General features: G+C 45.7%; 48 protein-coding genes, 1 rRNA gene, 1 pseudogene and 1 riboswitch. Of the genes and pseudogenes, 18 read left to right on the top strand and 32 right to left on the bottom strand.

Annotated elements, in window-relative coordinates:
• The coding region (locus tag B853_RS26270; protein WP_211285385.1) for a hypothetical protein at nt 1-215 on the bottom strand (215 nt) is incomplete at its 3' end.
• 326 nt (nt 216-541) lie between these two features.
• Between B853_RS26270 and B853_RS16945 the strand changes: the two genes are divergently transcribed.
• Both B853_RS16945 and B853_RS16940 read left to right on the top strand, forming a co-directional pair.
• On the top strand, nt 542-1,567 hold the full coding sequence (locus tag B853_RS16945; protein WP_038883545.1) for an HlyD family secretion protein: 1,026 nt from the start codon (nt 542-544) through the stop codon (nt 1,565-1,567).
• Complete coding sequence (locus B853_RS16940) at nt 1,564-3,051, top strand: MDR family MFS transporter (protein WP_038883547.1); 1,488 nt, start codon at nt 1,564-1,566, stop codon at nt 3,049-3,051. Before B853_RS16945 ends, B853_RS16940 begins: the two co-directional genes overlap by 4 nt.
• A gap of 90 nt (nt 3,052-3,141) precedes the next feature.
• Here B853_RS16940 and B853_RS16935 read toward each other — a convergent pair whose 3' ends face one another.
• The gene (locus tag B853_RS16935; protein WP_010453422.1) at nt 3,142-3,387 is read right to left on the bottom strand and encodes a Rho-binding antiterminator; all 246 of its coding nucleotides are present in this window, start codon (nt 3,385-3,387) and stop codon (nt 3,142-3,144) included.
• 704 nt (nt 3,388-4,091) lie between these two features.
• Here B853_RS16935 and B853_RS16930 point away from each other — a divergent pair.
• From B853_RS16930 to B853_RS16920, 3 genes are all read left to right on the top strand, one after another.
• Nucleotides 4,092-4,859 (top strand): helix-turn-helix domain-containing protein, encoded by a 768-nt coding sequence (locus B853_RS16930; protein WP_038883549.1) that lies wholly within the window; start codon nt 4,092-4,094, stop codon nt 4,857-4,859.
• 260 nt (nt 4,860-5,119) lie between these two features.
• A complete protein-coding gene (gene ygjK, locus B853_RS16925; protein ID WP_038883551.1) occupies nt 5,120-7,810 on the top strand; it encodes an alpha-glucosidase in 2,691 nt (896 codons plus the stop codon).
• A 521-nt stretch (nt 7,811-8,331) separates the two neighbouring features.
• On the top strand, nt 8,332-9,051 hold the full coding sequence (locus B853_RS16920; RefSeq protein ID WP_038883555.1) for a hypothetical protein: 720 nt from the start codon (nt 8,332-8,334) through the stop codon (nt 9,049-9,051).
• A 29-nt stretch (nt 9,052-9,080) separates the two neighbouring features.
• On the opposite strand, the gene B853_RS16915 is transcribed toward B853_RS16920, so the two are convergent.
• From B853_RS16915 to B853_RS16905, 3 genes are all read right to left on the bottom strand, one after another.
• Nucleotides 9,081-9,332 carry a TIGR03643 family protein gene (locus B853_RS16915; protein ID WP_010453415.1) on the bottom strand — a complete coding sequence of 84 codons (252 nt, stop codon included), beginning with the start codon at nt 9,330-9,332 and terminating at the stop codon, nt 9,081-9,083.
• 103 nt (nt 9,333-9,435) lie between these two features.
• Complete coding sequence (locus tag B853_RS16910; RefSeq protein WP_038883558.1) at nt 9,436-9,855, bottom strand: VOC family protein; 420 nt, start codon at nt 9,853-9,855, stop codon at nt 9,436-9,438.
• Between the two features lie 39 nt (nt 9,856-9,894).
• On the bottom strand, nt 9,895-10,491 hold the full coding sequence (locus B853_RS16905; protein WP_038883561.1) for a LysE/ArgO family amino acid transporter: 597 nt from the start codon (nt 10,489-10,491) through the stop codon (nt 9,895-9,897).
• 211 nt (nt 10,492-10,702) lie between these two features.
• Here B853_RS16905 and B853_RS16900 point away from each other — a divergent pair, with 211 nt between their 5' ends.
• Both B853_RS16900 and B853_RS16895 read left to right on the top strand, forming a co-directional pair.
• Nucleotides 10,703-11,164, top strand: coding sequence for an ecotin family protein (locus tag B853_RS16900; RefSeq protein WP_038883563.1), 462 nt, complete (start codon nt 10,703-10,705; stop codon nt 11,162-11,164).
• A complete protein-coding gene (locus B853_RS16895) occupies nt 11,161-11,469 on the top strand; it encodes an MliC family protein (RefSeq protein ID WP_227741888.1) in 309 nt (102 codons plus the stop codon). The genes B853_RS16900 and B853_RS16895 overlap by 4 nt, the downstream gene beginning before the upstream one ends.
• Nucleotides 11,470-12,069: 600 nt before the next feature.
• On the opposite strand, the gene B853_RS16890 is transcribed toward B853_RS16895, so the two are convergent.
• The 8 genes from B853_RS16890 to B853_RS16855 form a co-directional block, all read right to left on the bottom strand.
• Entirely contained in the window at nt 12,070-13,263 is a 1,194-nt protein-coding gene (locus tag B853_RS16890) for a hypothetical protein (RefSeq protein WP_038883568.1), read from the bottom strand.
• A gap of 207 nt (nt 13,264-13,470) precedes the next feature.
• Nucleotides 13,471-13,962, bottom strand: coding sequence for a VOC family protein (locus B853_RS16885; protein ID WP_005428296.1), 492 nt, complete (start codon nt 13,960-13,962; stop codon nt 13,471-13,473).
• Between the two features lie 153 nt (nt 13,963-14,115).
• On the bottom strand, nt 14,116-15,054 hold the full coding sequence (locus B853_RS16880; RefSeq protein ID WP_038883570.1) for a LysR family transcriptional regulator: 939 nt from the start codon (nt 15,052-15,054) through the stop codon (nt 14,116-14,118).
• Nucleotides 15,055-15,275: 221 nt separating this feature from the next.
• A complete protein-coding gene (locus tag B853_RS16875; protein ID WP_038883573.1) occupies nt 15,276-15,593 on the bottom strand; it encodes a DUF4144 family protein in 318 nt (105 codons plus the stop codon).
• Nucleotides 15,594-15,748: 155 nt separating this feature from the next.
• Nucleotides 15,749-16,459: an HAD family hydrolase gene (locus B853_RS16870; RefSeq protein WP_038883575.1), complete on the bottom strand. Its 711-nt coding sequence runs from the start codon at nt 16,457-16,459 to the stop codon at nt 15,749-15,751.
• A 191-nt stretch (nt 16,460-16,650) separates the two neighbouring features.
• On the bottom strand, nt 16,651-16,941 hold the full coding sequence (locus tag B853_RS16865) for a putative quinol monooxygenase (RefSeq protein WP_005435368.1): 291 nt from the start codon (nt 16,939-16,941) through the stop codon (nt 16,651-16,653).
• Between the two features lie 143 nt (nt 16,942-17,084).
• The gene (locus B853_RS16860; protein ID WP_038883578.1) at nt 17,085-17,621 is read right to left on the bottom strand and encodes a DUF924 family protein; all 537 of its coding nucleotides are present in this window, start codon (nt 17,619-17,621) and stop codon (nt 17,085-17,087) included.
• Nucleotides 17,622-17,682: 61 nt separating this feature from the next.
• Entirely contained in the window at nt 17,683-19,530 is a 1,848-nt protein-coding gene (locus B853_RS16855; protein ID WP_038883581.1) for a M3 family metallopeptidase, read from the bottom strand.
• Between the two features lie 242 nt (nt 19,531-19,772).
• On the opposite strand from B853_RS16855, the gene B853_RS16850 reads away from it, so the two are divergent.
• A complete protein-coding gene (locus tag B853_RS16850) occupies nt 19,773-20,141 on the top strand; it encodes a hypothetical protein (RefSeq protein ID WP_038883583.1) in 369 nt (122 codons plus the stop codon).
• A gap of 60 nt (nt 20,142-20,201) precedes the next feature.
• Here the strand turns inward: B853_RS16850 and B853_RS16845 are convergent, their stop codons facing one another.
• Entirely contained in the window at nt 20,202-20,375 is a 174-nt protein-coding gene (locus B853_RS16845; RefSeq protein ID WP_010453386.1) for a hypothetical protein, read from the bottom strand.
• Nucleotides 20,376-20,597: 222 nt separating this feature from the next.
• Here B853_RS16845 and B853_RS16840 point away from each other — a divergent pair, with 222 nt between their 5' ends.
• Nucleotides 20,598-21,731 (top strand): glycerate kinase, encoded by a 1,134-nt coding sequence (locus B853_RS16840; protein ID WP_038883585.1) that lies wholly within the window; start codon nt 20,598-20,600, stop codon nt 21,729-21,731.
• 111 nt (nt 21,732-21,842) lie between these two features.
• On the opposite strand, the gene B853_RS16835 is transcribed toward B853_RS16840, so the two are convergent.
• Nucleotides 21,843-23,279, bottom strand: coding sequence for an aminotransferase-like domain-containing protein (locus B853_RS16835; RefSeq protein ID WP_038883586.1), 1,437 nt, complete (start codon nt 23,277-23,279; stop codon nt 21,843-21,845).
• Between the two features lie 109 nt (nt 23,280-23,388).
• Between B853_RS16835 and B853_RS16830 the strand changes: the two genes are divergently transcribed.
• The 3 genes from B853_RS16830 (at nt 23,389) to B853_RS16820 (ending at nt 25,105) form a co-directional block, all read left to right on the top strand.
• Nucleotides 23,389-24,306, top strand: a complete 918-nt coding sequence (locus B853_RS16830; RefSeq protein ID WP_038883587.1) for a DMT family transporter — start codon at nt 23,389-23,391, stop codon at nt 24,304-24,306.
• Between the two features lie 62 nt (nt 24,307-24,368).
• The gene (locus tag B853_RS16825) at nt 24,369-24,656 is read left to right on the top strand and encodes a hypothetical protein (protein WP_010453379.1); all 288 of its coding nucleotides are present in this window, start codon (nt 24,369-24,371) and stop codon (nt 24,654-24,656) included.
• A 74-nt stretch (nt 24,657-24,730) separates the two neighbouring features.
• Complete coding sequence (locus B853_RS16820; protein ID WP_038883589.1) at nt 24,731-25,105, top strand: c-type cytochrome; 375 nt, start codon at nt 24,731-24,733, stop codon at nt 25,103-25,105.
• Nucleotides 25,106-25,149: 44 nt separating this feature from the next.
• On the opposite strand, the gene B853_RS16815 is transcribed toward B853_RS16820, so the two are convergent.
• The gene (locus B853_RS16815; protein ID WP_038883592.1) at nt 25,150-25,578 is read right to left on the bottom strand and encodes a MarR family winged helix-turn-helix transcriptional regulator; all 429 of its coding nucleotides are present in this window, start codon (nt 25,576-25,578) and stop codon (nt 25,150-25,152) included.
• Nucleotides 25,579-25,588: 10 nt separating this feature from the next.
• Entirely contained in the window at nt 25,589-26,230 is a 642-nt protein-coding gene (locus tag B853_RS16810; protein ID WP_038883593.1) for a cytochrome b/b6 domain-containing protein, read from the bottom strand.
• Nucleotides 26,231-26,362: 132 nt separating this feature from the next.
• Here B853_RS16810 and B853_RS16805 point away from each other — a divergent pair, with 132 nt between their 5' ends.
• The gene (locus B853_RS16805; protein WP_038883595.1) at nt 26,363-26,806 is read left to right on the top strand and encodes a c-type cytochrome; all 444 of its coding nucleotides are present in this window, start codon (nt 26,363-26,365) and stop codon (nt 26,804-26,806) included.
• Between the two features lie 69 nt (nt 26,807-26,875).
• Entirely contained in the window at nt 26,876-27,535 is a 660-nt protein-coding gene (locus B853_RS16800; protein WP_038883597.1) for a hypothetical protein, read from the top strand.
• 14 nt (nt 27,536-27,549) lie between these two features.
• On the opposite strand, the gene B853_RS16795 is transcribed toward B853_RS16800, so the two are convergent.
• The 14 genes and pseudogenes from B853_RS16795 to thiD all read right to left on the bottom strand — a co-directional run bounded on the left by B853_RS16795 (nt 27,550) and on the right by thiD (nt 37,641).
• Complete coding sequence (locus B853_RS16795) at nt 27,550-27,999, bottom strand: GNAT family N-acetyltransferase (protein ID WP_038883599.1); 450 nt, start codon at nt 27,997-27,999, stop codon at nt 27,550-27,552.
• A 74-nt stretch (nt 28,000-28,073) separates the two neighbouring features.
• Nucleotides 28,074-28,574: a GNAT family N-acetyltransferase gene (locus B853_RS16790; RefSeq protein ID WP_038883601.1), complete on the bottom strand. Its 501-nt coding sequence runs from the start codon at nt 28,572-28,574 to the stop codon at nt 28,074-28,076.
• Nucleotides 28,575-28,634: 60 nt separating this feature from the next.
• Nucleotides 28,635-29,105 carry an HAD family hydrolase gene (locus B853_RS16785; protein WP_038883602.1) on the bottom strand — a complete coding sequence of 157 codons (471 nt, stop codon included), beginning with the start codon at nt 29,103-29,105 and terminating at the stop codon, nt 28,635-28,637.
• A 118-nt stretch (nt 29,106-29,223) separates the two neighbouring features.
• Nucleotides 29,224-29,688 (bottom strand): GNAT family N-acetyltransferase, encoded by a 465-nt coding sequence (locus B853_RS16780; protein WP_038883605.1) that lies wholly within the window; start codon nt 29,686-29,688, stop codon nt 29,224-29,226.
• 9 nt (nt 29,689-29,697) lie between these two features.
• Nucleotides 29,698-30,429, bottom strand: a complete 732-nt coding sequence (locus B853_RS16775; protein WP_038883607.1) for an SDR family oxidoreductase — start codon at nt 30,427-30,429, stop codon at nt 29,698-29,700.
• Nucleotides 30,430-30,438: 9 nt separating this feature from the next.
• Nucleotides 30,439-30,957 (bottom strand): GNAT family N-acetyltransferase, encoded by a 519-nt coding sequence (locus tag B853_RS16770; RefSeq protein ID WP_038883627.1) that lies wholly within the window; start codon nt 30,955-30,957, stop codon nt 30,439-30,441.
• A gap of 156 nt (nt 30,958-31,113) precedes the next feature.
• Nucleotides 31,114-31,839, bottom strand: a complete 726-nt coding sequence (locus tag B853_RS16765; RefSeq protein ID WP_038883608.1) for a phosphatase PAP2 family protein — start codon at nt 31,837-31,839, stop codon at nt 31,114-31,116.
• Nucleotides 31,840-32,027: 188 nt separating this feature from the next.
• Nucleotides 32,028-32,642, bottom strand: coding sequence for a thiamine phosphate synthase (thiE, locus tag B853_RS16760; protein ID WP_038883610.1), 615 nt, complete (start codon nt 32,640-32,642; stop codon nt 32,028-32,030).
• Between the two features lie 64 nt (nt 32,643-32,706).
• Nucleotides 32,707-33,497: pseudogene (thiM, locus tag B853_RS16755) on the bottom strand (hydroxyethylthiazole kinase).
• Nucleotides 33,498-33,509: 12 nt separating this feature from the next.
• A complete protein-coding gene (gene tenA / locus B853_RS16750) occupies nt 33,510-34,178 on the bottom strand; it encodes a thiaminase II (RefSeq protein WP_038883614.1) in 669 nt (222 codons plus the stop codon).
• A 54-nt stretch (nt 34,179-34,232) separates the two neighbouring features.
• Complete coding sequence (locus B853_RS16745; protein ID WP_020195161.1) at nt 34,233-35,183, bottom strand: ABC transporter substrate-binding protein; 951 nt, start codon at nt 35,181-35,183, stop codon at nt 34,233-34,235.
• Nucleotides 35,184-35,230: 47 nt separating this feature from the next.
• On the bottom strand, nt 35,231-36,031 hold the full coding sequence (locus B853_RS16740; RefSeq protein ID WP_009706843.1) for an ABC transporter permease: 801 nt from the start codon (nt 36,029-36,031) through the stop codon (nt 35,231-35,233).
• The gene (locus B853_RS16735) at nt 36,024-36,779 is read right to left on the bottom strand and encodes an ABC transporter ATP-binding protein (protein ID WP_038883617.1); all 756 of its coding nucleotides are present in this window, start codon (nt 36,777-36,779) and stop codon (nt 36,024-36,026) included. Before B853_RS16735 ends, B853_RS16740 begins: the two co-directional genes overlap by 8 nt.
• Entirely contained in the window at nt 36,769-37,641 is an 873-nt protein-coding gene (gene thiD, locus B853_RS16730) for a bifunctional hydroxymethylpyrimidine kinase/phosphomethylpyrimidine kinase (RefSeq protein WP_038883619.1), read from the bottom strand. Before thiD ends, B853_RS16735 begins: the two co-directional genes overlap by 11 nt.
• Nucleotides 37,642-37,749: 108 nt before the next feature.
• A riboswitch (TPP riboswitch) is annotated at nt 37,750-37,862 on the bottom strand.
• 481 nt (nt 37,863-38,343) lie between these two features.
• Here thiD and B853_RS16725 point away from each other — a divergent pair.
• Both B853_RS16725 and B853_RS16720 read left to right on the top strand, forming a co-directional pair.
• Entirely contained in the window at nt 38,344-39,729 is a 1,386-nt protein-coding gene (locus B853_RS16725; protein WP_038883622.1) for a TldD/PmbA family protein, read from the top strand.
• A complete protein-coding gene (locus tag B853_RS16720; protein WP_038883624.1) occupies nt 39,729-41,072 on the top strand; it encodes a TldD/PmbA family protein in 1,344 nt (447 codons plus the stop codon). Before B853_RS16725 ends, B853_RS16720 begins: the two co-directional genes overlap by 1 nt.
• A gap of 63 nt (nt 41,073-41,135) precedes the next feature.
• On the opposite strand, the gene trmY is transcribed toward B853_RS16720, so the two are convergent.
• Entirely contained in the window at nt 41,136-41,735 is a 600-nt protein-coding gene (gene trmY, locus B853_RS16715; protein WP_010453333.1) for a tRNA (pseudouridine(54)-N(1))-methyltransferase TrmY, read from the bottom strand.
• Between the two features lie 158 nt (nt 41,736-41,893).
• On the opposite strand from trmY, the gene B853_RS16710 reads away from it, so the two are divergent.
• Together B853_RS16710 and B853_RS16700 are read left to right on the top strand one after the other, a co-directional pair.
• Nucleotides 41,894-42,418 (top strand): DUF3087 domain-containing protein, encoded by a 525-nt coding sequence (locus tag B853_RS16710; protein WP_038883626.1) that lies wholly within the window; start codon nt 41,894-41,896, stop codon nt 42,416-42,418.
• Between the two features lie 468 nt (nt 42,419-42,886).
• Nucleotides 42,887-42,985: ribosomal RNA gene (locus tag B853_RS16700) — 16S ribosomal RNA — on the top strand; the annotation flags it as partial.

Here is a 42,985-nt window from a genome sequence, read left to right as displayed (position 1 = left end):
CTAGCAAGAATAGCTTGGGCGGTGTTGTTCCACCGCCAAGCTTTTAAGGCTGTATAGCCATAACCAAGTTTGCAACGCCAATGAACGTGATGACAAAAACGGTCGATCGGCCAGATTAGTAACCTGATACAAAAAATAGCACCTAGTTGCTTTGGGGCTTTTAAGGATAATCTGGCGCGGATATCATCGTGGAGCGGGGAAGTTAATGTTCCCAACGTGGACTCCGAATACATTAGCGCAAACCAACTCCGTTATTACTAAATTGTAGTTGCAATAACGGGGCGGACCATACATTTTTGTCTGGAATATTCGTCGTTTTTATTGCCATGTCATGGAATGATTAGCGTTCCCTATACTTTATGTACGTTGATAGCCAAGCATTTCGAGGTTGCTTGGCTATTAAAGAGTGTGAATATCTTTGCGCACCTTCTGAACAATTTATCAACGCTCAAAATCGGATCTTAACCTTGCAGATCATCTTATTGTCCGAAGATAGAAAAATCCTACACTGATCACAAAATTGAACACTTGGACAATATAAATGAGCGACGATATCGCGAAGAAATCCTCTTCGAAATCCAAACTGACCAAAATCCTTTTCCTTCTCGTTTGTGCTATCGCTTTTGGTGCGATGTACTGGTCTTGGCAATATTCCGACGGTCACCCGAGTACGGAAGATGCGTATGTAAGAGCAAAAATCCTATCGGTCGCTCCACAGGTTCAAGGCCAAGTTATCTCAGTAGAAGCCAAAGACTTCCAAGTGGTGAACAAAGGCGACCTGCTATTAAAGATTGATTCTCGCCCTTATCTGCTCGCGGTCAAACAAGCGAAAGCGGCTTATCAATTGGCGGTTCAACAGCACGATGTGGCCGACAAACAAGTGACTGAAGCGGTGGCTGGTTTGGATGCGGCGCGTTCTAATTTGACCGAAGCACAAGTGGAATACAAACGTACCGATTCTCTCGTGAAACGTAAGTTGGCGTCTGACCAAGACCTTGATACTGCGAAGAACAAACTCGCTAATGCACAAGCTGGTCTAGAGCAAGCACGAGCAACAGTTGAAAAAGCAATCGCAAATCGTGGTGAAGAAGGCGCAGAGGCGGCGGTTGTTCAACAAGCAGCAGCGCAACTCGCGCAAGCGGAATTGAACTTGAGCTACACCGACATTACTTCTCCAGTCGACGGCATTGCCGGTGAAATTAACACTCACACGGGTTCGGTAGTAAGTATCGGCCAAACACTGTTCCCTGTGATCATCAAAGACAGCTACTGGGTGCGCGCGAATTTCAAAGAGACTGACTTAACTCACATCAAAGCAGGTATGCACGCTGAAGTCGTGATCGACATGTATCCAGACGTAGTGTGGGATGCAAAAGTGGAAGAACTGTCTCCAGCAAGTGGTACCTCTTTCTCTTTGATGCCACCAGAAAACGCAACCGGTAACTGGGTGAAAATCAAACAACGCTTCCCTGTGCGTTTGACGCTTGAAGTGCCTGAAGGTGCGCCACAATTACGTGTGGGTGCAAGTTCTGAAGTGACTGTTGATCTGAAAAGTAACGCACAATGAGTAACGAGATTACGGCCGACAAACGGGGAATAGCCACCGTCGCCGTGATGCTTTCGGCCATCATGGTGCTGATAGACATGACCGTTGCTAACGTGTCGCTTTCACACATGATGGGCGCATTGGGCGCAACGGCAGACCAAATCACTTGGGTGCTAACTGGCTACAGCATGGCTGAGGCGATCTTCATTCCGATGACCAGTTTCTGGGTATCGCGATTTGGTGAGCGTAAAGTCATGCTGGTGGCGGTAATCGGTTTTGTGATTGCCAGTGCTTTCTGTGGTCAAGCGGGTTCACTCGAAGAGATGGTGGTGTTCCGTATTATCCAAGGTGCGTTTGGTGCTTCAGTCATCCCATTGGCGCAATCAACACTGGTTCAAATTTACCCTTCTGAGCAAAAAGGCAAGGCGATGGCGATCTTCTCCATCGGTATCTTGCTTGGTCCTATCTTAGGCCCAGTAGTGGGCGGTGTGATTACTGACAACATCAACTGGCGTTGGATCTTCTACGTCAACTTGCCATTTGGCTTGGTGTGTACTGCGCTGATTTATCGTTACATCCACATCAGCAACAAATCCAAACCGAACTTCGACTGGTGGATCATTGGTTATATGGCCCTCGGCGTCGGTGCGTTGCAGTTTGTGCTTGATAAAGGGAACGATGAAGATTGGTTTAACTCGCGCATTATTCAAACCGCAGCACTGCTAGCGATAATGGGTTTGATCATGTGGGTATACCGCAGTTGGAAGACAAAGAGCCCCATTGCACCGCTGTGGTTACTTAAAGACAGAAACCTCATGGTGTCATCTTTGATGATTGCTGTTGTCTCGATGGCGATGTTCGGTTTGACCACCCAGCAGCCGATGTTGCTCGAAAGCTTGTTGAACTATCCAGTGTCGACCACGGGTATGTTGATGGCTCCAAGGGGGTTAGCGTCCGCTTGTATGTTGATATTGGTGATTGTGATTAACCCACAATTTGACCCAAGGTTGAAGATTGTATTTGGCTTAACTTGTATCGGTATTGGCAGCTACTTGATGACCTTGTACTCGACAGAAATAGACACTTTCTGGATCGTGATGCCAAGTATGATTCAAGGTATGGGCTTAGGTTTAACCTTCTCGACTTTGTCGACGCTGGCTTACATGACGTTGCCAAAAGAGCAGTCGGTGGCTGGGGCGAGTATCTTTAACTTGTTCCGAACTATTGGTAGCTCATTTGGTATTTCCATCGCTACCACATACCAGTATCGTGATGGTCAGCAGCAATGGCACGCTTTGGGAGAAGGCTTTAATCCTTACAACTCAGTGTTGCATGACTGGGCTGCGAAACAAGGATTATCGATCACCGATCCTGCCGCCTTGGAGCAGTACCAAAGTATGCTCCATCAGCAATCGCAAATGGTCGCGTTTGTGCATACTTTCCAGTTGGTGGGGGTGATGTTCGTAATCATGATGCCGATGCTGGTGTTTATCCGCTCAAGGTAGCGTTGAAACTGAAGCTAAACAAAAGCGCCTTTAACGCTTCTGGTTGAAGGCGCTTTTTTCTATTTGACGTCTGCGTATGAGAATAGGCAATTAACTGAAAGTTACTTCGCTGAAATGTGGGTTGTCGGTGAGTGCTCTCATTGCGATCAACTGCTCGGTTGGGAACGAAGTCCGCTCACCTGCAACATCCAAAAATAAGCATTCTTGTCGCTCCATATCGTAACCGGTATCAAATGCGCTACCTTGGTGTGTCTCACCATTCTTCAAGGTAATCTCAACTGGCAACTTAAACATACAGGCGATTTCAATAAAATCATATTGACTACATGTCACCATAACTTTCTCCTTTCGTTCTCTTTTATCAGACCGATAAAGGGTAAGAACTCATCTATGAAACCTACTCTCTATTTTACGCCTAATTGGAGGACTTCCCAAGTAAACCAAAACATACCAGCCTATCTTTAAGATCACCGTTTCCCCTTTACAAGTAGGAGTCGATGCGTTGAAAGAGAACTTAATGTTGCATATGAAGTGAAAAATTAGCCGTAGAAAAATATGTGAGCAAGATAGAAAAATAAAGGTATAATATGATGACGCTTCAATAATATTCCCCTCTCTTTAACCAACTCTCTTGCTCCTTATAACAAGAATTTTACTGGTCATTTATTTATTATAATTCCAGTAAGTCGTTATTTTTCTGTGATCTCTCGCGTGACTAAATTTCTAAGTACAATTTTTTGATACTTGCCACCTAATAAAGTAGCCTTTCAATAGAAAACTTTTACTAAAAAACCTAGCGAACTTAATTTTACGCATCAAAACAATTATACTCATCGCATACTGATAAGGCTTGCAATAACTGGTTGAAGCTTAATCTATATGGGTAAAAATCCATCGGTTAATGCTTGGTAAAAAGTCTCATCATTGAAACACATTTAATAGATAGAAATTGCTGGAATTATTTGGAACCGGCATCACAAGAGTAGGACTCTCTTGAATATATCATCAGGGATGCTGAAAAATTAAACAGGCATTGTTAGATGAATAATTCTGCAACGTATTTACTTGCTGCTTTACGAGAAAAAATAAAAGAGAAAGGGATTTGCTATTCCGATCTCTCTGCTGGAATGGGGATTCCGCTATCAACTATCAAAAGACAACTTCATAACACGTCTCTTGGATTGGATAAAATACTCTCGTTTGCTACTCATTTAGATACGGATTTGGTTGAATTATCTATGCGAGCGAAACAGCTTCAACAAGAGAATGAACAATTCATTACTGAAATTAATAGCGAGATATTTAATCAGTATCCATATTTGTTTGATTTCTTATATTTGTTGCGTCGTAAAGAGTGGTCACTACAAGATATTTTGAGTAAATACCAACTTACTCATACATCTCTTACCTTGTATTTAAGAGCCTTGGAAATGATGGGTTACATTGAGTTAAAAGGTGATGATCAATACCGTTTTAAAGACCAAGGTCGTTTTATTTTTGAAGAGGGTTCCAAGCTCGATACTTTGTTTGCTAAGCGTTTTCGAGACGAAGTGTTTAGCCATGACGTACGACCACCAATCTGCATGGGACGCATAGCCATTACTGAGGAACAAGAAGAGAAACTGGCTAACGAGGTATACAACAAGCTGATTGAGTTTGATGTACAGAACAAGAGTGGGGAAGGCAGCAAGCGACTCCGAAACGTGTTGATGACCTATACGCCAGGTAAGCAAATTTTTCTCTCAGATACCATTCCAAACATTGACGGTGAGTTATTAAAAGCCATATCGATGGCGAATGAAAAATAGTGAATATTTAATCACAAAATAAAGAATTTATATGAAGTGGGTGTGTTTGATAATGAATGCATCAAAGACCCACTATTACCCAAAATTAATGACCTGTTATTTAAATAGGCCAAACGAAGAAGAGACAAATTAACCGATCTCTTCTCAAATCCAAAAGTGAAATAAATAAGGCTGAATCTTCATCATCGAAACTCGGCAGGGCACGTCTCGACCTTTTTTCGCCTGATCAGGACCAAAAGCCAATAAATGAGGGATATAACATGCACTTTAAGACTTCTTTGTGTGCGATTGCTGTCGGGGTTGCTCTAACACTTAGTGGATGCAACAGTAGTGATAATGATTCTAACGTGGATGCACCATTGAAAGCGGCTGAATTCCATAACACCATTGATCGTGCTGGTGTGCCAGTGGCACTGCGTGATTTGCATGGTGGTCACCTTCGCTACATTCCAATGTTCGATAACGGTTCTTGGCATGGACACACGCTAGACACCAAGGGTGGTGAAATTACTCTAGGTGGTACGGCGTTGTTAACTGAAGAGTACGTGTCATTCATGGCTGCACGTTTCGACCGTTTGGCGCTTACGGTGGATGGCGAAGCTATGCCGCTTAAGCTGACAGAAGCGTATTCACAACCTGGCGCGCTGATTCAAAAGTATACGGGTGATGATGGCATCGAAGCAGAACTGGAAATGCGCTTTGTGACAGACCGTACATCTCTTGTGAAAACGACGATCAAGAACCCGAACAAGCTGGCTATTCAAGGTGAGTGGGACGGTGAGTTGATGGCGGATTACCGCGCTGACGATGGTGAACTATACAAAAACAGCGACAGCACAGTACGAAGTGTTGAAGATGCATACCCTACTTACTCACGTGAAATTGCCGCGACAGAAAATGGCGTAGAAGTGTCTTTTGGCGCGGTTCGTGACTCTTGGTCTCTACTGACTTCGGGCGACTCTAAGTTTGAAGTGACACGCTCTATTAAGCCAGAAACATCTACCATTGATGATGATAAGAAAGGCTTCGTCCAAACGGCTGAGCTAGGTAATGGCGAAGAAATCACGCTATATACGGCTTACACGCACGTTCAAAACACCCAAGAGCAAGCGTCTGAGTTTGCGAAATTAGACGACGTGATGGCCGATCCAAAAGGCTACATGCATGATTCGGCAATGCGTTGGGAAGAGTACTTAGAAAATGGTTTGACCAACGATGCTGCTTCTAAAGAGCATGAGTTCGTTGCAGTAAAAGCAATGGAAACACTTAATGCAAACTGGCGTAGCGCAGCGGGTGCAATTGACCATGACACGGTGACACCATCGGTAACCGCCCCTTACTTCTCAGGTAACATGACTTGGCCGTGGGATACGTGGAAGCAAGCTTATGCAATGTCACATTTCAACCCTGATGTGGCGATGGAAAACATCCGTACTGTGTTCCAATATCAAGTACAGTCTGATGATCCTGTTCGTCCTTGGGATGAAGGTTACCTACTTGACGTAGTGACATACAATTTACCAGCAGAGCGCTGGGAGGGTATGTCGGCGGAATACAAAAAAGTATTCCCTCAAGCTACCGATGGCCTGAACTGGAATGAGCGTAATACTAAACCATCACTTGCTGCATGGGCTGTTTGGGAAGTGTATACCGCGCTAAAAGATGAGCATAACCGTCCCGAAGAAGCTAAAAAATGGCTAGAAGAGATGTATCCGAAGTTGGTGGCATTCCACGATTGGTGGCTACGCGCTCGTGATACAAACAAAAACGGCATCCCTGAATACGGTGCAGCGAAAGACCCAATTCATACTGTATTTGAAGAGGATCTGAACGACGGCTCTTGGGGACCAGATGCTTCGATCGATGATATGAAGTTCTATTACAAAGATGAAGCGAGTGGTTCTGACTGGATTAGCGAAACAGGTATCGAGAAGTACAACGAGCTACTAACATCCGGCGATTACACCGCAATGAGCATCCCTGCAAAAGTAGCGGCAGGTTGGGAATCGGGTCGTGACAATGCAGGCGTATTCGGTTTTATCGATACCATCGATGACCTACAAGGTAAATCTGCGTTGCCAACGCAAGAAGAAGCTGAAGTGATCGACCAAATGGGTCGCTACGCACACAATACCAACGGTTTCGACAACACCTACGATATGGTAATGGGTACAGATGGTTCTGTTGTGACTTACCGTGATGATTCGGCTGTGAACATGGATAAACTGGCTCAGGCGAAGAAAGACTGGGAAGTGAAATTCAATGAGAACACGGATGAGTCAAACAATCTATCTGGTTACTCGCTGATGCAAGAATCAGTTGACCAAGCGTCTTACTGGTACTCTGATAACCTGTACCTATCGCAAATTGCAGAGGTTCTGGGTAAAGCAGACAAAGCTACTGAGTTTAAAGCGAAAGCGGATGACACTAAAGAGTACATCAATCGCTGTATGTTCGATGACGCGACAGGGTTCTACTACGACATTGAAGTGGTACCGGGTGGTCTAAGCAACCAGTGTGCTGGTCCAATGCTAGTGAAGCGTGGTATGGGCCCTGAAGGTTGGTCGCCATTATTCAACAATGCAGCGACGCAAGAGCACGCAGACAAGGTTGTGAAGAACATGCTCGATACCAGCAAGTTTAACTCACCTAAGATCCCGCTAGGCACTGCATCAATGGATAACCCAGCATATGGTCCGGATATTTACTGGCGTGGTCGTGTGTGGCTGGATCAGTTCTACTTTGGCGTACGTGGTATGGACAACTACGGTTACGGTGTAGAAGCGCGTCAAATGGTTGATAAGCTGTTCCAAAACGCACAAGGTCTAACGGAAACAACGCCGATTCAGGAAAACTACAACCCTGAAACGGGTGCTGTACAGGGTGCAAACAACTTCTCTTGGAGTGCGGCGCACTTATACATGTTGTACAACGGCTTTGTTGGCAAGTAAGACTCGCTTGTTACTCACAGCGTGAAGATTTGAGCGTTGCAGATGACCCCCCCCTAGCATCTGCAACTGCTTAATTCTCTTCAATTAGGCTCAATAAGATCAAACCGGACAGTGAAAACTGCCCGGTTTTTATAGAGTTAAAGCACTATTTTTATCTGTTTTTCTAAAAGTTGTATGCGATAAAAACTGCGCTACAACACCACTTCTCTTTAAAACCTAATGGCTTATCTCCCCGCATTTCATTCTGTCTATTTTCAATAAATAACATTTATAAAATGATCATTTAACCATCTTGCAACAATGCATATGCTGCAAGTATTAGTGAGGTCGTTTACATTCATGCAAAAGTATTAGAGTTACTTCCAATCTCGCCGTTATTCAATGGTACTGATCCAACGTCTTTCCAACGCTCTATTCTGTCCCTTGAATCTTCCTCACCCTTAAGAGCGTATTGATAAATACCTCACTTTCTACGTTGTCAGCATGACGTGTTGCGATGCAACACCATCCAGGAAGGTGACATGAACTGTTTACAGACCAGCCTTTATAACTTGCTAGAAGATAATAACTTTGTGCCATCTAATGAGTACAAAGCCTCTATTGCAAGCTATCTTTATTCGGATACTTCCCTTACGCCAAAAGCGATGAATGAGCTCACGCAAGAGATTTTTCAGAGCAAGCAAACCATGGCGTATTATCTGTTGCACAACGCGATCAACGAGGAAGAAGGGGCTGAACGCCTCAAGATGATTGCCAATCGTTATGCGCAAGGAGAAATGAAGCAACAGATCATGCTCCACTACCAAAACGACAGAAATCACTCCGCGATGTATGCCAGCTTAATTCCGTTGACGGGCTATCAAACCGAAGTCTATCAGGAAGCCAAATCGAGTGATTTTAGTAATGTGAGCCACTTTCATGATGATATTAAAATCCACCTTTTCCGAGCTCACTCTGTCGAACTTCGTTCTTGGTGTTTATTGGTTTCTCAACTGAGTTTTATCGATCAATCCGATGTGCCTTACCTGAAAGAGATGCGCCCAACGATCCAGAAGATACTGGATGATGAGATGAAGCAGGTCTCCTACACGGCTCAACATGTTAGTCAGTGGCTGGAAGAAGATCCTTCACTGTGCCAAGCCTTCACTCAATGCATGAACCACACTTATCGAGAAACTTGGGACTATCTAGCTTCGATGGCTGAGTTTATGCGTGATAGTGCGCCGTATTTTATGGTTTAAGCACATCGCATTTGAAATTTAAGAGAGACTCAACGTTGTTTGTACTGCGTTGGGCAATAGCCTCTGTTTACACCTGGTGAGCGCAGTTTTAAGTGCTTGGTCTTCCTGCCGGTGACTCTATGTCGCCAAAGCTTAAAACTGTTCGGTTGTAAGTGGCGGCGCATTAAGTTGATTACCCCTTTCTCGTCCAAACCAAATTGATGCTCGATGGCTTCAAACGGGGTTCTATCTTCCCATGCCATCTCAATAATTCTTGATAGCATGTCATCGCTAAAGGTCATTCGCTAATCCTGTTTTGCTGTTGGACATACACATACGTAACGCGCAGCGATTAGGATTCATCGAGGGATGTTTCTAGTAAAAAATTGATGGCTTTTTGGAGCATTATTTCTGTGGTTTTAGCTCGACCACATTGCCTTCTGGATCTTCCAAATAGACAGATCGCCCAAAGCCTTGAGCACCATATCTTTCAGTAAACTCTGCAACATGCACATTGTTTTGGTGTAAGTAAGACAGTAGCTCTTTTTCTTCGGAAGGTGCAATCTGAAGGCAAAAGTGGTCAAGGTTACGACCATTTTGGCTGGGAGACTTTCCGCCTAGTTTCCCAAGTTCACTATCGACCGTTACCAAATCAATGATCGCCATCCCTGCACGAAGCTGAGTTAACCCCAAGTCTGGTAACTCACGCTCTATTGGGCATCCTAATATATCTCGATAAAAGTGCAGCATCGCGTCGAGATTGTCTGTTCTAAGTACCACGTGGTCGAGCGCTTTTACTTCAATTGGATTTCTCGGATTTGCCATGACGTTGTCCTTTTGTCCTTGATGACAAAAGTATACGCACTAAATCAATAAGCTGATCGCCAGAGCAAGCATGACAAAGCCAATGATGAATTCCAAAATCTGCCAAGAGCGCGCATGTTTGAAGATGGGGATAAGCAGTTTGGCACCATAGCCTAGGCTGAAAAAGAACACGAAAGAGGCACAAACAGCACCTATCGCAAACTGCCATTTATGCGGTTCGTATTGAGTGGAAATAGAGCCCAGCAATACCACTGTATCAAGGTAAACATGCGGGTTTAACCATGTGAATGCCAAGCAAATCAGTGCTGTCTGCCATGCACTTTTTGAGGCATCACCTTCAGGGTTCATTACATGTCTTTGTGTGAATGCAGAGCGTAAGCTACTGATGCCGTACCAGGTTAAGAACGCTGCGCCAGCGTAACGCGCAATTGTCTCGATCAAAGGAAACTGAATTACCAAGTAACCGAAACCCGCGACACCAAGAGAAATTAAAATGGCGTCAGACAAGGCGCATAAGAAGCACACTAAGAATACATGATGCTGTTTGATGCCTTGCTTTAAAACAAAGGCATTTTGCGCTCCAATAGCCAGAATTAAGGAAATGCCCAGCGTAAAGCCCGCAAGATAGGTGGTCATTTTCTCTTCCTTGAATTGTGACCAAATCAGGTTTCAAACCATAACCTTGTCGGCAAATGGCTGCAAGGCACAGAACAGAGACTTACTAAAATTGTTTGATGGCGTTGAGGCGTCGTAATTGTGAGAGTTGCGATCAATTTGCATCGTGTATTTACCCTAATCTGGCGTTACCAGTTACAATATGCACGTCCATATGAATAAGGGAAAAACGATGAAAGCAGTTTGGTTAGCTGCCGGTGCAATGGCACTGAGCGGATGTTCTGCAATGAATTCAGCAAATGATGTATCTCGCCCATCAGCAGAGATGTTTCCAGAAATGGAGAACATGACAAAGCATGTTTTCTATGTAGACCCAGCAATCAACGAAGCAGATAAGCGCGTAGAGCTGGTGGTTGGTAAAATGATGGAAACAGACTGTAACCGTGTATCTTTAGGCGGCTCTGTAACTGAACATACATTGGAAGGTTGGGGCTACACCTATTACCAAGTAGATTCTTCATCGGGTGGTGCTATTTCAACGCTAATGGCTTGTCCTGAAGATATGGAGAAGGTAGAAACGTTCGTGCAAATGCCGACTCGTGATTTGTACCGTTACAACAGCAAGCTACCAGTCGTGGTTTACGCTCCAGCTGATTTGGATGTCGATATTCGCGTATGGGCTCCCGAAGAGTGATCTTGAAGCCTAGCAAAGCGGCTCTGATTTTAAGTGGCTTGTTAGTGTTAGCGGGTTGTTCATCGTCTGCGCCTGAATTCCAATATCAATGCGATGATGGTCAACAGTTCGCTGCTAGCTTTACTCAAGATGCAGCGCTGATCAAAACCAACAATAGAAGCGTTATAGAGCTAAAACAGGTTCGCTCTGCTTCTGGCGCGAGGTACCTATCCGATGATCATATGTTGGTTCTTCACGCCAAAGGTGACGAAGCCATTTTGATCGTCAACGAGATATCTCAAAGTACTTGCCGCATTAAAAAGTAATCGCGTAAGTGAAAGGCTTGGTTCAGGACCAAGCCTTTTTTGCATGTGCCGTTTGAAGATGGGTTTAGCCTTAGAGAGCGAGTTTGTTGTTTCGTGTTCACAACCCCCTCCAGCTCCCCCTTGTATTGACATGGTTTGCTTGGCATTGAAGTTTCGCTTTTAAGGGGGAGGGCTTGTTTATGGAGTGGTTGGGTCAATCACTCCCCATTTTTCTCGTCATTCCGAGGAGCCTAAGCGACATCAGGAATCTCGCTTTAACATGCTCGGAAAATCTCTCCCCTTTACCTGAGTGAGTTTTGTAGTCTCTGAAGTTAATTAGGAGGGGGTGCCACTTTTGGACTAAGAATACTCGCGATTGACAAGACTGCAGTTGAGTACCTTAAAATCGTCATTCCGAGGAGCCTAGGCGACATCAGGAATCTCTTTTTAACGCGCTCAAATAGTTCTTATGTGTTTTGATCCTCGAAGCTGGAACCCATGGACGCTAGGAAGGGGGCTCATAAAATTAACAAAAAAAGGTTGGTACTAGGCCAACCCTTTCTGATGCTTAAGCATTCAATTGTTCCAACTGGATGCGTAAGTTTTTGAGCGAGAACAGAGTTAAAGAGTAATTGTCTGATCAGTAAACTGAATTTTCTCTATATTTGATAGGATATTAGAGCCATCGCGGTTATCGATGCGATCGACAAGTTGAGTTCTGTTATGTCCTAATTTTTCTATTGTGTACTCAGTTTTTGGGCCATGTACTATGACGGTGTTTGACCCAGAGTTGCCAGTAATGGTGTTATCGTGATGGTTGATTTCAATATTGCTGCTTTTCGAACCTGACAGCGTCAATTTCGTCAGATATTGTGAATGATAGGTATAGGGTGTTGTAGCATCGAGGATCATCTTAAACGTCCCTTCAAACGAATCTGAGATATAAGCATCGTAAGTTAACACTGGCGAGAAGATTTGCTCCGTGATGTATTGAGCGTTCGGATCATCAGTCACAAAGTCTTGACGGTGTTTAACGTTGTACATCCCCCACATACCAGCGCCATCGTATGCTCCCCAAAGTCCGTAATAGCTATCAATCACCGCTGCGAAATATTCTTGATCCACACTGACTTCTTGTTGCCATTCTTCTAATGTCTCAGCGGATGGATTATAGGCGTTGTGCAACGACTGCTTTTGAATTGCGTTTAACTCTCTCTGGAACTCGGGTAAAGCAGTAACACCACCCTCGGGAGCATTGAGTACTCCGATGCCGTAATCGTGTACCAAGTGAAGAATCTCTTCATAAGAAGCATCGCGGTGGTTCGCATAATCTTGGTTCACGTACCAAGCTCCTCCCTCGACCTGGATTTCCTCTTCAAACAATGGTTGTCCATCTAAGTCATCGTTGTATTTTGGTTCGTCGTGATAGTTCATCAGTTTAAGAATGGCACCATTGTTTGCCATCGCGTTTGCGATCTTGTGTTTTTGTTCGACTGTTCCGTATTTGCTGCCTTCGACGGGTGTTAGGTAGTGATTCAAGACATTGACGGCTTTGACTATCTGATAATTTGATAATCGATTCATGATCAATATATGGGTTGATTTTCCGTTCGGCGCCTTGACCGAAACATATCGGTTGTAACCCGCTTTTGAGTAAGCAGAAAATTGACTTGGAACAGGCTCAACCTTGATGCCATGAACAACAGAAGAGGATGGTCCAGTAATAGGGGGAGTTGTTGGCTTCGTATTGTCTGAGCTGTTACAGCCGGAAAGTAATATGGTTGAAGCTAAAATGGTGAGAGGTATTGTTTTCATCATTAGTCTCGTTTTTTTACATTGAACCACTAATGTAATTGAACATTGTTTTATTTTGTTTGATAGCGAGTGGTATTGGACAGTTCAATACATTTTCTTACAAGGTATGAGGAGAGGAGAGAAGGTTAGGAGAAGCAGATTCACTAACATGTGCCAACAAAAAAGGGTTGGCACTAGGCCAACCCTTTTTCATTCTTAGACGTTTAATTATTCGTAATCAGACGCGTAAGTCTCTTCGTAAGTGTGTGAGTAAAGCTCGAACAAGTTACCAAAAGGGTCTTCCATGTAGATCATTTGAGCTTGTTTGCTGTCGTCTTCTGGGTGGTAGCGCATGATGTCCATGCGAGCTTTACCACCAAACTCTTCAATACGTTTGATTGTTTGTGGGAACTGCTCTTTTGCTACTTGTAGACAGAAGTGGAAGATGCCTAGACGAGAGAAGTCTACTTCGTGACGCTCTTGACGCTCTTTCATTTCAAACAGCTCAACACCGATGCCGTCAGATGTCACTAGGTGAGCGATGTTGAAGCCTTTGAAGCCTTCACCGAATACGGCGATACACATACGACCGATTGCCGATTCGCGCTCTTCGATAACTTTTGTGTTGTTCATTACGATGCGAAGACCAAGCGCTTTAGTGTAGAACTCTACTGCTTTGTCCATATCGCCAACCATGATGCCTACGTGATTCATTTTCATAATTCTGCTCCAAAAACTGTGATGATTAATTCGTGTTTCGTTTCGATGGAGGAGAGTATATGGAGAATTTTTAATTACATGAAATTATCAATAATTTTTAAAATGATAATTTTTTGTTATTACGGTTCTCAGCATTATTTATTTCATTTTCAGTTAAGCATAAGACTGACTGACGATTAGCTCTCTTAACCATTTATGGCTTGGGTCGTTGTCGAGTTGCTTGTTCCAAAGTAGAAAGAACCCGCCGGGCTCCATCTCTATCGGGAGCGGTTTGATCACAATGTCTGATTTACCTTCGAACTCGCGGATGCTTTTGTAGGGGTAGGTCAGTACCAAGTCGCTTTTTTCACACAGTTTTACCGCGCTGGAAATGTCGGACATGTTGACGGCGTTATCAATGCGCAGTCGTTTTGTGTCAAGAACCTCGTGCAGTAGCCAGCTAGACACGCCTCCTGTGATGACTTGTATATGGCGGTACTTCAAGAACGCGTCGAGGTTCCATTCTTCCTCTAATGCTGGGTGTCCTTTTCTCAATATACATGCCGAAGTATCGCGCATCAGTTCCGCGTAATTCAGTGTGTCAGGGATGGTGTCGACATGGGTTTTTGAACGATCATCAAACTCAAAAATACCGACACCAAAATCTATTTCTCGCCTTTGTAATCGAATAATACTGCTGTGGCTCCAATCGGCACTTTTGATGGTGATGTTCGGTGCACTGGATAACGCCTGAGGCAGAAAACGTGGGTAAATGGTGGAGTAAGCGGTTTCGATTAGATCGATACTAAAAACGCGAGTCGAGCGTTCTGGGTCAAATTCTTCGGGTTCACGAAGCTGATCAATTTGCATCAGGATTTGTTGAAGTTTGCTCTCCAATGCCAACGCTTTTGGGGTCGGCAATAAACCTTTGGATTCTCGCTCGAATAAGGGGTCATCAAACTCCTGGCGCAATTTAGTAAGCTGTTTACTGACGGCCGATTGAGATAAGAATAGCTTTTCTGCGGTTCTGCTCACGCTGCGCTCTTGCAGTAAAACGTACAGACAAATCAGCAGGTTCATATCATTTTTGATTAAGTGGGATAGATTTATCATGATATTCCTATCATTCAACTTACAAATTGAGGGGTATGAATTGAAACTATATCACTTAATTGAATTGAGCCAGAAATACTGACTCGTTGCCCACTTAATGAATCAAACTGTTGAGGTATTGGCTAAGCTCTTTCCTAATCTCTAGCTCTGCTTCCGATAGGTATTTCGGAGTGTATGCATCAATCACGGCGACGCTTTGCTCGCGAGCCGAGTTTCACAAGTCAATCAGCTAACGCTTCAATCGCTTGCTGAACCGACACAAAATGGATTTTGATGATGCAGCGCTGTGCTTGAGCAAACTCGTGTTTTTGAATCAGCTCTGTCACTTGTTGTACGTTTAACGCCTGTGGCAAAAGGTTTAATTTCACCACGTTGTCAGAGCCCGTTTGTAATGCAAAGCAGTGACCTTGCGTATCTATCACTATGTCATCCTGCCCCCAAATTAACGCTTGGCACTCTGCATTTAGCTGCTCTGGCGAAGCCAAATACACCAGTTCGTCGTCGCCATCGAGCTTAAGTAAACAAGGCCATGTGATCATTGCGTTACCTTAATATTGGAGTGGGTCATTTAAAATCGTCTATGTGCTAAATAAGCGACGTAAGACAAGTACGATACACAAAGCCTTAAGAGAGCAAAAGGCTTTGTGTCTTACTGTGTATTTAAGAGCTTTAGTTTCACGTTTTTGGAGAGAGGCTAAGCGTACTTGCCAATGATGCTGCGTAAGTCTTCTACTTGATGTGCCACATAATCTGGCTGGGCGTTCCAACGCTCCGGTTGAGCGCCACTATACGCTGCTGCTACGGCAATCACTTTGCAGCTACCACCTAAGTGTTGCTCAATGTTGCGTGCAAACTGCGTGTCCGCTTCGTGATCACCAATGTACATCAGCAGTTGCTTATCGGTGTGTCCAAAGATGGATTCAATGCATTTGATGCCACCAAAAGGATCCGGCTTCTGATGTCCATTGGATACATCATCGTAGCCCACGATAGCTTTGAATGGCGCGTTAATTTGATTGGTGCTGAGTACGTTGCGAATATTGGATTGTGAGTTCTGGGAGCAGACTCCGTGTGGCAGGTGTTCGAACGCGTTCACTACATCGGTAATGCCACTGAATAGATTCACTGGTGTTTGGTTTTGCTCTTGGTGTTCAGCCCACATGGTGCCCGCGATGAGCATCTCATCACAGGACAGACCATAGTAGTTTACGTACAGATCTTGCCAGTTTTTCGCCGCGTGATTGGCATGATGATAATCCGCTTCACTGCGCAGGTATTTTGGTAAGTTATCCCCGGTCAGGTGCGGTGCTACAACGGACAATATCGCTTTGGTGATGTCGATATTTTTCGGAACAGAATTTACTAGGGTGCCATCGTAATCCCACAATACGGCGTCTAACTTCATGCAAAACCTTTTGATACAACGAAGGGTGATTGGCTTTAAATCTTGCCAGTCTTAGTGTAAAGATAATCAGATCTCGCTCATGTTTTCATAAGCTTGCTTTCACTTGCATAGCAAGACATAGAAGAGACAAACAATAAGCCAGCAAGGTGACGGTTGCTGGCTTTCTAGTGCGTGCTGCGTTGTAAAAGGCGTTAAGCGATGTGCGACATCTCGTTTAGAGTGAAGGTGTCTACCGCGCCTTCAGTTGCTTTCATGTATTGCGCTAGGTGCTCGTTGTCCATGTGCGTGCGCCATAGTTCGCGTGATTCCCAGTTTTCGTAGAAAGTGAAATGTGCTGGGTTTTCGTTATCTTGGTGAAGGTCGTAGTTGATGCAACCTTCTTCTGCACGAGTGACATCAATCAGTTTAAGTAGCTCGGCTTTTACCAATTCTACTTGGTCTGCTTTGGCGATGATGTTAGCGACGATAGTCAATTTAGCCATGATGGAAATCCTCTGTTGATCGTGATGTATCGTGTTGACGAGGTAAAGATTAGTCGCGAATCACCAAATGATAAACAGCACAATGATTGATTTATTATCAAATATAAATTGATAATCGAACTTCAATCTTGTGCTAGCTGTGTTTAAAAACTGGAACCCGGCTGTTGTAAGAATTCCACTTCTTCTACGGTGCTATCACGGCCTAAAATCGCATTGCGGTGTGGGTAGCGACCAAAGCGATCGATGATCACTTTATGCTTTAGCTCGAACTCGTAATTAGATTCTCGCCCCAGAGCTTTGAACAACTTCTCTGCCTCTTCATGAATCCGCTTAGACTCACTGTGCATAAATGGCATGTACAAAAAGCTGCGTTCAACGTCGGTCAATTTTTGGTCTAAGCCCAGACGAATTGCCTCTTGTGCCAAGGCAAGCGCGAGGGCATCTTGAGCGAACGCTTTGGGTGTATTGCGGTAAACATTGCGAGAGAATTGGTCGAGCACAATGATCTCTGCGAGGCGACCTTTTGCCGTCTCTCGCCAGTCAAACAATTCAGATTGAGCGGCTTGTTCTAAGGTGGTGAGAAAGCGCGTTTCGATTTGTTTATCGACGTCGGCGTTGCTCACAAACCAGTCTTTTGGTTCCAATTCTTCAAACCAGAAAGCCAGGATATCTTGGTACATGGTTGCTTCCCTGATAGAAAAAGAGCTAGGAGTATATAATACCCCCAGCTCTCGGTTTCGCTTATCGACCGTAAGTCTCTTCGATGTAGCGCTCAAACTGCTCGCACATCTGCTCGTCTGAGATCGAGTTGCTTGCAAGCTCTTTGCTGCCATCCACCACTTTGATGCTGGCATTTAAAGACGCTACTGGAGCACGTTCACGAGTTTGCAGCGAAGCAATCTTCTTCTGCTGTACTTCCCATGCTTGTTCTGGCGATAGGTTACACACGTCTGCCAGATACTTAGCGTTAAAGCCTTCACCCGTTAGGCTAACGATAGTCTCGTTGTGCGATAGGTGGTTACCTGCATGCCAGTAATGTTTCGCCAGTAGCGGACCAATCTCTGGGTTGTCAGTCAGGTAGCCAAACTTATCGAGGAAGTAAGCGCGAGTCTGGTAAACCGCCATGTGTGCTAGTAAGTAACCGTGGTAGGCACACGCTGCTTCATCAGACAGAAGGTGTGGAATCGCCATCAATGGGCGTGGGCTGCATTCCAAACCAAGAATTTGCTTTTCACAATCGCGTGCCAGTTTAGTGATGCGCGCTGGCGTCAGCTCTTCATCGCTTAATTGGTAAAGCGCACGTTCAAAATACGGCACAACCAAAATGCTGCGCTCTTCGTACGCTTTGAATGGCTGACGGCTGTTGATCATCGCTTGAATGATCTCATCTGGTACTGGATTACCTTCTGCGTCCAACGCGTATTGTTTGAGCCAATCGGCATCGGTCAGCAGGCTGTCACAGAACATGGATTGTGTTTCTGCGTATGCCATAGAAGTTGGTGCGAACTCTTGAGAGAAACACGGCGCGTTCATCTTAACGTTAGCGAAGTGCGCAGCGTGCCCACCTTCGTGGAACAGAGTATTGATTCCATCGTAGCCGCTGCCAACTTGGTCTGGTTTCGCGTTACTGGTGAAGTTCACCTGCGCGGCAACCCATTCGCCTTGGTTGTAGAACGATGGGATAGGACCATGGCAGAAACCGTTCGGGTATTTGCCTTTACGATCAAGCAGGTCTAGCGTCAGCTCTGCGCCTGAGTATTCGATATTTAGGCGACCGAATGATTCTACCCAGCGACGTAGTGATTTTGAGAACGGTACGTACGGGTCTAAGTCACGCATGACGTCACCGGCGAACGAGTACACAAAGTTATAGCCAGTCAGTGCGCTTTGACCTTTCTGCTCTGCAAGGTTTGCCAAGCTGCTTAGGTGGGCATCACGCGTGCGCTGTTCAAAGTCATCCAAGATACTGAACAGTTGCTCTGAGCTCATCTTTTCCGTCTTCTTCACAGAGTAGTCAAAGAAGGTCTCGTAGCCCAAAGAGCGAGCGAATTGGTTACGCAGTCTGATCAGCTCAATAAAGCCGTTTTGCAACAACCATTGCTCAAGGTCGAGCAGCGTTTGATGCGCTGATTGACGCACTTCTTCGTGATTATTGGCGCGAATGGTCGAAGACAATACTGGCAAAGAGCCCTCGGTTTGTTCACCGTTTTCATTGGTAAACGTCAGGACGTGATTTTGCTTTTTCTCGAACAACTCGGCTTCAAATGCAATCAGAGCATTCTTTTGGGCTTGAGCTTGTTCGCCTTCAATCGCGTGCGATTCAAATGTTGCCAACCATCCTTGCAAACCAATTTGCGTTTGCTGTTTCTCTTGTGGATCAGCGATCGCTTCAGCCGATTCAAGTTGCGCTTTGATAGCAGAGATTTGCTCGGCGTTGCTTAAGAAATTGGTCCAAGCGGTTTGTGCTTTTGTCGAACCATCGTGGTCGTCGCTGATGCCCATGTACGTTTCCCAAAAGAAATCTTCTTTGGTGCGATGGATAGCGAGGTAACGTTGGTTGAGGTCGTTTAGGTATTCCGTTGCAGTCATTTTGATCCTTCAAATGTTTGCTTTATTGAGGTTTTTATCGTCGTTGATTATGGCACGTCTAAGTAGCAGAAAGGAATGCGAAATCCATTTGTCTTCTTTATGGCTTGTAAACAGTAATTTACCGCACTTTTTACATGTGCAGACGTCAGTCACAAAGTTTTTCCGTTTTTGATTAGAAATCGTGGAGCGCAGTTTATAAAATTCGGTCTTTCGCAGTGGTGCTGAAAGTAAGGGAAACAATAATGAAAACAAGAATAGCAGTGGGTTTGATGGGGCTGATTTTAGCGGGATGTTCAACGACGACACCAACTAATGTTCAAGTACAAAATATCGAAACGAACTGTACTGTCATCATGAGTGAAGGCGTGACGCCGGAGCAGCGTTGGAATGCTTATAATAAGCTTATTGAAAGTTATGGGGACTATTATGTGGACAACAATAATCGTCTTGAACTGGCGCGTTGGAACTCCTTTCGTCAAAAAGTGATACATGATGAAAGTGGTCAACTAATAAAGGAATTTGTTGAAGTGAGTGACTGGGGTTGCGCAAACGGTAATTACCTAGAAGAGATGTATTTGTTTGTAAAGGAAACTCAAGCTTTGAATAAATAAATGAACAAACCGAGTGTAGAACCACTCGGCTTGAAGTGTGATCTTCTATACAGTTGGGTACTATTCCTCTGGGTATTCACCCATGCCTTGAGTTTTTCCTTCTGCTTTCCAATGTTCGTTTGGATCAAATGCTTCGTCACATAAATCGACGGTATAACCCATTTCAGTCAGCTCTTTAAGGGTGAGGTTATCTGCAATTTTTGCAGTATCCCCTGCTTTGTTGCGTAGTTCCATAAGTCTCCCTCCGGTACCAGTTTCAGTAGTAAGTATATATCCCTTTATCGAGGGTGATGCTTTAAAGCCATAAAAATATTATGGATATAAAGAAGGTGGATTAATCCCTATTATGAAATGTGGTTTAACGTCATGATTATAGTATGCAAAGGGTGACGAATTAAGCTCCTACCCGTTAATGTTTAACAAAGTAGGAGGATGCCGTGTTCGCAGGAGATTGAAATGAAAGTTGTGATTGCCCCAGATTCGTTTAAAGAGAGTTTGACCGCCAAACAGGTGAGTGAGGCGATCAAGACCGGTTTGTCTCGAGTTTGGCAAGATGCAGAATTTGTCACGGTACCTGTCGCCGACGGCGGCGAAGGTACAGTTCAATCATTGATTGATGCGACTGAGGGTGAACAGGTTTTCGTGACCGTAAAGGGCCCAATTGGCAATGATGTGGAGGCGTTTTACGGAATTCTAGGTGATGGCGAAACCGCAGTGATCGAGATGGCAGAGGCAAGTGGTTTGCACCTTGTGCCAAGTGAGCAACGAGACCCGAAAAATACCAGCAGTTTTGGTACTGGCCAGTTAATTTTGAATGCGCTTGATCGTGGTATTCAACGCTTGATCATCGGCTTGGGTGGTAGCGCAACTAATGATGGTGGTACGGGTATGCTGGCGGCGTTGGGTGTTAAGTTTCTGGACAGTGCTGGTCATCCAATCACACCCAACGGTGGCGGTTTAGTTGAGCTAGCAAGCATTGATGCCTCAGGGCTTGACGCTCGCTTAGCGGACTGCGAAGTGCTGGTGGCATGCGATGTGGACAACCCATTGTGTGGCGAGAAAGGTGCGTCAGCGATTTTTGGTCCGCAGAAGGGTGCGACGCCGGCGGATGTAGAGCTGTTAGATTCTGCTCTAAGCAAATACGGTGCACTGACAGAGCAGGTGACAGGCAAGCATGTGCTGACTCAAAATGGTGCGGGCGCCGCAGGTGGTATGGGCGCAGCGTTGCTTGGTTACCTACCAGCACGACTGAAGCCGGGTATCGAGATTGTGCTAGAAACCGTAAAGCTCGCAGAGCATGTAGCTGACGCTGATATTGTCTTTACTGGCGAAGGCCGTATTGATCACCAAACTTTGCATGGCAAGACACCCATGGGTGTGGCGAAAGTGGCGAAAGAATATGGTTTGCCTGTCATTGCCCTAGCAGGTTGCACAGGTGATAACTTCCAAGCAGTCTACGAGTGCGGTATTGATGCGGTATTTGTATGTGTACCACGCGCAATGAGCTTGCCAGAAGCTTTGGAAGAGGCGGAGGTGAATCTTGCGAACTTGGCTGAAAACGTAGCCAGATTGTGGCAATTACCTCGCTAATACACCGGGTTTGGTTGAGCAGATAGCCCAGAAAACACATATCAAAGCCTCCCAATTGCGGAGGCTTTGTTGTTTCTGGTGCTGAGTGCTTGGAACGGATGTCTGGAGCGATTACTTGGTGTGTTGAGCAATCAGAGTTGCTAGCGTTTCCATTGCAGGGAGCCAGTTTTTCTCCGCTCCAAAGTTCGCCACGCTAAGACGAATGCAGTTTTGATACTGTCCCTGAGTGCCAAATACCGAGCCGGGCAGAATACTGATTTTGTGTTCGTTACAGGCTTGATAGAGCGCATAGCTGTCAGTTTTGGGTGGTAAGCGTAGCCAAAGTAAGAATGAACCTTGCACCGCATTGATTTGATAGCGATTCTTTAGCTCAAAGTGTGCATCCAAGCATTGATTGAGCATCTGCAAATATCGTCTCACGTTGGCTTGGTAAACACGGCACATACGCGCAGTGTGAGTGCGGTATTTGCCTGAGGTTAGGAAAGTGCCCACCGCCGATTGCATCAAGTTCAAACTGCCCATGTTTTCACACAACAGGTATTGCTCGACTTGAGCGCGATAACGTCCCGCCAACATCCAACCAATACGAAGGCGTGAATCGAGCGTTTTCGATAAGGAGTTGACGTAAATCACCCGTTGTTTCTCGTCCAATTTGCGCAAGCTTGGCAAGGGTTCGTCGTAACTTAACGCGCCAAATACATCATCTTCAATGATTGGAATATCTCCAGAAACCTTAAGCAGTCGCTCTCGCCTTTCAAGGGGCATCATTGAGCCTGTTGGGTTGGTGAAGTTTGGCGTGACAATAATGACTTTGATCTCCCACGTTGCCATGGCCTTTTCTAGCGCGTCTGGATCCATACCATCACGAGGGCAACTAGGGATCTCGACCACTTGTAAACCGAGAGATTCGAGCATCAACAAGTTACCGAAATAGCAGGGCGATTCCACCGCAACAATGTCTCCAGCCTGTGTTGTTGCTCTAAGTGCAAGACTGATCGCTTGCTGTGCTCCATGGGTGACTAAAAGATCATCCACGTTTGCCGGCGTTCCCAGATCTTGGGTGATCTTTGCTAGCTGTTTGACCAACAAGTCATCACCCGGTGGCAGTTGGTAATGGCTGGAGATATGGCTTTGTTGGCGACTCTGGCGGCCAATTTCGGCGTACAGGCTTTTGATGGCTGGCGCATCAATATTTGGGTGTGCTGAACCTGTCGGAAGCAGCTCTTGATACTCGGGGTAGGTAAGGATTTGTTTGCACACCGAGAGCAAATCCACGCGCGTAGGTTTAGTGATCTTGGCTTCATGTCGCTCAGTTGGCTTTACTCGATAACCAGATTTTGGCACCGAATAAACCATGCTTTGTGCTTCTAGTTCCTGATAAGCGCGGATCACCGTGTTCTTGCTTACCTTGAGTTCAGTGCTCAATTGACGGATGGAAGGCAACTTGTCGTCTGGCTGATAAACCCCATTGCAGATCGCTTGTTTGAGATGCTTCTCGACGATCAAATACTTATTGGCATTAAGTGTACTTGCTAAATCTGTACCCATAAAAACACTTCCATCTGTCACTTTTTGAAAACACTGTACCTAACTACATTAGCAACATTCGAGATTAAAAACATTCAAGATTTAAAAGTAAGTAGAGTGAGGGCGAATCATGTTAGTCAGAGCCATTCCTTTTGTGTTCGTGATCCTTTGGGCTTCTGGATTTGTTGGTGCGCGATTTGGTTTGCAGTATGCCGAGCCTGCGACCTTGTTGTCGATTCGCATGGCGTTTAATGTGCTGTTGTTTTTGGTGATTGTTGCCTTTCTGCGCCGTCGCATTCCAACGGGAAAAGACTTTTGGCACAGCTGCGTTGTCGGAATATTGATTCACGGCTTTTACCTAGGCGGAACGTACTTCGCCATCAGTTTGGGAATGCCGGCGGGCTTAAGTTCGCTATTAGTCGGGATACAACCTATTTTAACGGCCGTATTGCTGGTGGCGTTCGCTTCTGAGCAGTTCAAACCATCACAGTGGATTGGTTTATCCTTGGGTTTTGTCGGCATTACTATGGTGCTTATGGGTAAGATGGAGTGGCAATCCGATTTGCACAAAACCTTAGCGATTGGTGTGTGCTTGTCGTCGTTGTTTGGTATTACGCTTGGCACTTTGTATCAAAAGAAATATTGCCAACAAGTGGATATGGTAGGTGGCGCGACGGTGCAGTATTTGGCGGCATTGGCCATGTTCCTGCCAATCGCGATGCAGTTTGAAACCATGCAGGTGCAATGGACGACGGAATTCATTCTTACCTTAATCTGGCTTGTGGTCGTGCTGTCTTGTGTGGCGATTCTGTTGCTGCTGTACATGGTGAAAAATGGTGCGGCATCGAGTGTTGCCTCGGTGTTCTACCTTGTGCCTCCGACCACGGCGATCCAAGCTTGGTTGGCCTTCGGTGAGTCGTTTGATTGGATGGGTATTGTTGGCTTTGGGTTGGCTGCTACAGCGGTTTACTTAGTGGTGAAAAAGCCAGAATTTTCGATGCTTAAATCAAAGGCTACAAAGCAGAAACGTAAAATATACCTAAATTAGGTAGGGACATTTGCGTGCCAGAGAGTACAATCCGGCTCCTTACATGTTTGTGGAGTCGGATGATGACCGTCAAGCCAGATCGAATGAGCGCGATGCGCAATATCATTGAACAAGTTAAAGCAGAGCTGCCTCTTTATGAGTCAGAGACCTTTGTTTGTGGCCCTGAGGGTAAATGTATCGGTTGCCCTAAGAAGCTGTTAGAAATGGTGGATACCGAGCTGAGCTATTGGGAGTCGGCAATGGATCGAGGTATTACCCCTCAGTTTGATGAAATCCGTCGCTTTGGCAAAATGTGCACCAGCGTGCGCCGAGGCTTAATCCGTAATAACGTGCCTTTGTTGAATACGTGAACAACACTTTTTCGACATCATCTAAGCTACCTTGTTTTTATCAACTCATCGATGAATAAAGACAAGGAGCATCTATGCGTAAACTCTTTTTCTCGGTTGCTTTCTTATTGTTTGCTACCAGTACTGGATTTGCTGGATACAAATGGTTTACCGATAACCAATATGGTGAAGCCGATCTTACGGTAGGTAAACAACGTTTTGAATCCTATTGCATTTCTTGTCATGGTGACAAAGGTCATGGGGATGGACTCGCAGCTAACGCATTGAATATTAAACCCGATAACATTTATGCCGAGTTATTGAATCCATTCGGCACAAAGGTGGAGCTGATAGATTCTGTTTTGGAAGGCGACAACGGTCAAGGCGGGGTAATGCCTCCGTTCAAAGCTGTACTGAGCGAGAAAGAAATCAATGATATTTTTGAATATATTCGTTCATTAAACTCATAGTAGTAGCCGGTTGCACAGTAACCAGCTACTGGTTTAGTTTACCCCTAAATCTCTGCGACCAACTTTTTTAGCAAGCGAAGCATCTCTTTTTGCTCTGCTGGCTCTAGAGGACTCATCAGATCTTTATTAACAGCCAGTGGGATTGGCAGCAAGGTTTCTTTGAGGCTTCGTCCCTCTTCCGTTAGATAAATACGGAACGAGCGGCGGCTGTTTGGATCGGGATGGCGCTCTACCAAACCTAACTTCTCCAACTTGTCTAAGGTACGAGTCGTGGTTGAGTTTTCTACCTTAGATTTCGCTGCGATATCGCGCTGCGTCACGCCTTCTTCTTCCCACAAACACATCATGGTCGGCCAAAGTGCAACGGTAAGTCCGTGCTTTTTGAGCTCGGCTTCAAATCGCTTCGCTGCGTCGTGTGCAACGACATTGATCATCCAGCCAAAGCTGTCTTGTCTGTCAAACTGTTCGCTCATTTTCTTACTCTTATGATAAAGCAACGATTGCCATGGTAACCAATGTTGCAGCAACTAGCACCCCTAAAGCACGGCTTTGCGGCGCGAGATAGACAATTTTCTGTTCCGTGGTGAGCGCTTGCTTGTTCATTTGGGTTTGTTTACCTGTGATCATCGCTTTCAACAAGGGTTTACCTCTTAGTTTATAGAAAAGGATCGCACCAACATGTAAGGCGATCAGTAAAGGCAAAAGATCGGCCAAGGTCAGGTGTAACCACTCAAGCCCTGCAAACACGTTGTCGTTAAGCCAAACATCGGAATATGGCCACGTATCGAATAAGCCGCCAAGCGCCATTCCTGAGATACATTGAAGCATCAATGTCGTCAGTAGTGCTGCCACCATCCAGCCGCCAGCAGGGTTATGACCCACAGTCGCCGCCGATTTGCCTTTGAAGTATGTAATGACACCTTTTGGCGAGCGGAGAAACTGTCGAAACAAACTGGTTTCGCTGCCGATAACTCCCCAAGTTAATCGCCATAACAACAAAGTGAATAACGCTAATCCCAATTGAACATGAGGCCCATTGCCAGACAATCCAGATGCCATCAAGGCTATAAACAGTAAGGCTTGAGCCCAGTGATAAAGTCGCGTTGCTAAATCCCAAATTTTCATAATTACCTCGATCTTTTCTCGGTGTGATGATCTTCTTTATGGTAATTTACATAACAATAGTTGCATGTGCAATGATTGTTATGTAAATTTATTTGCAACCACACAGCAATAACGAAAAACCAGGAGAACGAAATGAAAAAGACATTGGCACTGATTGCACTTTTACCGACCATCTTTGTATCAACAGCAGTGTTTGCCCAAGACTTCAGCGCTCAAATCGAAACGCGTCAGAATGCATTTGAGCAAATAGAGTCGCTATCGAAACAAGCCGATAAAACATTGAAAGGTAGCAATACCGATTGGCACGCGCTAGAGCAGATTGGTGTTGAGCTCACTCGCCACAGCGCACAACTGCAACAAGCGTTTCCAGAGGGAAGCCAAGCTGAGAGCAAAGCGAAGAAAGAAGTGTGGAGCAAACCAGATAACTTCAATCGCTTGATGCTGCAAATGGATGAAGGGTTTGCACAGTTGTATCAAGCTGCGCAGAACCAGCAAGTTTCATCGGCTGAGGCAGGACTTAAGCAAGCTCAGAGTACTTGCCGAAGCTGTCATCGTGCATACCGCAGTCGTTGGTAATCAAGTGATCCACAACATTGAATTTATATTGAAGCAAAAAAGAAAATCGTTAAGTGAAAAGGTAACCTTATGAAAAAACTCATTCTATTAAGCACGCTGACTGTGGCTTCTTTCTCTAGCTTTGCTGCTGATTACGGTGTGGAACTGGCTTGGAACACTAATGATTCGGAACAGGTTCTCAAAACACTGCCAGAGCAGAAAGCCGCTTTTAGCCAACTGATCGAACAAGGTGATGTGAAAGACATGTTTGTTTTACCAAGCAGTATTGATGGTAAACCAGTACAGATCCTGCGTTTCGTGTTGTCGGCTGATAACGAGGCGGAAGTTGCCACTAAATTGCAGGACTTACCTATGTACCAGCAAGACTTGGTGAAGATCGCGAGCATTCAACCACTAGGCGCCAAATGGTTAGACAACACGCCAGAAAGTGATAACTACAGTGTGACGTTGCGTTGGAAAGAGGGCATTGAGGCGTTAGAAATGGACCGCGTATTGGGTGTCGATCTGCAGCGAGTGATCAGCTTGAACAACTCCGGCTTAGTCACGTCGTCTTACATCAATACCCAAGTGTTGGAGAATGGTGTTGAGCGTCCGATTTACTCCGTCGCCGTATTGGCGAAAGATGCCCAGCAGGCGCAAAACCTGATGTACTCTTTTGAAGCGGTACAGCTTGGGTATGCGACTTTTGAAATTGAATACTTGGGTAAAAAGTTGGATATGAAAAGCTAGCTAAGCCTTTATGTTTAAAGGTCTAGATACAGACGCAGCATGTCTTTGTGCTGGATACCGTTCTCCCAAATTGGTTCTGGGTAGTGGAGTAAGAAGTGATCTTTATCCACGCTCTCTACCCTGAAACCCAAGCGTTGATAGTAAGTCGGTTGGTAACCAAACGTCCCCGTTCCTAATATCAACTTTTGAAAAGATTGGTCTTTTAACTCTTCAATGGCAAATCGCAATAAATCTGAGCCAATACCGCGTTGTTGATGCGTAGGTGCCACTGAGACGTTCATGATTTCAGCCTGCGTTTCTGAAAGCGGAAGCACCACGCATGTTCCGACGATCTTGTTCTCTTCCAGCGCAACAAAACTCAATGAATTTGCAAGATAGCGATTAACGTTGTCTTGGTCTGGATCGGCTTCTAATAGCAAAGCCATCGGGATTTGATTTGGCGATAAGGGTTTATATTCAATCATCACAAGTACGCGGTAAATATTGGGTTCCGATCAGTATATCGCAAAGGCAATGTGGTCTTGCTACTAGAATCAACTTACGGATGCTTTAAGACCATTTTCTGACTCATCAGATATTTGCCGTTAGGCAGTAGCACTTCACCTAACTCGCCACAATGCTCGAAGCCAAACTTCTCATACAAGGCAATCGCAGGATGGTTGGTCTTGTAAACATTCAACGCAATAGTGTCATAGCCATATTGCCAACCGCTTTGAATGGCGGTGGTGAGTAGCTTCTTTCCTAACCCTTGGTTTCGATAGTGGCGGTCAATATGAATGCCGAGAATGCCCGTTTTAGCGAACTCTCCTCCTTCGTAGCCACACATTTCGGCCGGGAAGATTTCGATGCTTCCGACTAGGCGTTTTCCATCGAAGGCCACAAATTGGGGAATGGATTCTTTTTCCACACGAGTGATTACCTCACTCAGCATCGCTTTGTCTGGCGCTGGCGAGCGTAAGTATTCTCCTTCCTCATAAACGCGATTCCAGAGCGAAATAAAGTGGTCAATGTCGTTGACGGTAATCGGTCTAATCTGCATTCATCTTCCTTGATTGGTGCATAAAGTTTAGTGGCTTAAGTGTATTTGTGTGTATGCCGGTTAGATGCGTAGCAACTCGGACAAACAACGTATTTGATTTGGGATGGGTTTGCTTGGTATTGGGAGGTCTTGAGGATTGAACCAAACGACGTTTAACCCTGCGTCCATTGCTGGGTAAATGTCTTTTTCTGGTAAGTCGCCAACCATAGTAAGTTGGCTCGGCTCAACGCCCAATTGTTTTGCGACCGCAAGATAAAAATCAGGCTGATTCTTGGCAATCCCAAGGTTGGCAAAGCAAAAGTAGCTAGAAAGGTATTGGTCGAGCCCGACTCGTTGAAACGCTTTTTGCACATCTTCCATCGCGGAATCTGATGCGCTGGTCGCGATATAAACTTGGTGATGTTGTGTGAGTTGAGCCAGAGTCTCTTTGGCTTGAGGAACGGTTTCAACGTGTTCCCAATCGCACATTTTTCCTTGTGCGTGAGGAAAATCGACCATCAAGGTGTTTCCCCAATCGAAAAGATAAATCATGTTCGAATCTCCTTTATTCGTACATCATATCGTCTTTTCGAAAAGGGAAAAAAAGCAAGAAAGATAAATGCGATTCACGTTAGCTTTAACAGTAAAATTCGCTTAAATGCCGTGATCGTTACAAACATTTCATCATAAGGCGGGAGTTGGGAACAAACCCCAGCTTGTCGTAAAACTGCTGCGCATTGTGGTTGAACTCCATGACTTCTAAGCGGACTTGAGTTGCACCTGACTCGCGTGCCCATTGCTCAACGGCCGCCATTAAGGCTCGGCCAACGCCTTTTGACTTCTGATTTTCATCGACGACGATGGTGCCAATGCGGCAAATTGGGTCTTTGATTAAAAAGCTGATGGTTTCATTTTGTGTGATGGTTGCGGTTATAAAACCAAGTACTTGTTGGCCTTCCTCTGCAACGAGAAACAATCGTTCTTCATCAGCTAACATATTAATCAAAAATGTTCGGTCTTCTTCTGATGGAGCAACAAATGCCTGTGGTGCATAAAGGTGGTGAAGCTCATTGATCTGCTTGTTTAAATCAAAAAGTGCATTGAGATCGTCGGGTGTCGCTGGTCTGATTTTCATTGTTGCTCCTTAATTTCCGCCAGCAAGATCGATAAACGATCCGGTGACATAAGAAGCTTCATCACTGAGTAGCCACACGATGGCATTGGCTACTTCATCTACCGTACCACCTCGCTTGAGGGGAATTTTTTCACTGAGCCTGTCGACTCGATTCGGCTCGCCGCCATCGGCATGGATATCGGTATAAATGCAGCCTGGGCGAACACCGTTTACGCGGATGTTATGCTCAGCTAATTCCAAAGATAACCCCTTGGTTAGCGAGTCCATTGCGCCTTTAGAGGCGGCGTAATCAACGTATTCAAATGGCGCACCAGAGCGGGATGCGGCAGAAGAAACATTAACAATCGAATTGCCAGATTCAAATCGTTTTGCTGCTTCTCGACAACAAAGAAAACAGCTCGTCACATTAGAGTTCATCACAGTTTGGAATCGCTCAAGGCTCATGTCCGCAAGACGAGATTGGGTGAATAAGATGCCCACGTTGTTGACGAGGTGAGTGACTTTTCCGAGTGCTTGTTCGGTTTGTTCAAACAATGAGAGCACCTGCTGCTCATCGGAAACATCCGCTTTGATGGCAATGGCTTTACCGCCAATTTCCTCAATTTCACGAACAACTTTCGCAGCAGCCTTGGCTTTTGCGCGATAGTTAACGCATACGGCATAGCCTTGTTTGGCGAGTAATTTGGCGGTTGCGGCTCCAATGCCTCGGCTTGCGCCTGTGATGATGACTACTTTCTGCAAAACACGTCCTTATTTTTGTAATGAATAGAGCTTATCTGCGTACTTTTTCCCACCTATTTCATAGGCTTCAGGGATGGTCTCGGTGAGTTTGAAGCCACATTTTTCCAGCACTCGTTCAGAGCCAATATTGCCTTCTGTGACCGTGGCGGAAAACTGAGAAATCTTGTGCTGATCAAACGCCCACTCAATCACACCGGTAAGGGATTCCGTACCAAACTGTTGGCCATAAAATTCTGGCAGCAATAAATACCCGACTTCAGCAATACCATCTTGCAATACAAAGCCAGTGATGCCGATTGGTCGTGCACTTTGTTTTTCATAAATCACCAAACATAACCAATGCTCGCTTTGCGGTGTCCATGCCGGTAAACGTGATTCGAACTTTTGGCGCATTTCGTCTTCGGTCGGTGGGTCAAAACAAAGCGCGATGATTTGTGGTTCGCTACTCAAGCGGCGATACAGATCCCAATCACTTTTCGTTAGCGGTTTAAGCTCAGTTCTTGGGGTGGCAATAGGGAGAAATAACACGTTTGATTCACCTCCATGTGAGTTCACATATCTCATACAAACATACCAAAAGAGCTTTGATAAACAATAGCTTTTGTTTCATAAACTGCTTTTTCAGGCCCGGATAAAGAAGAAGCCAGCAATTGCTGGCTTCTTCTTACCTGTGATTAGGAGGCTTTATTTCGCGGCCAGCGATATAAAAGGTGCTTTCTTTGTCACTTTGAATACTGGAAGTAAACTAAACACGATGGCGACAAATACCACTGAACCAACCAAATCCTCAATTCTGTGCATGCCGAGCCACAAACGGCTGTACGCCACGCCCATTGCCCACACCCATAAGGTAGCAGCAGAGAAATAGCATTTGTTCTGCAAAAATAACCCACCAAAGAAGGCTAAACAGATAGAAACGAAAATCGTATGCCCCGATGGGAAGGAATAGTCTTTTTCACCTTGCCAGTGACGAGTGCGCCATTCACTGACTTTTTCGGAGATCTCACTAATCACACTCGCTTGCTGAGCGGTTTCTAGTTGATAAAACGCTTCTGGATGCTCAATCAATTGTTCTGCAGCAAGCAGCTCGGTGTAGGGACGCGGGCTTTCTGTCATCAGCTTCAAGCCTGTTTTGCTGGCAAAACCAATCACCAGTAACAATCCCAGCATGGAGAGTTTTTGCATCCAATCAGACTGGCTAGGTTTGTAGCGGTAAAGCGACAACACCAACAGCGTAAGTGTGATCAAAAAGCCTTTACTGCCCGCAGAATCGGTTAGCAGAGTAAAGAGAATGCCAGTGCCGTCAGAAACATGAGAAGTAAGATCGTGATACGAGGCAAAAAGCGAAAGTGGGATGATGCCAAGAATGAACAAGGCGAGCATCATCAAACCGTATTTTTTAGTTTTCATGAAAAGTCATACAGCAGTCGAAAATAGGCGGCTATCTTACGACAACCGATGTGAAAAACTTATCAACGCTCTGTCAATTCGAGCGTGAAAGTGACATCGCAGGTCTTCGTTGTGAAAGGAGGGGCTGTTGAAAGTTTTGAGAGGTGAACGCGCTCATCCATAAGCGCTTTGTTCAGGCGTGAGCAAGGTTAGCGCATCAACCCTAACAGATATTCCGATGCGGCTTTTGGATCTTCCGCGTGGCAAATTGCTGAAACCAAAGCTAAGCCATGAACACCGGTGGCGCTAAGCTGCGGAATGTTACTTTCGTTAATGCCGCCAATAGCAACAATCGGCAGTGAAGTCGTCTCTAACGCCATCTTCAACCCATCAATACCCCAATGTTTTTTGGTGTTGGTTTTGGTTGGCGTCGCGAAGATTGCGCTCAAACCGATGTAATCAATCGGGAGAGAGTCCGCTTCTGCAAGTTGCTCTTCATTTTCGATGGATAAGCCGAGGATTTTGTTTGGTCCAATCAACTCACGAGCGATATTTGCTGGCATATCTGATTGCCCGAGGTGAACCCCATCAGCATCGACAGCCAGTGCGACATCAACGCGGTCATTGATGATCAAAGGCACATCGGTATCTTTAAGGATGTCTTTGACGGCTTGAGCACGTTCGATGAACGCACGCACATCGCCGTGTTTTTCGCGGACTTGTACCATGGTCACGCCACCTTCCACGGCTTTTCTCACAACACGCTTTAGTGTGGCTAAATCTTGTCGATCATCGGTGACCAAATATAAACGATAGGCGTTCATTGGGTTTCCTTTAAGCCTCTCATTGAAAGAGGATTGAGAGGCTAGTGTTAAAAGAGAGAAAAGCTTAGCTCACTTGGAGTTTTAGGCGTTTTGCCAGTGTCTCTTCATCTAGCTGGTAAAGCTCATCCAACAGGTTCATTTGAAGGCTACCTGGGCCGCGAGCTTGTTCCGCTGCAATCTCGCCAACAACGCCTAGTACCGCCGCTGCAGCAAGTCCGGTGTTATCACCAACAGCAGCAAAAGCGCCTGTTAGAGCCGTTAGCGTACAGCCCATTCCGGTTACGTATGGCATCATCTCGTGACCGTTGTTTAGCTGCACAGTTTGTTCCTTCGTGACGATGTAATCAGTCTCGCCAGAAATCACCACACTTGCACCGTACTCTACGACTAAGAAGTTGCTGCGCCAAGTGCTGCGTCGCTGCTGTCTAACGCATCGACTCCTTTGTTTTGTGCTTGCTCGCCAGCGAGAGCGATGATTTCGGAGGCATTACCACGAATGATTAACTTGCCTGCAAGGCGTGCGATCTCACGTGATATCTCGGTACGCAGTGAACTTGCTCCGCAACCGACAGGATCGAGCACAACGATTTTGCCATTGGCATTGGCTTGCTCTACGGCATAGCTCATACGCGGTGTCCAAACGCTGTCTAGGGTACCGATGTTGATAACCAGTGCGCCAGCGAACGACATCATCTCGGCCATTTCCTGCTTGGAGTGCGCCATGATTGGAGAAGCGCCGATGGCCAATAGCGCGTTTGCCGTGTTGTTCATCACCACGTAGTTAGTGATGTTGACGACTAACGGCTTTTGCTGGCGTACTGCGGTTAATGCTTGGGTGATTTGTTCAATTAACATGAGACTCTCCGATTAATCTTGCTGAGCGTTCAGACCTTGTTGCCAGAATGCCACTTCCATACGCGTTGCGGTTTTGAATACCTGAATCAGGTTTTGACCGCGTTGGTTGTTGATATCGATTTCCGCCAATAACTGGTTAAAGTGTTCTGCACCTTTTGCGACACCAGATTGGAATTCCTCACCACCGTAGAGGTTGATCCAACTTGCGTATGGGTTGCCTTCGAGCACAGTGTTTTCGTCTTCAATCAGCATCTTACCGATAACTGCATAACCGATAGAGCATGGCGCTAGTGCCGCGTAAAGATCAACAAGATCGCCCGTCATGCCAGCATCCAACACGTAACGGGTGTAAGCTACCGTGCCGAAATCTTCTGGCTCGTTTTCTAAGTCGGATTCTGTCAGTCCCCATTGCTCACAGTAAGTCACGTGGTGGGCGATTTCAGAATCGAGCAATGCATGTACGCTTGGGAGAGCACGGCGCATGTCATCTAAAGTACGCGCTTTGTAGATCGCTAATGCGTAAGCTCGTGCGTACTGTTTTAGGAAAAGAAAATCCTGCTTTAGGTAATGCAGAAAACAAGGTTGAGCCAGAGTGCCTTTCGCCAATTGCTGCACGAAAGCATGCTCGGTGTATTCTTGCCAATCTTGGTAGCAAGCGTCGATCAAATCTTGGTATTTCATTATGGGTATCTCGTTATCAAAAGACCCTAGGCTTTGAGCCTAAGGTCAGTAGCATTAGTCAAAGCTCGGTACGTAATCTTTCGCTTTTGGCAGTGTTTCGATGATTTTTTGTGAATACATGAATTCGGCATAATCATCGTAGCGTTTCAGATCTACTGCAGATGGACGAAGAGCGAAACGAGTTAGCGTGTCATTCCAAGCGCGTTGGTTAAGCTCGTTGTTGAGGGTGTCTGGTGAATAAGCCACAAACTCTTTCCAAGATTCTTTTGGATGGTTAACGATGTAAGTGGTCGCTTGCTCTAGTGCTTTGTTGAATGCCTTGATGGCTTCTTTGTCGTAGGTTTTTGCATTGGCTACGAAGACTAACTCGTCATACGCTGGCACGCCGTGTTCTTCAGGGAAAAAGGCCTTAGCTTTATAACCTTCTAGTGCAAGTTGGTTGGTTTCGAAGTTACGTAGACCACCCCAAATCGCATCCACCTTGCCAGACGCAAGAGATGAAGACAGCGCCCAACCTACGTTGATGATTTGTACGTCAGAAAACTTCACGTTCTCTTGCGCAAGCATGGTGCCGATTGTCGCTTCTTCGTTGCCTGCGATCGCAATACCGATCTTCTTGCCTTTCAAGTCGCCAAGGTTTTCATTCTTACCGTTGTCCAACACCATCAACGTGTTGAGTGGCGTGGCAATCAAAGTCGCAGAGCGAATTAGTGGCAAACCAGCCGCGACATCGATAGTTAGGCTTGGTTGGTAAGAAATCGCCATGTCGACTTTACCCGCCGCGACTAACTTAGGTGGTGTGCTTGGATCTGCAGGCTCTTGAATATTGACCTTCAAACCTTGTTCTTTGAAGTAACCACGCTCTTTGGCAATCACGATAGGACCATGGTTTGGATTGACGAACCAATCCAGCATCAGCGTCATCTCTTTTTCAGCAGCGAGTACGTTGGTTGATACCACTGAAGCGAGTAGAGCAGCAGCGCTCATAAGTTTGTTTTTATTCACGGGGTTCTTCCTTTTCTTTCCCAATTTTCTTTGGTTGTTTTCTGTAATTACTTGCTTTCCCAAGGGATGGCTTTTTTCAATAATTTATCGGTGATGAAGTAGAGTGAGATAGACAGCACGGCGAGGATAAACAGCGCCGCAAACATCTCATCAATGATCATGCGAGCGTTAGCTTGGAGCATCAGATAACCCAAGCCTTCACTTGAACCTACCCACTCACCGACCACTGCTCCAATTGGCGCAATAACGACGGCAACACGAATACCTGAAGCTAAAGTTGGTAGGGCGGCTGGCAATTGAATATGACGAAGTAACTGCCATTTAGACGCACCCATGGTCTTGGCAAGGTCGAGGTAACCTGTTGGTGTATTGCGCAAGCCGTCGTAGCAACATGTCGTGACGGGGAAAAAGATGATGATTGCCGCCATGACTACTTTTGATGCAATGCCGTAGCCCAGCCAAAGCATGAGCACTGGCGCGATGGCGAACACAGGGATCGCTTGGCTAGCAATCAGAATGGGCAGTAACCAGCGCTTGAGCGGCTCGAACATCAGCATTTGCAATGCGAACAGCAAACCCATCGATAATCCAAGCGCCAAACCAAGTAAGATCTCTTGCGCGGTAACCCAAGTATGTTTGAGCAAGACATCGTAACGAGTGACCAATCTATCCAGCACTTCAATTGGTGAAGGTAAGATGAAGCTTGGCATGTCGAATACCACCACGACCAACTGCCACAATCCCAAGATCACCGCAGTGCTAATGACCAAGCGCAGAGCCGGATGGGTCACGCGTTCTTTTTTACTAATGCGTGCCGAAACGGAGTTGTACTGAGTCATATCACTCATAGTCTTTCTCCAGTTGATCCAAAATCGCTTGTTGTAACGCTGCACACTCTCCATCGAGAACTCTTGGAGGCTTGGAATCCGGAACGACCAAGTGCTGAGCTTGCGCAGGTGTGCCTTGCAACACATAAAGTTGGTGAGCTAATCGCACCGCTTCTTGTGGGTCGTGGGTAATCAGAACAACCGTCTTATCTTTCAGTAATTCGGCAGACAAGGTTTGCAATTTATGGCGAGTAACCGCATCCAGTGCAGAGAAAGGCTCATCCATCAGAACCAGAGGTTTGTCTTGCATCAGAGTGCGAGCAAGGGCAACGCGTTGTCTCATGCCGCCAGAGAGCTGAGCTGGCTTAGCATCCGCGTAATCGGCGAGTCCCACTTGGCTGAGTAAAGTCAGTGCACGTTGTTTATTTTGCTCTGATGATTGGTCTTGAGAAAATCGAGTGCTGAGGCAGACGTTGTCCAACACATTTAGCCATGGTAGCAACAAGTCTTGTTGCGCCATGTAGGCAATACGTTCGTGTAGGGCGATGCCATCCGTTGTGGTTAATTCACCATGCCATTCGACTTTGTCGTCTAACAACCCAGCTAGATAACGTAGGCTCGTCGTTTTTCCGCAACCACTGCGGCCAAGCAACACAGTCCATTGATTAGCAGGGATAGTCATACTCAACCCTGCTAATGTTGGTGTTTGGCTGTCTTTGTATTGCAGACTTGCTTCGGTAAGCTGAATGCCGAGTGCATTAGCGCACATGCGTGTGACCTGCAAAAAAATGGTTCACAGGACCATGACCTTTACCGACATCCAATTCGTCAGCGTGTGCGATAGCTTGGCTGATGTACTGCTTACCTAGGTGCACCGCTTTGTGCAGGTTGTTGCCTTGACCAAGGTAAGACGCGATAGCAGAAGACAGTGTGCAGCCTGTGCCATGGGTGTTTTTGGTCGGGAATCGCTTGGCACTGATCAGTTCAGAGCTGTCTGGCATGATCAGTAAATCGTTGCTGTTTTCGTCTTTTTCTAAGTGGCCGCCTTTTAACAGCACCGCTTTTGCACCGAGTGCGCGTAAATCAGCAATCATATCGTTCATCTCAGATTCTGACAGAGGCACTGGCTTACCCGTTAATGCTGCGCCTTCGGGTAGGTTAGGGGTAATGATGTCTGCGAGCGGAATCAATTCTTCTTTTAAAGTGCTGATTGCCGACTGTTCCAGTAAAAGATCACCGCTGGTGGCCACCATTACAGGGTCAATCACGAGGTGTTTTGGCTGGTATTTTTTAATTTTGTTGGCAACGACCTTAATGATGTTGGAATCGGCCAACATGCCCACTTTGACTGCAACGATGTTGAGGTCGGTAAATACCGCATCAAGTTGGCTCTCTACATGGTCGAGAGGAATTGGGAAAATCGCAGAAACGCCTAGGGTATTTTGCGAGGTGATAGCGGTAATCACCGAACAGGCAAAGCTGCCAGTCGCGGACATGGCTTTGATGTCGGCTTGAATGCCTGCGCCACCGCCACTATCAGAACCTGCAATCGTCAACACGATCGGTGTGTCTGTTGAAGTCGCTGCTTGTGGCTGTGTTGATGGTTTTTCTTGGCTTGACTGCTGCGCCATGGTCGCTCCTATTACAGACGTAAAGGAACTGACTTGGCCATCGCAAGGGAAGATCGGTGATCAGATCCGTTGAGGCTAGCTGCGTCGATAAAATTCAAGCAGGCTAGTGGCAAAGTGATGATAGTTCCCTACGTCAGTGCTAACTGAATCAGGTTCAACGGGTCTCGAATTTCGATCTCAGCCGATGCATAAAATGCATGGGCCCCCCCCGACTATTTCGTCTAGATAATAGCAGTTCACTCAGTTACGGTGCACGTGTTTTTTCCGGCCAAGAGATAGCAATCGTTTAAATATGAGAACTGGATTCTCTTCGTAATTAGAGCTACAGCGTTGTTAACTGCGCTCACTCGCCCAATCACATAGGCTAACTATGCTCATGGGACTCTTTCGCTTGTTGCCTAGCTGGAACTCTAATTACTTTGTGAATCCAACAACAATGTGGGGGCAGAATTCAGAGTAAATAACGTGCTGCATTGAAACTGGCAGTCCAAGACACTATCTAATAGTGATATATCGACATAATACGTAACGGATCGTCGTTTGATTTAGCAAGGATTAGCACAAAACAAGGTTAAAAAAGTGTTAATATTTAACGCGTTGCCAATATGTCTTTGAGTCATTCGATTTAGGTCATGACTTTAATAAACAGAGTCTAACTCAAAGGTGGGGAAGGCTAGGACGATCAACGAGCAAGGAGATTTCATGCTTAATTCTGTAACAGCGAAAGCGGTGATCGATCATGCCCTCTTTTTAGGGGCTGATTTCGCTGAGCTATTCGTTGAACACCATCAAACCAACACTGTCCAGATCGCATCTGGTGAGGTGGACAAGGTTAACTCGGGTATCGATTTTGGTATCGGTATTCGTCTCTTCTTCGGTCATAAAGTGCTTTACGGTTACACCAACAGCACAGATGAAGCCGAACTAAAACGCGTAACCTCACTACTTGCAGCAAAAGACAAGCGTGAGCAAATCGCCTCAGCAGGTTCTCTCAATCTGAACCGCTACCCAATTCAACATGGTTGTCGTATGCCACTTGGCAAAGACGCTAACCTAGATTCTAAAATTGCTTTCCTATTGCAAGTTGACCAAGCCGCACACGCAGAGAGTGAACATATCAGCCAGTTCATCGGCAGCGTGCTTCAGCGCGAACAACAAGTGTCTATCTTCAACTCTGAAGGTCTACACGTTGACGATACTCGTCACTACATCCGAGTTGCTGGTAATACTGTCGCGCAAAAAGGTAATGAGCAGTCTTCTGGTATGGAAGGTCCAGGCGCTCTTGCTGGTTGGGAGTTCAGTGAACAACTTGATGCGAAAGAGCTAGGTCAAACTATCGCGCAGCAAGCGTTAGTAAAACTTGGTGCGGATGCGTGCCCATCGGGTGAAATGCCAGTAGTGATTGGTAATGGTTTTGGCGGCGTAATCTTCCACGAAGCGTGTGGTCACTTACTAGAAACCACTTCGGTTGCGAAGAAAGCGTCCGTATTCCACGACAAGATGGGCGAAATGATTGCTCACACCGCAGTGAATGCTGTCGATGATGGCACCATGACCAACGAATGGGGTTCGATTCATGTTGATGATGAAGGCATGAAGACTCAGCGCACTCAGTTGATCAAAGACGGTAAGCTAACCAGCTTTATGGTCGATAAAATGGGTGGCATGAAGACGGGTTACGAACCTACGGGATCTGGTCGTCGTCAAAACTACAAGTTCGCACCAACCTCGCGTATGCGTAACACCTTTATCGAAGAAGGCGAGCATTCACTTGATGACATGCTGGCAGGTATCGAACGCGGCATCTATGCGAAGAAGATGGGCGGCGGTTCGGTTCAACCGGGCACGGGTGAGTTCAACTTTGCCGTTCGTGAAGCTTACCTAATTGAAAATGGCAAAATCACCAAGCCTCTGAAAACAGCAACGCTGATCAGCACAGGCCCAAAAGTGCTGAAAGAAATCAGCATGGTCGGCAAAGACATGGCGCTTGCGCCGGGCATGTGTGGTTCCGTGAGTGGTTCAGTGCCAACAACAGTCGGTCAGCCAACGCTGAAAGTCGATAACATTCTGGTAGGAGGCGGTAACTAATGAGCCAAGAACAACAACTTCTTAATGCGGTTGATTACGTCCTATCAGAAGCAAAGCGTCAAGGCGCAGAAGCGGACGTCATTGTAAACCGCAACAACAGCTTTTCTCTGAAAGCGAACCAAGGACAGCTGGATGAGTACAAAGTAAGCTCAAGCCAAGTTCTGGGTGTTCGTGTTGTGAAAGATGCACGCGTTGCAACAAGCTACTCTGAGTCGTTAGAGCAACCAAGCTTAGATTTGATGCTGACAAATGCACTGCAAAGCGCTCGTTTTTCCAAGCAAGACGAACATCAGGCCATTAGTTGCGTGAACAGCCAGATCACGACCGATATAGCTGAGATTGCGCAAGAAGACACAACTTCGGTTGATGAAAAGATTGAAATGTCTCTCGCTCTTGAGCAATGCGTAGTCGCTTTGCCTCACGCTTCTAGTGCACCTTACAATGGTTATAGTGATGGCGAAACGCAATTAATCATCGCCAATACACAAGGCTCGTTGTGCCAACACTTCGAACGCTCGTTTACTTGTTACGCGTACACCTTGTTTGAAAAAGACGGTAAACAGTCGATGGCGGGTAGAATGTCACTGGGTCGTCGTTTTGATGAGTTAAATCCAACTTACTGTATAGAAGGTGGTTACAACCTTGCTCGCGATCTTCTTGAAGGCGTACCAGTGGCCACGGGTAACTACCCAGCAATCTTCCATATCAATGCGCTAGCAAGTTTGTTCGGTGCTTTTGGCAGTGCTTTCTCTGGTGTAAGCGCGATGAAAGGCATTACGCCATTGGGCGACAAGCTTGGCCAACGTGTTGCGAGTGATTTGATTACCTTTACCGACGCGGCTTACATGCCAAATGGTATGGCAATTTCGGGCTTTGATAGTGAGGGTTTTGCTACTCAAGACAATGTCATGATTGCTAATGGTGAATTGAAAACCTTGCTACACAACAGCCAGACCGCAAGTTACTTGGGCGCAGTCTCGACAGCAAGTGCCGCTCGCGGTGCTAAATCGAGCTTAGACGTATCAGCGAATCATAAAGTGATTACGACAGGCAACAGCAGTGCGTCAGAAGTAAAAGCGGGTGAATACCTAGAGTTAGTCGAACTTCAAGGTGTCCATTCTGGTGCGGATGCAGTGAGTGGTGATTTCTCGTTTGGTGCGAGTGGCTTCTTGTGTCGTGATGGTGAGCGCATTCAACCAGTACGTGGTATCACGGTAGCGGGTAACTTCTACAAGATGCTGCAAGAAGTTGAGGCTGTGGGTGATACTCAGCTAATTAACGATAGCCGCACCTTCTTTGCTCCAGACGTACGCTTTGCTCGTTTGAGCATTGGCGGTAAATAACTCTAGCATTCCTATAGAAACAAAAAGAGGACTCAACTGAGTCCTCTTTCTTTTATGGGGTGATTAAAATTCGCGGATGTCCAACTCATTGTGGATCAATACCACACACTGAGAAGCGAAAAGCATCTTAGGACCTAAGCTGATCTTCTCTGTGCCAAGGCGCTTCAAGCTGTTATAAGACTTCTTCGGCATCGGAATATGGTCAGTTAGTAAGAAGCATGGGTTGCCACCGATTTCTACATCACGAACAAATTCGCCTTTTTTATCCAACATATATAGTTGGTGATCTTCCGCCAGTTCTTGCACTAGGCGTTCAAAGCTGACTGTACGAACGGTGATGCCAGGTTCGACTTCACGAAGCTCCTCTTTACCCATACCAACCGAAGCGTCTAAAGCGCGAGCCACTGCTGCAATCAAGGTTGACTCATGGAAGCCGCCAATGTTGGTGATGTCGTTGGAGCGAATGGTAATGGTACGTGAGAAATCTTTTGTGCTTTCTAAAACCAAGTGCACAACCACATCTTCGCGGTGCGATTGAGCAACGAACATAGTGTTCATCATGGTATGAGCAAGAATCTCTGTATGCGCTTCATTACCAACACCTTCTAACAGTGCTTTGCTGGTGGTTGGTGCCGCGCGAGCTCGTAAAACAAAAGAGCGCATGAATTTAGCCTCTATATAGGAAGAGTGAATGCGCGGAAGTATATACCCAAGCAAGGAAGGGATGCGAGTTTAATAGCAAATGTGAACTTACTTACAAAGCTTCGATTGTCGTACGGAGTGTGCTGGTTAGAATAGAGGCAACCTGTTAGGAGCGGTATATGGAAATCAAAAAAATAAACAAACAAGTCTATAGAAAGAAGGTCAACCTAGTGATTGGTGGCTTTGTTGCCTTGCTTGCTATCTCTTCTCTTGCTTTTAGTACTTTATTAATTGTCTTGTTCGGTAATACAGATGTAGTACCTGAACAATCGACGGGGAACTTTCATTGGAACTTAATTGGTGTAGTGCTCGCCTTAGCCACTTCACTGTCTTTGTTGAACCAATTCAAAACACGCCCTTATATGGAAGAAGTGTTGTATGTCTGGAAACTCAAGCAGCTTCACAACAAGATCTTTCGCAAACTGAAAAGCATTAAAGCTGCTTCTGCTGAGCACGATGTAAAAGCGCTGACGATACTTAAGTTCTACTATACGACTCAAAGTCAGGTGTTTGAGTTAGACAACAACACATTAACGATGAGCAGTGTAAGTAAAGAATTAGAGGCAATTGAAAAAATAGAAGCGGCGCAATCACTGGATCTGGATATCACGCGCTTTGAAGAGTCTTGGATAGACACATATTGATTGCCTATTTGCTACTTGAAGTTAACAACTAAGTGCTAAAAATAAGCGTTTGAGTGAGATTTCATCACTCGACGCTTTTTTTTGAGTTTTTTTCTAAAAAAGGGTTGCCAAGAAAAATCATCTCCCTATAATGCGCCTCCGTTGTCAGGGCAAAGCGGAAACGCAAAAGCGGTTGGCAATGAGGCGAAAGAAAAGCTTCTAAAAATTAATTTAAAAAAGTGTTTGACACTAAGAATTAATTCCTTAGAATACGCCTCCGCTTCGATAGCAAAGCTTACGAAGCAAGCTCTTTAAAAATATAGACCTATCAATCTGTGTGGGCACTCGTTGATGATAATCCAATTAGAAACTTCGGTTTCAAATTAGGTTTCAATGAAACGAAGTGACCATTGAATCGAAAGATTCAGCACAGTCAATTCAAACATTACTTATGTAATGTTCAGTATTCATTGAGCCGAACAAAATCTTAAATTGAAGAGTTTGATCATGGCTCAGATTGAACGCTGGCGGCAGGCCTAACACATGCAAGTCGAGCGGAAACGAGTTATCTGAACCTTCGGGGAACGA

Source organism: Vibrio rotiferianus CAIM 577 = LMG 21460, assembly GCF_002741985.1.
Lineage (GTDB): Bacteria > Pseudomonadota > Gammaproteobacteria > Enterobacterales > Vibrionaceae > Vibrio > Vibrio rotiferianus.
Note: the sequence above shows the minus strand (reverse complement) of the source record. Positions and strands in the feature narration are given on the sequence as shown.

Coding starts and splice junctions, on each gene's coding strand:
- B853_RS16945 (WP_038883545.1), top strand. CDS start 542: ATGAGCGACGATATCGCGAAGAAATCCTCTTCGAAATCCAAACTGACC.
- B853_RS16940 (WP_038883547.1), top strand. CDS start 1,564: ATGAGTAACGAGATTACGGCCGACAAACGGGGAATAGCCACCGTCGCC.
- B853_RS16935 (WP_010453422.1), bottom strand. CDS start 3,387: ATGGTGACATGTAGTCAATATGATTTTATTGAAATCGCCTGTATGTTT.
- B853_RS16930 (WP_038883549.1), top strand. CDS start 4,092: ATGAATAATTCTGCAACGTATTTACTTGCTGCTTTACGAGAAAAAATA.
- ygjK (WP_038883551.1), top strand. CDS start 5,120: ATGCACTTTAAGACTTCTTTGTGTGCGATTGCTGTCGGGGTTGCTCTA.
- B853_RS16920 (WP_038883555.1), top strand. CDS start 8,332: ATGAACTGTTTACAGACCAGCCTTTATAACTTGCTAGAAGATAATAAC.
- B853_RS16915 (WP_010453415.1), bottom strand. CDS start 9,332: ATGACCTTTAGCGATGACATGCTATCAAGAATTATTGAGATGGCATGG.
- B853_RS16910 (WP_038883558.1), bottom strand. CDS start 9,855: ATGGCAAATCCGAGAAATCCAATTGAAGTAAAAGCGCTCGACCACGTG.
- B853_RS16905 (WP_038883561.1), bottom strand. CDS start 10,491: ATGACCACCTATCTTGCGGGCTTTACGCTGGGCATTTCCTTAATTCTG.
- B853_RS16900 (WP_038883563.1), top strand. CDS start 10,703: ATGAAAGCAGTTTGGTTAGCTGCCGGTGCAATGGCACTGAGCGGATGT.
- B853_RS16890 (WP_038883568.1), bottom strand. CDS start 13,263: ATGAAAACAATACCTCTCACCATTTTAGCTTCAACCATATTACTTTCC.
- B853_RS16885 (WP_005428296.1), bottom strand. CDS start 13,962: ATGAAAATGAATCACGTAGGCATCATGGTTGGCGATATGGACAAAGCA.
- B853_RS16880 (WP_038883570.1), bottom strand. CDS start 15,054: ATGATAAATCTATCCCACTTAATCAAAAATGATATGAACCTGCTGATT.
- B853_RS16875 (WP_038883573.1), bottom strand. CDS start 15,593: ATGATCACATGGCCTTGTTTACTTAAGCTCGATGGCGACGACGAACTG.
- B853_RS16870 (WP_038883575.1), bottom strand. CDS start 16,459: ATGAAGTTAGACGCCGTATTGTGGGATTACGATGGCACCCTAGTAAAT.
- B853_RS16865 (WP_005435368.1), bottom strand. CDS start 16,941: ATGGCTAAATTGACTATCGTCGCTAACATCATCGCCAAAGCAGACCAA.
- B853_RS16860 (WP_038883578.1), bottom strand. CDS start 17,621: ATGTACCAAGATATCCTGGCTTTCTGGTTTGAAGAATTGGAACCAAAA.
- B853_RS16855 (WP_038883581.1), bottom strand. CDS start 19,530: ATGACTGCAACGGAATACCTAAACGACCTCAACCAACGTTACCTCGCT.
- B853_RS16850 (WP_038883583.1), top strand. CDS start 19,773: ATGAAAACAAGAATAGCAGTGGGTTTGATGGGGCTGATTTTAGCGGGA.
- B853_RS16845 (WP_010453386.1), bottom strand. CDS start 20,375: ATGGAACTACGCAACAAAGCAGGGGATACTGCAAAAATTGCAGATAAC.
- B853_RS16840 (WP_038883585.1), top strand. CDS start 20,598: ATGAAAGTTGTGATTGCCCCAGATTCGTTTAAAGAGAGTTTGACCGCC.
- B853_RS16835 (WP_038883586.1), bottom strand. CDS start 23,279: ATGGGTACAGATTTAGCAAGTACACTTAATGCCAATAAGTATTTGATC.
- B853_RS16830 (WP_038883587.1), top strand. CDS start 23,389: ATGTTAGTCAGAGCCATTCCTTTTGTGTTCGTGATCCTTTGGGCTTCT.
- B853_RS16825 (WP_010453379.1), top strand. CDS start 24,369: ATGACCGTCAAGCCAGATCGAATGAGCGCGATGCGCAATATCATTGAA.
- B853_RS16820 (WP_038883589.1), top strand. CDS start 24,731: ATGCGTAAACTCTTTTTCTCGGTTGCTTTCTTATTGTTTGCTACCAGT.
- B853_RS16815 (WP_038883592.1), bottom strand. CDS start 25,578: ATGAGCGAACAGTTTGACAGACAAGACAGCTTTGGCTGGATGATCAAT.
- B853_RS16810 (WP_038883593.1), bottom strand. CDS start 26,230: ATGAAAATTTGGGATTTAGCAACGCGACTTTATCACTGGGCTCAAGCC.
- B853_RS16805 (WP_038883595.1), top strand. CDS start 26,363: ATGAAAAAGACATTGGCACTGATTGCACTTTTACCGACCATCTTTGTA.
- B853_RS16800 (WP_038883597.1), top strand. CDS start 26,876: ATGAAAAAACTCATTCTATTAAGCACGCTGACTGTGGCTTCTTTCTCT.
- B853_RS16795 (WP_038883599.1), bottom strand. CDS start 27,999: ATGATTGAATATAAACCCTTATCGCCAAATCAAATCCCGATGGCTTTG.
- B853_RS16790 (WP_038883601.1), bottom strand. CDS start 28,574: ATGCAGATTAGACCGATTACCGTCAACGACATTGACCACTTTATTTCG.
- B853_RS16785 (WP_038883602.1), bottom strand. CDS start 29,105: ATGATTTATCTTTTCGATTGGGGAAACACCTTGATGGTCGATTTTCCT.
- B853_RS16780 (WP_038883605.1), bottom strand. CDS start 29,688: ATGAAAATCAGACCAGCGACACCCGACGATCTCAATGCACTTTTTGAT.
- B853_RS16765 (WP_038883608.1), bottom strand. CDS start 31,839: ATGAAAACTAAAAAATACGGTTTGATGATGCTCGCCTTGTTCATTCTT.
- thiE (WP_038883610.1), bottom strand. CDS start 32,642: ATGAACGCCTATCGTTTATATTTGGTCACCGATGATCGACAAGATTTA.
- tenA (WP_038883614.1), bottom strand. CDS start 34,178: ATGAAATACCAAGATTTGATCGACGCTTGCTACCAAGATTGGCAAGAA.
- B853_RS16740 (WP_009706843.1), bottom strand. CDS start 36,031: ATGAGTGATATGACTCAGTACAACTCCGTTTCGGCACGCATTAGTAAA.
- B853_RS16735 (WP_038883617.1), bottom strand. CDS start 36,779: ATGTGCGCTAATGCACTCGGCATTCAGCTTACCGAAGCAAGTCTGCAA.
- thiD (WP_038883619.1), bottom strand. CDS start 37,641: ATGGCGCAGCAGTCAAGCCAAGAAAAACCATCAACACAGCCACAAGCA.
- B853_RS16725 (WP_038883622.1), top strand. CDS start 38,344: ATGCTTAATTCTGTAACAGCGAAAGCGGTGATCGATCATGCCCTCTTT.
- B853_RS16720 (WP_038883624.1), top strand. CDS start 39,729: ATGAGCCAAGAACAACAACTTCTTAATGCGGTTGATTACGTCCTATCA.
- trmY (WP_010453333.1), bottom strand. CDS start 41,735: ATGCGCTCTTTTGTTTTACGAGCTCGCGCGGCACCAACCACCAGCAAA.
- B853_RS16710 (WP_038883626.1), top strand. CDS start 41,894: ATGGAAATCAAAAAAATAAACAAACAAGTCTATAGAAAGAAGGTCAAC.